This window comes from Escherichia sp. 93.0816, assembly GCF_013368855.2.
GTDB lineage: Bacteria > Pseudomonadota > Gammaproteobacteria > Enterobacterales > Enterobacteriaceae > Escherichia > Escherichia ruysiae.
Genome location: NZ_JABWNC020000022.1, coordinates 1 through 56,915, shown reverse-complemented (window position 1 = coordinate 56,915; position 56,915 = coordinate 1). Strand labels below are relative to the sequence as shown.

The 56,915-nt window shown below is 51.3% G+C and carries 55 protein-coding genes and 1 pseudogene (1 of these 56 running past the window's edge); 26 read left to right on the top strand and 30 right to left on the bottom strand.

Annotated elements, in window-relative coordinates; all coding sequences use genetic code 11:
- The 5 genes and pseudogenes from yiaY to HEM79_RS18535 all read left to right on the top strand — a co-directional run.
- A protein-coding gene (gene yiaY / locus HEM79_RS18555) for an L-threonine dehydrogenase (RefSeq protein WP_000741493.1) crosses the window boundary here: on the top strand, positions 1-379 show its final stretch. It extends 773 nt beyond the left edge of the window; only the last 379 of its 1,152 coding nucleotides appear in the window; its start codon lies beyond the left edge, outside the window; the stop codon is at positions 377-379.
- Positions 380-542: 163 nt separating this feature from the next.
- A complete protein-coding gene (gene aldB, locus HEM79_RS18550; protein WP_000183976.1) occupies positions 543-2,081 on the top strand; it encodes an aldehyde dehydrogenase AldB in 1,539 nt (512 codons plus the stop codon).
- 328 nt (positions 2,082-2,409) lie between these two features.
- Positions 2,410-2,595, top strand: a complete 186-nt coding sequence (locus HEM79_RS18545) for a type II toxin-antitoxin system HicA family toxin (protein ID WP_176242546.1) — start codon at positions 2,410-2,412, stop codon at positions 2,593-2,595.
- A gap of 16 nt (positions 2,596-2,611) precedes the next feature.
- Positions 2,612-3,022 (top strand): type II toxin-antitoxin system HicB family antitoxin, encoded by a 411-nt coding sequence (locus tag HEM79_RS18540; protein WP_176242533.1) that lies wholly within the window; start codon positions 2,612-2,614, stop codon positions 3,020-3,022.
- 6 nt (positions 3,023-3,028) lie between these two features.
- Positions 3,029-3,166 (top strand): annotated as a pseudogene (locus HEM79_RS18535) (hypothetical protein); the annotation flags it as partial.
- A gap of 71 nt (positions 3,167-3,237) precedes the next feature.
- On the opposite strand, the gene rhaM reads toward HEM79_RS18535, so the two are convergent.
- The 5 genes from rhaM to rhaB all read right to left on the bottom strand — a co-directional run bounded on the left by rhaM (position 3,238) and on the right by rhaB (position 8,616).
- A complete protein-coding gene (rhaM, locus tag HEM79_RS18530; protein WP_000619503.1) occupies positions 3,238-3,552 on the bottom strand; it encodes an L-rhamnose mutarotase in 315 nt (104 codons plus the stop codon).
- Complete coding sequence (gene fucO, locus HEM79_RS18525; protein ID WP_176242531.1) at positions 3,549-4,697, bottom strand: lactaldehyde reductase; 1,149 nt, start codon at positions 4,695-4,697, stop codon at positions 3,549-3,551. Before fucO ends, rhaM begins: the two co-directional genes overlap by 4 nt.
- A 71-nt stretch (positions 4,698-4,768) precedes the next feature.
- On the bottom strand, positions 4,769-5,593 hold the full coding sequence (gene rhaD / locus HEM79_RS18520; RefSeq protein ID WP_176242530.1) for a rhamnulose-1-phosphate aldolase: 825 nt from the start codon (positions 5,591-5,593) through the stop codon (positions 4,769-4,771).
- Positions 5,594-5,890: 297 nt separating this feature from the next.
- The gene (rhaA, locus tag HEM79_RS18515; RefSeq protein ID WP_176242528.1) at positions 5,891-7,150 is read right to left on the bottom strand and encodes an L-rhamnose isomerase; all 1,260 of its coding nucleotides are present in this window, start codon (positions 7,148-7,150) and stop codon (positions 5,891-5,893) included.
- Entirely contained in the window at positions 7,147-8,616 is a 1,470-nt protein-coding gene (rhaB, locus tag HEM79_RS18510) for a rhamnulokinase (protein ID WP_176242526.1), read from the bottom strand. The genes rhaA and rhaB overlap by 4 nt, the downstream gene beginning before the upstream one ends.
- 287 nt (positions 8,617-8,903) lie before the next feature.
- Here rhaB and rhaS point away from each other — a divergent pair, with 287 nt between their 5' ends.
- Positions 8,904-9,740 (top strand): HTH-type transcriptional activator RhaS, encoded by an 837-nt coding sequence (rhaS, locus tag HEM79_RS18505; protein ID WP_176242524.1) that lies wholly within the window; start codon positions 8,904-8,906, stop codon positions 9,738-9,740.
- Positions 9,741-9,812: 72 nt separating this feature from the next.
- Positions 9,813-10,661 carry an HTH-type transcriptional activator RhaR gene (gene rhaR, locus HEM79_RS18500; protein WP_105287068.1) on the top strand — a complete coding sequence of 283 codons (849 nt, stop codon included), beginning with the start codon at positions 9,813-9,815 and terminating at the stop codon, positions 10,659-10,661.
- On the opposite strand, the gene rhaT is transcribed toward rhaR, so the two are convergent.
- A complete protein-coding gene (gene rhaT / locus HEM79_RS18495; RefSeq protein ID WP_176242522.1) occupies positions 10,658-11,692 on the bottom strand; it encodes an L-rhamnose/proton symporter RhaT in 1,035 nt (344 codons plus the stop codon). The genes rhaR and rhaT overlap by 4 nt on opposite strands.
- A 285-nt stretch (positions 11,693-11,977) precedes the next feature.
- Here rhaT and sodA point away from each other — a divergent pair, with 285 nt between their 5' ends.
- Together sodA and kdgT are read left to right on the top strand one after the other, a co-directional pair.
- Positions 11,978-12,598, top strand: coding sequence for a superoxide dismutase [Mn] (gene sodA, locus HEM79_RS18490; protein ID WP_010350891.1), 621 nt, complete (start codon positions 11,978-11,980; stop codon positions 12,596-12,598).
- A gap of 259 nt (positions 12,599-12,857) precedes the next feature.
- On the top strand, positions 12,858-13,841 hold the full coding sequence (kdgT, locus tag HEM79_RS18485) for a 2-keto-3-deoxygluconate transporter (protein WP_024191187.1): 984 nt from the start codon (positions 12,858-12,860) through the stop codon (positions 13,839-13,841).
- Between the two features lie 56 nt (positions 13,842-13,897).
- On the opposite strand, the gene HEM79_RS18480 is transcribed toward kdgT, so the two are convergent.
- On the bottom strand, positions 13,898-14,788 hold the full coding sequence (locus HEM79_RS18480) for a dihydrodipicolinate synthase family protein (protein WP_176242521.1): 891 nt from the start codon (positions 14,786-14,788) through the stop codon (positions 13,898-13,900).
- A 152-nt stretch (positions 14,789-14,940) separates the two neighbouring features.
- On the opposite strand from HEM79_RS18480, the gene yiiM reads away from it, so the two are divergent.
- Positions 14,941-15,615 carry a 6-hydroxyaminopurine reductase gene (yiiM, locus tag HEM79_RS18475; protein WP_001270282.1) on the top strand — a complete coding sequence of 225 codons (675 nt, stop codon included), beginning with the start codon at positions 14,941-14,943 and terminating at the stop codon, positions 15,613-15,615.
- Between the two features lie 100 nt (positions 15,616-15,715).
- Here yiiM and cpxA read toward each other — a convergent pair whose 3' ends face one another.
- Both cpxA and cpxR read right to left on the bottom strand, forming a co-directional pair.
- A complete protein-coding gene (cpxA, locus tag HEM79_RS18470; protein WP_000580416.1) occupies positions 15,716-17,089 on the bottom strand; it encodes an envelope stress sensor histidine kinase CpxA in 1,374 nt (457 codons plus the stop codon).
- Positions 17,086-17,784, bottom strand: coding sequence for an envelope stress response regulator transcription factor CpxR (cpxR, locus tag HEM79_RS18465; RefSeq protein WP_001033722.1), 699 nt, complete (start codon positions 17,782-17,784; stop codon positions 17,086-17,088). Before cpxR ends, cpxA begins: the two co-directional genes overlap by 4 nt.
- Before the next feature lie 149 nt (positions 17,785-17,933).
- Between cpxR and cpxP the strand changes: the two genes are divergently transcribed.
- From cpxP to cdh, 5 genes are all read left to right on the top strand, one after another.
- Positions 17,934-18,434, top strand: coding sequence for a cell-envelope stress modulator CpxP (gene cpxP, locus HEM79_RS18460; protein WP_176242544.1), 501 nt, complete (start codon positions 17,934-17,936; stop codon positions 18,432-18,434).
- Between the two features lie 148 nt (positions 18,435-18,582).
- A complete protein-coding gene (gene fieF / locus HEM79_RS18455) occupies positions 18,583-19,485 on the top strand; it encodes a CDF family cation-efflux transporter FieF (protein WP_001076752.1) in 903 nt (300 codons plus the stop codon).
- A gap of 180 nt (positions 19,486-19,665) precedes the next feature.
- Complete coding sequence (gene pfkA, locus HEM79_RS18450) at positions 19,666-20,628, top strand: 6-phosphofructokinase (protein ID WP_001355350.1); 963 nt, start codon at positions 19,666-19,668, stop codon at positions 20,626-20,628.
- 313 nt (positions 20,629-20,941) lie between these two features.
- Positions 20,942-21,931: a sulfate/thiosulfate ABC transporter substrate-binding protein Sbp gene (gene sbp, locus HEM79_RS18445; RefSeq protein WP_001045693.1), complete on the top strand. Its 990-nt coding sequence runs from the start codon at positions 20,942-20,944 to the stop codon at positions 21,929-21,931.
- Between the two features lie 104 nt (positions 21,932-22,035).
- A complete protein-coding gene (gene cdh, locus HEM79_RS18440; RefSeq protein WP_010349502.1) occupies positions 22,036-22,785 on the top strand; it encodes a CDP-diacylglycerol diphosphatase in 750 nt (249 codons plus the stop codon).
- A gap of 55 nt (positions 22,786-22,840) precedes the next feature.
- Here the strand turns inward: cdh and tpiA are convergent, their stop codons facing one another.
- Both tpiA and HEM79_RS18430 read right to left on the bottom strand, forming a co-directional pair.
- Entirely contained in the window at positions 22,841-23,608 is a 768-nt protein-coding gene (gene tpiA, locus HEM79_RS18435; protein WP_001216323.1) for a triose-phosphate isomerase, read from the bottom strand.
- Positions 23,609-23,715: 107 nt separating this feature from the next.
- Positions 23,716-24,315, bottom strand: coding sequence for a YiiQ family protein (locus tag HEM79_RS18430; RefSeq protein ID WP_016158828.1), 600 nt, complete (start codon positions 24,313-24,315; stop codon positions 23,716-23,718).
- Between the two features lie 100 nt (positions 24,316-24,415).
- Here HEM79_RS18430 and HEM79_RS18425 point away from each other — a divergent pair, with 100 nt between their 5' ends.
- The 3 genes from HEM79_RS18425 (at position 24,416) to uspD (ending at position 25,807) form a co-directional block, all read left to right on the top strand.
- Positions 24,416-24,856, top strand: a complete 441-nt coding sequence (locus HEM79_RS18425) for a DUF805 domain-containing protein (RefSeq protein ID WP_021551627.1) — start codon at positions 24,416-24,418, stop codon at positions 24,854-24,856.
- Positions 24,857-25,067: 211 nt separating this feature from the next.
- The gene (locus HEM79_RS18420) at positions 25,068-25,367 is read left to right on the top strand and encodes a DUF406 domain-containing protein (protein ID WP_000655995.1); all 300 of its coding nucleotides are present in this window, start codon (positions 25,068-25,070) and stop codon (positions 25,365-25,367) included.
- An 11-nt stretch (positions 25,368-25,378) separates the two neighbouring features.
- Complete coding sequence (uspD, locus tag HEM79_RS18415; RefSeq protein WP_000323549.1) at positions 25,379-25,807, top strand: universal stress protein UspD; 429 nt, start codon at positions 25,379-25,381, stop codon at positions 25,805-25,807.
- A gap of 4 nt (positions 25,808-25,811) precedes the next feature.
- Here uspD and fpr read toward each other — a convergent pair whose 3' ends face one another.
- From fpr to glpF, 4 genes are all read right to left on the bottom strand, one after another.
- Entirely contained in the window at positions 25,812-26,558 is a 747-nt protein-coding gene (gene fpr / locus HEM79_RS18410) for a ferredoxin--NADP(+) reductase (protein ID WP_176242519.1), read from the bottom strand.
- A 96-nt stretch (positions 26,559-26,654) separates the two neighbouring features.
- On the bottom strand, positions 26,655-27,665 hold the full coding sequence (glpX, locus tag HEM79_RS18405) for a class II fructose-bisphosphatase (protein ID WP_176242517.1): 1,011 nt from the start codon (positions 27,663-27,665) through the stop codon (positions 26,655-26,657).
- 196 nt (positions 27,666-27,861) lie between these two features.
- A complete protein-coding gene (glpK, locus tag HEM79_RS18400) occupies positions 27,862-29,370 on the bottom strand; it encodes a glycerol kinase GlpK (RefSeq protein WP_000136801.1) in 1,509 nt (502 codons plus the stop codon).
- 22 nt (positions 29,371-29,392) lie between these two features.
- Entirely contained in the window at positions 29,393-30,238 is an 846-nt protein-coding gene (gene glpF, locus HEM79_RS18395) for a glycerol uptake facilitator protein GlpF (protein ID WP_000084260.1), read from the bottom strand.
- A 424-nt stretch (positions 30,239-30,662) separates the two neighbouring features.
- Between glpF and zapB the strand changes: the two genes are divergently transcribed.
- A complete protein-coding gene (gene zapB, locus HEM79_RS18390) occupies positions 30,663-30,908 on the top strand; it encodes a septal ring assembly protein ZapB (protein WP_001296623.1) in 246 nt (81 codons plus the stop codon).
- Positions 30,909-30,992: 84 nt separating this feature from the next.
- Here zapB and rraA read toward each other — a convergent pair whose 3' ends face one another.
- From rraA to priA, 7 genes are all read right to left on the bottom strand, one after another.
- On the bottom strand, positions 30,993-31,478 hold the full coding sequence (gene rraA / locus HEM79_RS18385; RefSeq protein ID WP_000872908.1) for a ribonuclease E activity regulator RraA: 486 nt from the start codon (positions 31,476-31,478) through the stop codon (positions 30,993-30,995).
- Positions 31,479-31,570: 92 nt separating this feature from the next.
- Positions 31,571-32,497, bottom strand: a complete 927-nt coding sequence (gene menA, locus HEM79_RS18380) for a 1,4-dihydroxy-2-naphthoate polyprenyltransferase (protein WP_176242515.1) — start codon at positions 32,495-32,497, stop codon at positions 31,571-31,573.
- Between the two features lie 66 nt (positions 32,498-32,563).
- Positions 32,564-33,895 (bottom strand): HslU--HslV peptidase ATPase subunit, encoded by a 1,332-nt coding sequence (gene hslU, locus HEM79_RS18375; RefSeq protein WP_001293348.1) that lies wholly within the window; start codon positions 33,893-33,895, stop codon positions 32,564-32,566.
- 9 nt (positions 33,896-33,904) lie between these two features.
- Positions 33,905-34,435: an ATP-dependent protease subunit HslV gene (gene hslV, locus HEM79_RS18370; RefSeq protein ID WP_000208242.1), complete on the bottom strand. Its 531-nt coding sequence runs from the start codon at positions 34,433-34,435 to the stop codon at positions 33,905-33,907.
- 92 nt (positions 34,436-34,527) lie between these two features.
- Positions 34,528-35,487: a cell division protein FtsN gene (gene ftsN / locus HEM79_RS18365; protein ID WP_000068842.1), complete on the bottom strand. Its 960-nt coding sequence runs from the start codon at positions 35,485-35,487 to the stop codon at positions 34,528-34,530.
- A 91-nt stretch (positions 35,488-35,578) separates the two neighbouring features.
- Positions 35,579-36,604: a DNA-binding transcriptional regulator CytR gene (gene cytR / locus HEM79_RS18360; RefSeq protein WP_000644887.1), complete on the bottom strand. Its 1,026-nt coding sequence runs from the start codon at positions 36,602-36,604 to the stop codon at positions 35,579-35,581.
- A 155-nt stretch (positions 36,605-36,759) separates the two neighbouring features.
- Positions 36,760-38,958 (bottom strand): primosomal protein N', encoded by a 2,199-nt coding sequence (gene priA, locus HEM79_RS18355; protein ID WP_176242513.1) that lies wholly within the window; start codon positions 38,956-38,958, stop codon positions 36,760-36,762.
- 203 nt (positions 38,959-39,161) lie between these two features.
- On the opposite strand from priA, the gene rpmE reads away from it, so the two are divergent.
- Positions 39,162-39,374 (top strand): 50S ribosomal protein L31, encoded by a 213-nt coding sequence (rpmE, locus tag HEM79_RS18350; RefSeq protein WP_000710770.1) that lies wholly within the window; start codon positions 39,162-39,164, stop codon positions 39,372-39,374.
- A 70-nt stretch (positions 39,375-39,444) separates the two neighbouring features.
- Here rpmE and pgtA read toward each other — a convergent pair whose 3' ends face one another.
- The 4 genes from pgtA to HEM79_RS18330 form a co-directional block, all read right to left on the bottom strand.
- Entirely contained in the window at positions 39,445-40,755 is a 1,311-nt protein-coding gene (pgtA, locus tag HEM79_RS18345) for a two-component system response regulator PgtA (protein WP_176242511.1), read from the bottom strand.
- Positions 40,721-42,688 carry an ATP-binding protein gene (locus HEM79_RS22925; protein ID WP_176242509.1) on the bottom strand — a complete coding sequence of 656 codons (1,968 nt, stop codon included), beginning with the start codon at positions 42,686-42,688 and terminating at the stop codon, positions 40,721-40,723. The genes pgtA and HEM79_RS22925 overlap by 35 nt, the downstream gene beginning before the upstream one ends.
- Entirely contained in the window at positions 42,685-43,917 is a 1,233-nt protein-coding gene (locus HEM79_RS18335) for an ABC transporter substrate-binding protein (protein ID WP_176242507.1), read from the bottom strand. The genes HEM79_RS22925 and HEM79_RS18335 overlap by 4 nt, the downstream gene beginning before the upstream one ends.
- 155 nt (positions 43,918-44,072) lie before the next feature.
- Positions 44,073-44,327 carry a hypothetical protein gene (locus HEM79_RS18330; protein WP_286178626.1) on the bottom strand — a complete coding sequence of 85 codons (255 nt, stop codon included), beginning with the start codon at positions 44,325-44,327 and terminating at the stop codon, positions 44,073-44,075.
- Between the two features lie 373 nt (positions 44,328-44,700).
- On the opposite strand from HEM79_RS18330, the gene pgtP reads away from it, so the two are divergent.
- Positions 44,701-46,086, top strand: coding sequence for a phosphoglycerate transporter PgtP (gene pgtP, locus HEM79_RS18325; protein WP_176242503.1), 1,386 nt, complete (start codon positions 44,701-44,703; stop codon positions 46,084-46,086).
- A 34-nt stretch (positions 46,087-46,120) separates the two neighbouring features.
- Here pgtP and HEM79_RS18320 read toward each other — a convergent pair whose 3' ends face one another.
- Positions 46,121-46,729 carry a YiiX family permuted papain-like enzyme gene (locus HEM79_RS18320; RefSeq protein ID WP_176242501.1) on the bottom strand — a complete coding sequence of 203 codons (609 nt, stop codon included), beginning with the start codon at positions 46,727-46,729 and terminating at the stop codon, positions 46,121-46,123.
- A 197-nt stretch (positions 46,730-46,926) separates the two neighbouring features.
- Positions 46,927-47,244 carry a met regulon transcriptional regulator MetJ gene (gene metJ / locus HEM79_RS18315; protein ID WP_000852812.1) on the bottom strand — a complete coding sequence of 106 codons (318 nt, stop codon included), beginning with the start codon at positions 47,242-47,244 and terminating at the stop codon, positions 46,927-46,929.
- A 276-nt stretch (positions 47,245-47,520) separates the two neighbouring features.
- On the opposite strand from metJ, the gene metB reads away from it, so the two are divergent.
- Entirely contained in the window at positions 47,521-48,681 is a 1,161-nt protein-coding gene (gene metB / locus HEM79_RS18310) for a cystathionine gamma-synthase (RefSeq protein ID WP_176242499.1), read from the top strand.
- A gap of 2 nt (positions 48,682-48,683) precedes the next feature.
- Positions 48,684-51,116, top strand: a complete 2,433-nt coding sequence (metL, locus tag HEM79_RS18305) for a bifunctional aspartate kinase/homoserine dehydrogenase II (protein WP_176242497.1) — start codon at positions 48,684-48,686, stop codon at positions 51,114-51,116.
- Between the two features lie 91 nt (positions 51,117-51,207).
- Here the strand turns inward: metL and HEM79_RS18300 are convergent, their stop codons facing one another.
- A complete protein-coding gene (locus HEM79_RS18300; RefSeq protein WP_065228014.1) occupies positions 51,208-51,348 on the bottom strand; it encodes a hypothetical protein in 141 nt (46 codons plus the stop codon).
- A 75-nt stretch (positions 51,349-51,423) separates the two neighbouring features.
- On the opposite strand from HEM79_RS18300, the gene metF reads away from it, so the two are divergent.
- The 3 genes from metF to yijE all read left to right on the top strand — a co-directional run bounded on the left by metF (position 51,424) and on the right by yijE (position 55,825).
- A complete protein-coding gene (gene metF / locus HEM79_RS18295; protein WP_000007526.1) occupies positions 51,424-52,314 on the top strand; it encodes a methylenetetrahydrofolate reductase in 891 nt (296 codons plus the stop codon).
- A 328-nt stretch (positions 52,315-52,642) separates the two neighbouring features.
- On the top strand, positions 52,643-54,823 hold the full coding sequence (gene katG / locus HEM79_RS18290) for a catalase/peroxidase HPI (protein ID WP_010350185.1): 2,181 nt from the start codon (positions 52,643-52,645) through the stop codon (positions 54,821-54,823).
- A gap of 96 nt (positions 54,824-54,919) precedes the next feature.
- Positions 54,920-55,825: a cystine transporter YijE gene (gene yijE, locus HEM79_RS18285; RefSeq protein WP_176242495.1), complete on the top strand. Its 906-nt coding sequence runs from the start codon at positions 54,920-54,922 to the stop codon at positions 55,823-55,825.
- A gap of 26 nt (positions 55,826-55,851) precedes the next feature.
- On the opposite strand, the gene HEM79_RS18280 is transcribed toward yijE, so the two are convergent.
- The gene (locus HEM79_RS18280; protein WP_000647903.1) at positions 55,852-56,469 is read right to left on the bottom strand and encodes a DUF1287 domain-containing protein; all 618 of its coding nucleotides are present in this window, start codon (positions 56,467-56,469) and stop codon (positions 55,852-55,854) included.
- Positions 56,470-56,915 lie beyond the last annotated feature (446 nt).

Here is a 56,915-nt window from a genome sequence, read left to right as displayed (position 1 = left end):
TTTGGGTTATGTTCATGCGATGGCGCACCAGTTAGGCGGTTTCTACAATCTGCCGCACGGTGTATGTAACGCCGTTCTGCTGCCGCACGTTCAGGTATTCAACAGCAAAGTAGCCGCTGCACGTCTGCGTGACTGCGCTGCTGCAATGGGTGTGAACGTGACAGGTAAAAACGACGCGGAAGGTGCAGAAGCCTGCATTAACGCTATCCGCGAACTGGCGAAGAAAGTCGATATTCCGGCAGGTCTGCGCGATCTGAACGTGAAAGAAGAAGATTTCGCGGTACTGGCGACCAATGCTCTGAAAGATGCCTGCGGATTTACTAACCCGATTCAGGCAACTCACGAAGAAATTGTGGCGATTTATCGCGCTGCGATGTAATTACCTTCTCGTAACGGCTGACGTGTTGTCAGCCGCTTTTTCAACTATCTCTGTAATCCTTGCCCGTAAATTCGTGATTGCTGTCGTAAAGCTGTCACCGGCTGGCGAAGATTTCGCCAGTCACGTCTACCCTTGTTATACCTCACACCGCAAGGAGACTACCATGACCAACAATCCCCCTTCAGCACAGATTAAGCCCGGCGAGTATGGTTTCCCCCTCAAGTTAAAAGCCCGCTATGACAACTTTATCGGCGGCGAATGGGTAGCACCCGCCGACGGCGAGTATTACCAGAACCTGACGCCGGTGACCGGGCAGCTACTGTGCGAAGTGGCGTCTTCGGGCAAACGCGACATCGATCTGGCGCTGGATGCCGCGCATAAAGTGAAAGATAAATGGGCGCATACTTCGGTGCAGGATCGCGCGGCGATTCTGTTTAAGATTGCCGATCGAATGGAACAAAATCTCGAACTGTTGGCGACGGCAGAAACCTGGGATAACGGCAAGCCCATTCGTGAAACCAGTGCTGCCGATGTGCCGCTGGCAATTGACCATTTCCGCTATTTTGCCTCGTGTATTCGGGCACAGGAAGGTGGGATCAGTGAAGTCGATAGCGAAACAGTGGCTTATCACTTCCACGAACCGTTAGGCGTGGTGGGGCAAATTATCCCGTGGAACTTCCCGCTGCTGATGGCGAGCTGGAAAATGGCTCCCGCGCTGGCGGCGGGCAACTGCGTGGTGCTAAAACCCGCACGACTTACCCCGCTTTCAGTGTTGCTTTTGATGGAGATCGTCGGTGATTTACTGCCGCCAGGTGTGGTGAACGTGGTCAACGGCGCGGGCGGCGAAATCGGTGAATATCTGGCGACCTCAAAACGCATCGCCAAAGTTGCGTTTACCGGCTCAACGGAAGTCGGCCAGCAGATTATGCAGTACGCCACGCAGAACATTATTCCGGTGACGCTGGAGTTGGGCGGTAAGTCGCCAAATATCTTCTTTGCCGATGTGATGGATGAAGAAGATGCTTTCTTCGATAAGGCGCTGGAGGGCTTTGCATTGTTCGCCTTCAACCAGGGCGAAGTTTGCACCTGTCCAAGCCGTGCTTTAGTGCAGGAGTCTATCTACGAACGCTTTATGGAACGCGCCATCCGTCGTGTTGAAAGCATTCGTAGCGGTAACCCGCTCGACAGCGTGACGCAAATGGGCGCACAGGTTTCTCATGGGCAACTGGAAACCATCCTCAATTACATTGATATCGGTAAAAAAGAGGGTGCAGATGTGCTTACCGGCGGGCGGCGTAAGCTGCTGGAAGGGGAACTGAAAGACGGTTATTACCTCGAACCGACGATTCTGTTTGGCCAGAACAATATGCGTGTGTTCCAGGAGGAGATTTTTGGCCCGGTGCTGGCGGTGACTACCTTCAAAACGATGGATGAGGCGCTGGAGCTGGCGAATGACACGCAATACGGCCTGGGCGCTGGCGTCTGGAGCCGTAACGGTAATCTGGCCTATAAGATGGGGCGTGGCATTCAGGCAGGGCGCGTGTGGACCAACTGTTATCACGCCTATCCGGCACACGCAGCGTTTGGTGGCTACAAACAGTCGGGCATCGGGCGCGAAACCCACAAAATGATGCTTGAGCATTACCAGCAAACCAAGTGCCTGCTGGTGAGCTACTCGGATAAACCGTTGGGGCTGTTCTGATATAAGAAGCTGGTCGCATCGGGCATTCATTGCCTGATGCGACGCTTACGCGTCTTATCAGGCCTACCGAGGCGCATATGTTTACGCCTTGCTCCTGACCGTAGGTCGGATAAGGCGTTCACGCCGCATCCGGCATAAGCAAAGCGCACGTTATCACTATTTGCGACGCTTGCGTGTCTTATCGGTTCAAATGTTTACGTCTCCTGGGGCTGAGCATTCACTGAACTAAATTGCGAGCCTCCTCGCATCTTTTCTACAAATTACTGCACACCGTTATTCTTCTTCCGAGCGACATTCCTGAGTCAACTTTATCCACCTGACGGTCTATATAAAACGCGCTATCGTGATTGCCATTCTGAAACGGCATGGCTGGGAGCATATTCGAACCCGTGGTAGTCATCATCAGTTCCGCCACCCTGTTCATCCGGGTCTGGTGACGGTCCCGCATCCTAAAAAAGATATTAAGCCCAGTACGCTGGCACAAATTGGGCGTCAGGCTGGTTTAACGTTTTAATATTTCAGGAGGCAATATGTTTTATCCCGCCTATATCCATAGCGATCCCGACGGTAGCGCCAGCGGCTTTTTCCCTGATGTTCCAGGCTGTTCTTTTGCTGGTGATACACTTGATGACGCATTCCAGGATGCGCGAAGCGCATTGACTGCGCACTTTGAAACCTTGTGCGAAATGAATGAAGAGTTGCCACTTCCTGGCTCTGTGGAAAAACATCTGGCTCAGCGGGCGCAGGACTTTATTGGCGGGCAATGGCTGCTGGTGGATATCAATATGAACCAGTTCGAAGGTCGGGTTGAACGTATCAATATCACTATGCCGAAACGGTTACTGAACAAGATTGATACCTACGTGCGTAATAACCCAGACTACGCCAACAGAAGTGCGTTTCTGGCAGAAGCTGCCCGGCGTGTGTTGCCAGGCGTTTAATCTCGCGTATTGATGACGAGCGCCGGATACAGCGAGCTGCCGGACGAGATTACCGGCAGCCCAATGTTCGATCGTAATGAGAGTTTTACGTTTGTCACTGGTATGAACTGGCAATTATTAATTGACCAGGGCGATGTTGGATAAATTGCGTTAGCAAAATCTATATTAATTAGCTGTCATTGCGGTGTCGGAGGGGTATCCAACACCGCAGTGGATTACGGCAGATAAAAGACTTCTTGTAGCTCGCTGCTGACCGGGCTGTTATCCGGATTAGCGGGCATAACGTCGGTCATATATTTCCACCAACGTTGGCAAACGTCAGTGCTGGCAACCGCATTCCAGCGTTCTTCAGATTCAATTTCTACTGTGGCAAACAGCAAATTTCGCGCTTTGTCGAGGTAGATGGCGTAGTTATGCGCACCGTGAGATTTCAATACCGCTTCCAGTTCCGGCCAGATCGGGTTGTGCCGACGCTGATACTCTTCGTGAGCGTCCGGGTTGACTTGCATAACAAAGGCTTTGCGGATCATAACGCCTCCAGATAAAGCTCACGCACTTCGTTGCGGCTGGCGGTACGTGGGTTACATGGTGCGCATGGATCGGCCAGGGCTTTATCTAACCAACCTTCGATATCCTCTTTGCTGATGCCAAGCTGACTAAATCCCGCAGGTATGCCCACGCGATGGCTCAAGGCTCGAATAGCATTAATTGCTTCCAGACTTGCCGCTTCATCACTCATTCCGCGCGTATCGACCCCCATCGCCTGGGCGATACGGGCAAAGCGTGTGATGGCATTCGGGCGGTTAAAGTTTTCGATTACTGGCAACAAGATGGCATTACACACCCCGTGTGGCAGGTTGTGGGTAGCTCCGGGCTGATGCGCCAGTGCGTGAACCAGCCCCAGTCCCGCGCTGTTAAAAGCCATTCCCGCCAGATATTGCCCGAAAGCCATCTGTTCACGGGCTTCCAGATTATGACCATCTTCTACCGCTTTCGGCAGCCACAGAGAAATCAGGCGGATAGCTTCCAGCGCGTTGGCATCAGTTAGCGGATGGGCGCCAACGGAAACATAGGCTTCTATGGCATGGGTTAGTGCGTCCATACCGGTGGCAGCGGTAACGGAGGCAGGGATCTCCAGCATTACACTGGCATCATCCACGGCGATATCAGGAATAATATTCGAATCGATGATGACTTCTTTCACTTGCCGCGCAGTGTCGATGATCACCGCATTGCTGGTCATCTCAGCGGCAGTTCCGGCAGTCGTGTTGATCGCCACCAGCGGCACGCCTGGGTTTTTTACTTTGCCAATGCCAGAGTAAGCAGTAGAAGGGCCTGGATTAGCGGTAAGGATTTTTACGGCTTTTGCGGTATCAATCGGGCTACCGCCACCGAAAGCAATAATGTAGTTACATGCGGCGTCCTGAAATGCAGCGTAGCCTTTTTGCACCAGTTCTTCGGTGGGGTTTGGAAAGACCTCATCGAATAGGTGGTAAGACATTTCGTGTTGATCCAGCGCGGTGAACAGACTGTCCAGCAATCCCAACTTAACCAGTTGCCCATCGGTAACGATCAGTGCTTTTCCCCACTGCTTATTCGCAACCAGGTTTACCATATCGCCAATTGCCCCAGCGCCATGCAGGCTGATTTTCGGTAATGCCAACATAAAACTCATGATTATTCTCCTTAAGATCAAATCCTTCTGTCCGGCGACATAACCCGCGCCGCCAGATGCGAAACGGGGTGTTAAAGTGCCAGTGCGCTTGCCAGCGGGGTGACGCCGAAACGCTTGCCCAGGGCTATCAACTCTTCACGGCTGATGGTCTGTTTCATGCCACCCATCGAATACACTTTCACCAACACTTCCGCCGATTTTTCTGCGGTGTCGATTAAGCCGAAGGTTTCGTCCAGCGTCGGACCGCTGCCGAAGACGCCGTGGAAAGGCCAGAGAACCAGTGAGTGTTTTTGCATTTCTTGCGCGGTGGCCTGGCCAATTTCGTCCGTGCCGGGCACCATCCACGGCAAAATGCCGACGCCATCCGGGAATACCACCAGGCACTCGGTGCTGCCTTCCCACAGTTGGCGAGTGAAAACCGCCGTGTCGTTTTCCAGCACATAGGTGAGGGCGATCAGGTTGGTGGCATGGCAGTGCATGATCACCCGATCTTTGCCGTTGGTGGCTTTAATGCGTTCGCAATGAGAGAGGAAATGCGCCGGAAGTTCAGAGGTTGGAACGGCTTCGTGGGTTAGCCCCCAGAGAATATGGTAGCCCGCGCCGTCGCTGTCGACCTTTACGACGCCTAAATTGGCAGCGGGATCGAGCTGGACGTTGCGGAAGAATTTGCCGGAGCCGGTGACGATAAACGGTGTATTTGCCAGTAAAGGCATTGGCTGGCTGAGCGGGATATAGCGCGGTTGTGGGTGGAAATTGTCGTGATATGGCGCGATGTCAGCGTCATCCAGGCGCAGCGTCAGGTTGCCGCCGTTGCGCTCGTCCCAGCCTTTCAGCCAGGCGTCGGTGGTGGCTTTGATCATTCCCTGGATAAACCAGGACTGGGTAATGTTTTGCATGTTCTGTGTTCCTGTAAATTAGGTTGCCTTGTTTAGACATGATGCGGCTTGTTCCCCTCACCCTAACCCTCTCCCCGTAGGGGCGAGGGGACTGTCCGGAGCGGTGTTCAGCTCCGTTGCCGAACGGGGCTATGTTTTTCTCCCTCGTCCTTTCAGGGAGAGGGGACGGTGCGGCGTTTAGCTCCGTTGCCGGAGGGGGCTATGTTTTTCTCCCTCGCCCTTCAGGGAGAGGGCCGGGGTGAGGGTGACAGCCCGCACGGTCATTCGATCTGTAGACCGGATCGCATCCGGCGGTGTTTACCCACGCTGACGCAAAATCGTATTCTCATAAGCCCGCACGCTCTCCAGCCATTCGCTACCCGCTGGCGTATCGTGACGCTGGCAATACATTTCCCACACCGCCTGCCACGGCAACGATTTCTGCTCTTCCAGTAGCGCCAGTCGTGCGGTGTAATCCCCTGCCGCTTCCAGCTTGCGCAGCTCAGCGGTAGGTTCCAGCAACGCACGCAGCAGGGCTTTTTTCATATTGCGCGTACCAATGACCCACGCGGCAATGCGGTTGATGGAGGCATCGAAGAAGTCGAGACCAATGTGTACCCGGTCAAACAGGTCATGACGAACAATCTCGCTGGCAATCGCCTGGGTTTCATCATCCAGCAGCACCACGTGATCGCTGTCCCAGCGTACCGGGCGGCTGACGTGCAGCAGCAACTGCGGCACATACAGCATGGCGGCGGAAATCTTGTCGGAAATCACTTCTGTCGGGTGGAAGTGCCCTGCATCCAGGCACAGCGCGGTCTGGCGGCTGGTGGCATACCCCATGTAAAACTCATTGGAGCCAACCGTGTAGCTCTCCGCGCCAATACCAAACAATTTGCTCTCTACCGCGTCGATATGGTGCGCAGGGTTCAGCTTTTCGCTTATCACTTCATCCAGTGCTGCCAGCAAACGCTGGCGCGGGGCGAGACGGTCAACGGTGATATCTTTCATGCCATCCGGTATCCAGATGTTCATCACCGACGGCGTGCCAAGTTGCTCGCCAAAATAGGCCGAAACGCGACGGCTGGCCTTGCAGTGGTCAATCCAAAATTGGCGAATACTGTCGTTGGCATGGGAAAGCGTAAAGCCATCGGCGCTTAGCGGATGCGAAAAACAGGAGGGGTTAAAATCCAGACCGAGCTGATTGGCTTTCGCCCATTCAACCCAGTTTTTGAAGTGCTCTGGTTTGATTTGGTCGCGTGAGACGGGCGTGTCTGATTCCAGATAAATCGCATGTAAGTTAAGCCGTTTCGGCCCCGGAATCAGCCGCATAGCCTGTTCCAGATCGGCGCGTAGCTCTTCGGCATTGCGGGCTTTGCCCGGGTAGTTGCCAGTGGCCTGAATCCCACCGGTCAGCGAACCTTCCGGATTTTCAAAACCAGAAACATCATCGCCCTGCCAGCAGTGCATTGAAACGGGTAAGCGATCAAGTTGGCGCAGCGCCTCCTCGACATCAATCCCTACCGCCGCGAAACGCTGTTTCGCCAGTTCCCAGGCCTGTTCCAGTTGTGTGGTCATGCGCAAAGCTCCTTTGTCTGTCGTGTAGAGTGAATCCGCGCCACATAGTGGGCAATTTCACTGTCAGGATTAGGGGTAAAGGTGGTCAGATTCGCGGTGGCGCTCACGACCTGACGGAAATCATCCACATTGTTGAGTTCATCCAGCGTCATTAACTGGATACCGATATTGCCGAGCGTTGAGGCTTCAACTGGCCCGGCGATCACCCGAATACCGCAGGCATCGGCACACAACTGGTTGAGCAGCGCGTTCTGGCTGCCGCCGCCGACAATATGCAGTTGCGAGAAATCTTCACTGCGTAGCTGCGCCAGTTCGTGCAGCACGTCGGCATACAGCAGCGCCAGACTGTCGAAAATACAGCGTGCCAGTTCAGCATCACTTTCTGGGATCAGTTGCGCCGTTTCCCGACACGCTGCCTGAATTTCGCTGCACATCTCTTCAGGATTAATAAAGCGATCGGCATTGGGATTGATGATGAAGCGACAGGCCGGGAGTGCCTGTGTCGCGGCGATAAGTGTCGGGAGATCGTTGATTTGTCGCTCCTGAAGTACCCGCTGGAGCAGCCATAAACCCATGATATTTTTCAGCACCCGATAGCGACCTTCCGCACCGCCTTCATTGGTGATGTTGGCTGCCAGCGCCGCATCATCGGTGAATGGCGTCTGGCTTTCGAAGCCCATCAATGACCAGGTGCCGGAGGAGAGATAAGCGGCGCGGGAACCGTTTAACGGCGAGGCGATAACCGCGCTGGCGGTATCATGGCTGGCAACGGCGACCACCGGAATTTCATTACCCTGCGGGCAAATCCAGTGACCTATGACATTACCCGGATGCGTCGGGCGACCAAACCAGGCTTTGTTGGCACCGCTCCACGCCAGCAGGGACTCGTCCCAGTCGTCGCTATTGATATTGACCAGTTGCGTGGTGGTGGCGTTGGTGTATTCCCAGTTCATCTTGCCGGTCAGACGATAACTAAAGTAATCCGGCATCAGCAGAGCGTGAGCGATTTGTGGAATAAGTTCAGGTTGTTGCTCCGTCAGCGCACGTAGCTGATAGATTGTATTGAAGGGCAGAAACTGGATGCCGCTATGCTGATAAATATCGCGTTTGCCAATTTGCTGCTGTGCCAATGTCATCAGTCCGTTAGTGCGGCTATCGCGATAGGAAATCGGTAAACCGACGCGCTGACCGTGTTGATCCAGCAGCACATAGTCTACGCCCCAGGTATCAATGCCGATGCTATCGATATGAATCCCTTCCTCGCACACCTTGTTTAACCCAAGGCGAATGGCGTTTTCCAGACTATCGACATCCCAGGTGGCATAACCGCTCTGGTAATACAGCCCATTGGTAAAACGATGGATTTCACGCAGCGTCAGGCTGCGACATTCACGGTGGTAACGCGCCAGCATTACGCGCCCACTGGATGCGCCAAGATCAACGGCGACGCAGTAGCGAAAGGTCATAATGAGATCCTTCTAGGTTTCATTACGCCCAGTCTAAGAAGCACCCGACTTCGCTACCTTCTCGTTACTGACAGGAAAATACACCGCTGGCAACCAGGGAAAGATGAACGTGATGGCGTTCATAATTTTCAGAAATGTGGTGGTGTGATGTTTGCCGCATTTTCTGAAAAATCACGCTTTATCTTGAAAAATCGACATTTTTTACGTGTTTTGCTGTCGAAAATTTAAGGTAAGAACCAAATCGCTTGATTACTATTCCGCCATGTTGACGGCATCAGGAGGCTTATATGGACGTATTACATTGCGTGGATTTTTTTCCGTCTGGTAACGTGTCTGTGGCAATAGAACCCCGGCTTCCACAGGGGGATTTTCCTGAACATCACCATGATTTCCATGAGATTGTGATTGTCGAACATGGCACGGGTATCCACATTTTCAATGGGCAGCCTTATACCATCTCCGGTGGAACAATCTGTTTCGTGCGCGATCATGATCGGCATTTATACGAACATACGGACAATCTGTATTTGACCAATGTGCTGTATCGCTCTCCGGATAGATTTCAGTTTCTTGCCGGGCTGCATCAGCTTCTGCCGCAAGAGCAAGACGGGCAATATCCGTCCCATTGGCGCGTGAGCCACAGCATATTGCAGCAGGTACGGCAGCTGGTTTCGCAACTGGAACAGCAGGACAGAACGAATGATTTACCCTCGAAAGCCAGCGGTGAGATTTTGTTTATGCAATTACTGCTCTTGCTGCGTAGAAACAGTTTGCAGGAGAGCATGGAAAGTCGCGAATCGCGCCTGAACTTGTTGTTGGCCTGGCTGGAAGAGCATTTTGCCGACGAGGTGAATTGGGAAATGATGGCGGATCAATTTTCTCTGTCACTACGCACGTTGCATCGTCAGCTAAAACAGCAAACCGGTTTGACGCCCCAGCGTTACCTTAACCGTTTACGGTTGGTGAAGGCGCGTCATCTGTTACGTCATAGCGAGGACAGCGTGACCGAAATCGCATATCGCTGCGGATTCAGCGACAGTAACCACTTTTCGACGCTGTTTCGCCGTGAGTTTAACTGGTCACCACGCGATATTCGCCAGCGGCGGGATGGCTTTCTGCAATAACGCGAATCTTCTCAACGTATTTCCACGCCAGTTTATGAATAATCAAACGCGTCTTCCGGCTGAGGTGGCACGGTGGTTCATCAGTTTGTCCTTCGTAAAAAAGATTTTTTTGCCAGCGAACAGCAGGCGGTCGCGGTTGCTGATCGTTACCCGCAGGATGTCTTTGCCGAGCATACACATGATTTTTGTGAACTGGTGATCGTCTGGCGCGGTAACGGTTTGCACGTGCTCAACGACCGTCCTCATCGTATTACCCGTGGCGATCTCTTTTATATCCACGCAGACGATAAACACTCCTACGCTTCCGTTAACGATCTGGTTTTGCAGAACGTTATTTATTGCCCGGAGCGGCTGACACTTAATCTCGACTGGCAGGGGACGATTCCGGGGTTTAACGCCAGCGCAGAACAACCACACTGGCGTTTAGGTAGTGCGGGCATGGCGCAGGTGCGGCAGGTCATCGGGCAGCTTGAGCACGAGAGCAGTCAGCCCGCGCCGTTTGCCAACGAAATGGCGGAGTTACTGTTCGGGCAGTTGGTGATGCTTTTGAAACGCCATCGCTACACCAGTGATTCATTACCGCCAACATCCAGCGAAACGTTGCTGGATAAGCTGATTACCCGGCTGGCGGCCAGCCTGAAAAGTCCTTTTGCGCTGGATAAATTTTGTGATGAGGCATCGTGCAGTGAGCGCGTTTTGCGTCAGCAATTTCGCCAGCAGACCGGCATGACCATCAATCAATATCTGCGGCAGGTCAGAGTGTGCCATGCGCAATATCTTCTCCAGCATAGCCGCCTGTTAATCAGTGATATTTCGACAGAATGTGGCTTTGAAGACAGTAACTACTTTTCGGTGGTGTTTACCCGGGAAACCGGGATGACGCCCAGCCAGTGGCGTCATCGCAATTCCCGGAAAGATTAACTCGCCATGCCCATGCCGACGATGTTGGCGGCGACAATAATCACCACACAACCGAGGCTCAATACGGTAACCGGACGGCGTCCCGCATTGTTCCACTCTTTCAGCACCAGCCCGACGATACCGCCACACAATACGTAGAAACTCATATGCAGCATCCAACTGATGTAGTCATACTGCGCCGGAATGCGGGCGTGTCCCCAGGCATAGAAAAAGAATTGCAGATACCACATCAAACCCCCCAGTGCCGAGAGCAATACGTTGTGGATGATCAGCGGTTTTGCCAGCGAGAAGTCGGCTTTTAGCGACAAATCTTTCACTTTTGCCAGACGAATAAAACAGAAACCGAGGTTGATGATCGCGCCGCCGCCCATGATGACAACATAGCTTGGCAGAGCAACATACAGTGGATCAACACCCAGCGCGGCAGCCGCTTCATGCATCGGTTTTGCTGCGTTCATCGCAAAAGACATCCCGGCAGAGAAAATGCCGCACATTACCGCCAGCGCCAGCCCTTTCTTCAGGTTGAACTCTTCGGCTTTAATGCCCATTTTGCGCTCTTTCAACTGCCCGGCGCGAGTCACAATCCCCACGCCAATCAGCGCCACCAGCACGCCGAGCAACGTCATGCGCCCACCGTCGGTGTTAATCAGCACATCGAAATTACCGTTGATAATTGGCGTCATCAGCGTACCGACGATCAACGTAATGCCAATGGCGATACCTATCCCCATCGACATGCCGAGATAACGCATGGTCAGGCCGTAGTTGATATTACCAATCCCCCACATAGCGCCGAACAGAAAAACAGGCAGCAGGGTAGAGAGGCTGAACGAGCTGTAATATGCCCAGAAATCAGGTAGTAGCATGGCGCTGATGGCCCACGGCAGAATAATCCACGAAACAATCCCACCGACTGACCACATGGTTTCCCATGACCACTTTTTTACTTTTTTGAACGGAGCGTAAAAACAGGCTGCACTGGCCGCGCCGATCAAATGCCAAAATATCCCCATCGTAATCGCGTTACTCATCTTCTTATCCTCATCATTTTTTCGTCGCGTCACATCTCCGACGAGATGAGTGTAAAAATCGTGCTGTCGATTAACCTTTCGCCTGTTGCCGCCGTTGTCGATTTACTGGCAATCACGGCATTAAGTGGGTGATTTGGTTCACATCTCGGACATTTGCCTGCAAAACCATTCCCCTATGAAAAGTACGGCATTGATAATCATTTTCAATATCATTTAATTAACTATAATGAACCAACTGCTTACGCGGCATTAACAATCGGCCGCCCGACAATACTGGAGATGAATATGAGCTATACCCTGCCATCCCTGCCGTATGCTTACGATGCCCTGGAACCGCACTTCGATAAGCAGACCATGGAAATCCACCACACCAAACACCATCAGGCCTACGTCAACAACGCCAATGCGGCGCTGGAAAGCCTGCCAGAATTCGCCAACCTGCCGGTTGAAGAGCTGATCACCAAACTGGATCAGCTGCCAGCAGACAAAAAAACCGTGCTGCGCAACAACGCTGGCGGTCACGCCAACCACAGCCTGTTCTGGAAAGGCCTGAAAAAAGGCACGACTTTGCAGGGCGACCTGAAAGCGGCTATCGAACGTGATTTCGGTTCCGTTGATAACTTCAAAGCAGAATTTGAGAAAGCGGCAGCTTCCCGCTTTGGTTCCGGCTGGGCATGGCTGGTGCTGAAAGGCGATAAACTGGCGGTGGTTTCTACTGCTAATCAGGACTCCCCGCTGATGGGCGAAGCCATTTCTGGCGCTTCCGGCTTCCCTGTTCTGGGTCTGGATGTGTGGGAACACGCTTACTACCTGAAATTCCAGAACCGCCGTCCGGACTACATCAAAGAGTTCTGGAACGTGGTGAACTGGGACGAAGCTGCGGCACGTTTCGCGGCGAAAAAATAATCGCATATTGCCTGCTGCAATGAGGCGTTTACGCCGTTTTTCAGCATAAAAAACAAACCATCGCACATAGCGGTGGTTTTTTTGTGATCAATTTCAAAATAAAAACAATGATCCTATAAAAATAAAACAACGTTTCAATTGATGTGGTTTTGATCACTTTTATTGCTCTGTTGAATGTCTATCTTCATTTCCATCAACACTGATGCATCGTGAAGGACTTATGCATCAGCCTATAAAAATATGCCGATAGGTGATGAAAATGCAGATAAAACACACGATAGAGAAAATCCCGGGAGGGATGATGCTCGTCCCGTTGTTCCTTGGCGCACTGTGTCACACTTTCTCGCCAGGGGCGGGGAAATACTTTGGTTCATTCACAAATGGAATGATTACCGGCACGGTGCCGATTCTGGCGGTGTGGTTTTTCTGTATGGGGGCATCGATAAAATTAAGTGCGACGGGAACGGTATTGCGTAAATCCGGTACGCTGGTGGTAACTAAAATTGCTGTGGCGTGGGTGGTTGCGGCAATTGCTTCACGCATTATTCCTGAACATGGTGTTGAAGTTGGATTCTTTGCCGGACTATCAACGCTGGCGCTGGTGGCGGCGATGGATATGACCAACGGCGGACTTTACGCTTCGATCATGCAGCAGTATGGCACTAAAGAAGAGGCCGGGGCGTTTGTATTAATGTCGCTGGAATCCGGGCCGCTTATGACGATGATTATTCTGGGGACTGCCGGGATTGCATCGTTTGAACCGCATGTTTTCGTCGGTGCGGTATTACCGTTCCTCGTCGGCTTTGCGTTAGGGAACCTTGACCCTGAGCTGAGAGAATTTTTCAGCAAAGCCGTACAGACGCTGATCCCGTTCTTTGCCTTTGCGCTGGGCAATACCATTGATTTAACCGTGATTGCTCAGACCGGTTTGCTGGGGATCTTGCTGGGTGTGGCGGTGATCGTCGTGACCGGTATTCCGTTGATTATTGCGGATAAATTGATTGGTGGTGGCGATGGTACTGCCGGAATCGCGGCTTCCAGTTCTGCCGGTGCTGCGGTGGCGACGCCGGTACTGATTGCTGAAATGATCCCCGCCTTTAAACCAATGGCGCCAGCGGCAACTTCGCTGGTGGCGACGTCAGTGATTGTGACCTCGATTCTGGTGCCAATTTTGACTTCTGTCTGGTCGCGCAAAGTTAAAGCCAGAGCGGCGAAAATCGAAATATTGGGTACGGTGAAGTAATCTCCATCCATATAAATCAAGAGGCCGGATGATTTGTAGTCATCCGGCCTTTTGCGTTATCTGACAAAGACTTCATCAATCGTTCGACATTCACTTTCGCTTAACTCACCACCCGCATTGCGTGATACGCCAGTGCAATAGCCAAACTTACGCGATACCACCGTCTTGATAGTAGTGACAAAATCCTCACCAATGGCGTAGATGGACATATAAGTGCCAATCTGTTGCTGAATCTCTTGTAAAGTCGCCAGGTCTCCGCGTTTGAAGGCTTCACGGGCTTCGACAAACAGCTCCGGCATAACGTTGTTCAGGCCGGATATTATTCCCGCGCCGCCGGCCAGCAGATTAGGAATGTAATACTCGTCATAGCCCGAAAGCACTGCAAAATCAGAACGAACTGCCAGGGTTGCCTGAATCATGCTGCGGGTGTGGGACTGGCAATCGACGGTATCTTTAATTCCGGCAAAGTCAGGAAATTCACTCGCCAGCGTGGCGACCAGGTCAGGGGTTAAATCACAACCGGTTCTTGCCGGGAAGTTATATGCGAACCATTTGCCCTGTAATTCGCGCCCCAGATGGCGGAAATAGCTTAATAATTGCTTTGCCGTCTGACCGTAGTAGTAAGGCGGGAGGATCATCACTGCATCATAGCCTGTGCGATACGCTTCTTGCGCCATTACCAGTACATCGTGTGTGCAGGTGGAAGAAACGTTAGCGACCATTTTTAATGTGCTCATGGAACGCGCTTCGCGGATAAGCATGAGCCTCTCTTCGAGGGTGAAAGAGGCAAATTCACCAATGCTACCCATCAGCAATATCACATCAATATTGGCTTCTGTTAGCCGCTGCAGATGCTTCTTCAGTCCGTTAAGATCCACATTACCGTCTTTATCCATTGGCGTAATGGAAGGGCACCAGACGCCAGAAAACTGTGTTTGCTCGGTCACGTTGTACACTCCTGATAATGAAATGGTGTTTCAAATTCATCTCATTGATAACATTTCTAAGACGTCGTCATGTGAACCGTGCTCTCATTTTGCGCGCCTGACGTAAAATAAATATGGTCTAATGGGGAAATTTCTCGGTGGAGAGGGAACAGATGCGATATCCGGTTGATGTATACACAGGCAAAATACAGGCTTATCCCGAAAGCAAACCCAGCGCGATTGCGAAAATCCAGGTCGATGGCGAGTTGATGTTGACAGAGCTGGGTCTGGAAGGTGACGAGCAGGCAGAGAAAATAGTTCACGGTGGGCCGGACAGGGCGCTGTGTCATTATCCTCGTGAGCATTATCTCTACTGGGCGCGGGAATTTCCTGAACAGGCAGATTTGTTTGTTGCGCCTGCGTTTGGTGAAAACCTCTCAACCGACGGCCTGACGGAAAGCAATGTTTATATTGGCGATATTTTCCGCTGGGGTGAGGCATTAATTCAGGTCACCCAGCCGCGCTCTCCGTGCTACAAACTCAATTATCATTTTGACATCAGCGATATGGCACAGTTGATGCAAAACGCCGGTAAAGTTGGCTGGCTGTATAGCGTGATTGCGCCGGGGCTGGTATCTGCGGATGCGCCGCTGGAGCTGGTTTCTCGCGTCAGCGATGTCACCGTGCAGGAGGCAATAGCTATCGCATGGCATATGCCGTTTGATGACGAGCAGTATCACCGTTTACTCTCCGCTGCCGGGCTGTCGAAAAGCTGGACGCGGACGATGCAGAAGCGCCGACTTAGCGGCAAGATTGAAGATAATTCGCGGCGTTTGTGGGGGAAATAACCCCCGAAGAGTAGGCCTGATAAGACGCGACCAGCGTCGCATCAGGCATTCTGCTCAAATGCCGGATACGGCGTAAACGCCTATCCGGCCTGCGCGGAGTTTAACTCCGCTTATACAGCGGCAGCCAAATTACCAGCCGTAAACCGCCCAGCGGGCTGTCTTCAGCTTTAACCCAACCACGGTGCTGCTGAATGGCGGTTTCGACAATCGCCAGCCCCAGACCCGTACCGCCAGATTCACGATCGCGTGCTTCGTCGGTGCGATAGAACGGACGGAAAATCTGTTCGCGATCTTCCGGGCTGACGCCAGGACCATCGTCATCCACCGTAATGGTGATACCGTCTTTATCTACCGCAAAGCCCACTTCAATCTTCGTATGGGAATAACGCAGGGCATTACGAACAATGTTTTCCAGCGCACTTTCCAGGGCGTTCGGGTTGCCGTACAGCGGCCATGGCCCAGGCGGGAAGTTAACGGTAAACGACTTGCCCATCTGCTCCGCTTCGAACGCTGCGTTATCCAGCACTTCGCTCCACAACTGGTTGGCTTTGATGGTCTCGCTCACCAGCGCGTTTTTCTGCTGATTACGTGACATCACCAACAGGTCGTTGATCATGCTGTCCAGACGTTGCGCTTCGGTTTCAATACGCTCCAGTTCCTTACTTTCACCACTACGACGGCGCAGTAACGCCGTACCCAGTTGCAGACGCGTCAGCGGCGTGCGCAGCTCGTGAGAGATATCAGAAAGCAGGCGCTGCTGGGAGGTCATCATGCGCTCCAGCGCGGTGACCATCTGGTTAAAACTGGCACCTGCGGCAAGAAATTCCTGTGGCCCCGCTTCCAGTTCCGGATGCTGGCGTAAGTTTCCCTGGGCGACTTCATCGGCAGCATTTTTCAGCTTACGCGCCGGTTTTGCCAGACTCCAGGCCAACCACAACAGCAGCGGCGTACTGACCAGCATGGTGACAATCAGCAGTAATAGCGGGCGGTCAAACAGTAAGTTAATGAAATCGGATTGAGAACTGCTGGCCGGACGAATCAGATAAAGTTGGTAATTATCTTCGCCATCACGCACAGAGAACGGGCCGACCAGTTCCACGCGACCATACTTTTTCTTCTGCGGGTGATCGGCGTTATCGGCCTGGCCAATAAAGTTGCGAATGATCTGCATTTCGCTGCGTTCTGCGCCAATCACGCGGCCTTCGGTGGTCACCAGTAACAAACGCTGCCCCGGTGGTGCCCACTTATCAATGGCACGGAACAGACGGCGCCACCACATTAAATCGTTGGGTGGATCGTTCGCCAGTTCCGCTTCGACATGCTGCTCAATCATCAGCCCCTGACGCTGTTCGCTATCCAGAAGCTCGGTCATCTGGCGTGAATCGAGCTTGGGTAACATCAAAACCAACATCAACACCAGCGCCAGCGTCAGCCAGAAGATGGCGAAAATGCGCGCGGTTAAGCTGCCTATCATGAAGCGGAAACCATCAGATAGCCGCGACCACGCAAGGTTTTAAACCACGGGTGACCGTCTTTACGATCCGGCAGTTTACGACGCAGGTTGGAAATGTGCATATCGATAGCGCGGTCGAAAGGCGTCAGGCGTTTGCCCAGCACTTCCTGGCTTAAATGTTCACGAGAAACCACCTGACCCAGATGCTGTGCCAGTAAATAGAGCAGGGTAAATTCAGTACCGGTTAACTCCAGCGTTTGCCCATCGAAGCTGGCTTCCTGACGGCCAGGATTCAGCACTAAGGCATCAACTTCCAGCGTAGGTGAACCGTTGTCGTTGTTTTGCTGTTGCTCGCTCCAGTGCGAACGGCGCAGGATCGCGCGAATACGTGCCACCAGCTCACGGTCGTTAAACGGTTTCGGGAGATAGTCATCTGCGCCTAACTCAAGGCCGAGGACGCGATCAAGTTCACTGCCGCGTGCCGTTAACATAATGACAGGCGTCTGGTGTGTCTGGCGAAGTGCCTTCAATGTGTCGATACCATTTTTCTTCGGCATCATGACATCAAGCAAAAGTAAATCAATGCTGTCGTCCAGAAGATCAAGCGCCTGCTCCCCATCGTGGGCAACAATTACGTTGAAGCCTTCCATCTCGAGCAGCTCCTTTAACAGGGAAGTCAGCTCTCGGTCATCATCAACTAACAGGATTTTATTCATTGTTTAAATACCTCCGAGGCAGAAATTACGTCATCAGACGTCGCTAATCCATGACTTTACGTTGTTTTACACCCCCTGACGCATGTTTGCAGCCTGAATCGTAAACTCTCTATCGTTGAATCGCGACAGAAAGATTTTGGGAGCAAATGATGCGCATAGTTACCGCTGCCGTCATGGCCTCAACGCTGGCAGTCAGTTCATTAAGCCACGCTGCTGAAGTCGGTTCAGGCGATAACTGGCATCCGGGCGAAGAACTTGCGCAGCGCAGTACGCAGAGCCATATGTTCGACGGCATAAGTTTAACCGAACATCAGCGTCAGCAGATGCGAGATCTTATGCAACACGCCCGGCATGAACAGCCTCCTGTTAATGTTAGCGAAGTGGAGACAATGCATCGCCTTGTCACCGCAGAAAATTTTGATGAAAACGCTGTGCGCGCTCAGGCAGAAAAAATGGCGAAAGAACAGATCGCTCGCCAGGTTGAGATGGCTAAAGTCCGCAACCAAATGTATCACCTGTTAACGCCAGAGCAGCAAGCGGTTTTAAACGAGAAACATCAACAACGAATGGAGCAGTTGCGCGACGTGACGCAATGGCAAAAAAGTTCATCGTTGAAGCTATTGAGTAGTAGCAACTCACGTTCCCAGTAGTAAACCCTGTTTTCCTTGCCATAGACACCATCCCTGTCTTCCCCCACATGATGTGGGGGTTTTTTTTATCTTCAATTTGCCTGTTGCTTGATGCATTGCAGATGATTTGCTTCCGTTATACTACCGTCAGTTGATAGCGGGAGTATTTATGAATCAATCTTATGGACGGCTGGTCAGCCGGGCGGCGATTGCTGCGACGGCGATGGCTTCGCTGCTATTGCTGATTAAAATTTTTGCATGGTGGTATACCGGTTCGGTGAGTATTCTTGCCGCGCTGGTGGATTCGTTGGTGGATATTGGCGCGTCGTTGACGAATTTACTGGTGGTGCGTTACTCGCTGCAACCTGCCGACGACAATCACTCGTTTGGTCACGGTAAAGCCGAGTCCCTCGCGGCGCTGGCGCAAAGTATGTTTATCTCCGGTTCGGCGCTGTTCCTGTTTTTGACTGGTATTCAGCATTTGGTTTCTCCGACGCCAATGACAGACCCAGGCGTCGGGGTTCTCGTGACTATTGTGGCGCTAATTTGTACGATTATCCTTGTTTCGTTTCAGCGTTGGGTCGTGCGCAGGACGCAGAGCCAGGCGGTGCGGGCAGATATGCTACATTATCAGTCCGATGTTATGATGAACGGTGCGATTCTGCTGGCGCTGGGGTTGTCCTGGTATGGCTGGCATCGTGCTGATGCCCTGTTTGCATTGGGAATCGGCATCTATATTTTATATAGCGCGTTACGCATGGGGTATGAGGCGGTACAGTCATTACTGGATCGCGCGCTGCCCGATGAGGAACGGCAAGAAATTATTGATATCGTGACTTCCTGGCCGGGAGTTAGCGGCGCTCACGATCTTCGCACGCGGCAGTCAGGGCCGACCCGCTTTATTCAGATTCATTTGGAAATGGAAGACTCTCTGCCTTTGGTTCAGGCGCATATGGTGGCGGATCAGGTAGAGCAGGCTATTTTACGGCGTTTTCCGGGATCGGATGTGATTATTCATCAGGACCCCTGTTCCGTCGTACCCAGGGAGGGTAAACGGTCTATGCTTTCATAATCAGTATAAAAGAGAGCCAGACCCGCATTTTGTGTATAAAATACCGCCATTTGGCCTGACCTGAATCAATTCAGCAGGAAGTGATTGTTATACTATTTGCACATTCGTTGGATCACTTCGATGTGCAAGAAGACTTCCGGCAACAGATTTCATTTTGCATTCCAAAGTTCAGAGGTAGTCATGATTAAGAAAATCGGTGTGTTGACAAGCGGCGGTGATGCGCCAGGCATGAACGCCGCAATTCGCGGGGTTGTTCGTTCTGCGCTGACAGAAGGTCTGGAAGTAATGGGCATTTATGACGGCTATCTGGGTCTGTATGAAGACCGTATGGTACAGCTAGACCGTTACAGCGTGTCTGACATGATCAACCGTGGTGGTACGTTCCTCGGTTCTGCGCGCTTCCCGGAATTCCGCGACGAGAACATCCGCGCTGTGGCTATCGAAAACCTGAAAAAACGTGGTATCGACGCGCTGGTGGTTATCGGCGGTGACGGTTCCTACATGGGTGCAATGCGTCTGACTGAAATGGGCTTCCCGTGCATCGGCCTGCCGGGCACTATCGACAACGACATCAAAGGCACTGACTACACTATCGGTTTCTTCACTGCGCTGAGCACCGTTGTAGAAGCCATCGACCGTCTGCGTGACACCTCTTCTTCTCACCAGCGTATTTCCGTGGTGGAAGTGATGGGTCGTTACTGTGGCGATCTGACGCTGGCTGCGGCCATTGCCGGTGGTTGTGAATTTGTTGTGGTTCCAGAAGTTGAATTCAGCCGCGATGACCTGGTAAATGAAATCAAAGCGGGTATCGCGAAAGGTAAAAAACACGCAATTGTGGCGATTACCGAACACATGTGTGATGTTGACGAACTGGCGCATTTCATCGAGAAAGAAACCGGTCGTGAAACCCGCGCAACCGTGCTGGGCCACATCCAGCGTGGTGGTTCTCCGGTGCCTTACGACCGTATTCTGGCTTCCCGTATGGGCGCTTACGCTATTGAACTGCTACTGGCAGGTTACGGCGGTCGTTGCGTAGGTATTCAGAACGAACAACTGGTTCACCATGACATCATCGACGCTATCGAAAACATGAAGCGTCCGTTCAAAGGTGACTGGCTGGACTGCGCGAAAAAACTGTATTAATGATTTCGGGCAGATTTCTTTCGCCTGAAACCGATGACAGAAGCAAAAATGCCTGATGCGCTTCGCTTATCAGGCCTACATGAATTCTGCAATCTATTGAGTTTGCAAGCTTTTGTAGGCCGGATAAGGCGTTCACGCCGCATCCGGCATGAACAAAGCGCACTTTGTCAGCAATATGAGGCGGATTTCTTCCGCCTTTTTAACTCCCCAGCATATACCCGCAAGTTATAGCCAATCTTTTTTTATTCTTTAATGTTTGGTTCACCTTCTGGCACGCTTTACTTATCACAACACAACATAAGAGAGCCGGGCGATGAACAAGTGGGGCGTAGGGTTAACATTTTTGCTGGCAGCGACCAGCGTGATGGCAAAGGATATTCAGTTACTTAACGTTTCGTATGATCCAACGCGCGAGTTATACGAACAATACAACAAAGCCTTCAGCGCCCACTGGAAACAGCAAACCGGCGATAACGTGGTGATTCGTCAGTCGCACGGTGGTTCAGGGAAACAGGCAACATCGGTAATCAACGGGATAGAAGCTGACGTTGTTACGCTGGCGCTGGCTTACGACGTAGATGCGATTGCTGAACGTGGTCGAATTGATAAAGAGTGGATCAAACGTCTGCCGGATAACTCCGCGCCGTATACCTCCACCATTGTCTTCCTGGTTCGTAAGGGCAACCCGAAGCAAATCCATGACTGGAACGACCTGGTTAAACCGGGTGTTTCGGTGATCACGCCTAACCCGAAAAGTTCCGGCGGCGCTCGCTGGAACTATCTGGCGGCGTGGGGATATGCCCTGCACCACAACAATAACGATCAGGCAAAAGCTCAGGATTTTGTGCAATCTTTGTATAAAAACGTTGAAGTGCTGGACTCCGGTGCGCGTGGTTCAACGAATACCTTTGTCGAGCGCGGGATTGGCGATGTACTGATTGCCTGGGAAAACGAAGCTCTGCTGGCAGCAAATGAACTGGGGAAAGATAAGTTCGAAATCGTCACGCCGAGTGAGTCTATTCTCGCTGAGCCGACGGTGTCGGTTGTCGATAAAGTGGTGGAGAAAAAAGGCACCAAAGAGGTGGCAGAAGCCTATTTGAAATATCTCTACTCGCCAGAAGGTCAGGAGATTGCAGCCAAAAACTATTACCGTCCGCGCGATCCTGACGTGGCGAAAAAGTATGAAAATGCTTTTCCGAAGCTGAAGTTATTCACCATTGATGAAGAGTTCGGCGGCTGGACGAAAGCGCAAAAAGAGCATTTCTCTAACGGCGGTACGTTTGACCAAATCAGCAAACGTTAATTTTGTTGACGATAACCAGACCCGGTGGCATCTCGCGACCGGGTTTTTTATTTGTCGCGATTTTGCGTTACCCTTGCATCTCTTTGAGGTACAGGGAAAAAACGATGAAAAAAACGGTTATTCTCATTTTGGTGATGATAGTTATCGCCGTTGCTGCGGGTATCGGCTACTGGAAATTTACCGGTGATTCGGATGTGTTACGTAAGATTGTCCTTGAGCAATGTTTGCCCAACCAGCAGCAAAACCAAAATCCTTCGCCATGTGTGGAAGTCAAACCCAACGCCGGATATGTGGTTTTAAAAGACATTAACGGTCCACTGCAATATCTGTTGATGCCAACATATCGTATTAACGGTACTGAAAGCCCTTTGTTGACCGATCCTTCAACGCCGAACTTCTTTTGGCTGGCCTGGCAGGCGCGTGATTTTATGAGTAAAAAATACGGTAAGCCGGTTCCCGATCGCGCGGTCTCGTTGGCGATAAACTCCCGCACGGGACGCACGCAAAACCATTTTCATATTCATATCTCTTGCATCCGTCCTGATGTGCGCGAACAACTGGATAATAACCTGGCGAACATCAGCAGTCGCTGGTTGCCGCTGCCGGGCGGATTACAGGGGCATGAATATCTGGCGCGCCGGGTAACGGAAAGCGAACTGGTTCAACGTAGTCCGTTTATGATGCTGGCGGAAGAAGTGCCAGGAGCGCGGGAACATATGGGAAGTTACGGGCTGGCGATGGTACGACAGAGTGATAACTCGTTTGTATTACTGGCGACGCAAAGAAATCTGCTGATGCTAAACCGTGCTTCAGCCGAGGAGATTCAGGACCATCAGTGTGAGATTTTGCGTTAAGGCGAGCAGTTAAGGAAAGTTAAGTGCCGGATGTGAAATCCGGCACTTGTCAGACTTAAGCCTGTTTAGCCGCTTCTGCAGCTTTAACGATCACCGCAAAGGCGTCAGCTTTCAGAGAAGCACCGCCAACCAGCGCGCCGTCGATGTCCGGCTGAGCGAACAGTTCTGCAGCGTTAGACGCGTTTACAGAACCGCCGTACTGGATGATCACTTGTTCAGCGATGTCAGCGTCAACTTTAGCGATGTGATCACGGATGAATTTGTGAACAGCCTGCGCCTGCGCCGGAGTTGCAGATTTGCCAGTACCGATTGCCCATACTGGTTCGTAAGCGATAACCGCACCTTCGAATGCTGCCGCACCTTGAGTTTTCAACACCGCGTCGATCTGGCGTGCGCAAACTTCTTCAGTTTTGCCCGCTTCGTTCTCAGCTTCAGTTTCACCGATGCACAGAACCGGAGTCAGACCTTGCTCTTTCAGCACAGCGAATTTTTTCGCGATCAGTTCGTCAGACTCTTTGTGGTAAGTACGACGTTCAGAGTGACCGATGATGATGTACTGTGCGCCGATGTCTTTCAGCATAGCGGCAGAAGTTTCACCGGTGAATGCGCCGGACAGGTTCAGATCCACGTTCTGCGCACCCAACATGATGTGGCTGCCTTCAGCTTCACGCTTCGCCATATCGATGTACATTTCCGGTGGTGCGATTGCAACCGCACAGCCAGCAACACCTGCCAGCTCTTTACGCAGGTTAGAAACCAGCTCGTGAACCATGTGGCGGCTGCCGTTCAGTTTCCAGTTACCCATCACTAAAGGATGTCGCATTTTAATTCTCCACGCTTATAAGCGAATAAAGGAAGATGGCCGCCCCGCAGGGCAGCAGGTCTGTGAAACAGTATAGAGATTCATCGGCGCAAAGGCTTTGCTTTTTGTCATTTATTCAACCCTTCCAGCGTTTCAGATAGCGCCAGCTTAATCGGTTCAACAGCGAAGGTCAGCCCCTTTTCGCCGTTGTCCGCGACAACATAGCGCAACGCGCCTTCTGTCTCAGTGTAGTAACGTTTGTTTTTCCCCGCCGTAAGGAGTGACTGCAGCTTTTTCTGACTTTGTGTTTTGGTCATCAGCGGGGTGAGTGTGCGGATCATTGCTGCCATGTATTCCTGGGCTTTCGCTTTAGCGGCTTTTTGCTCTGGCCCCTGGATTGGCAGCCAGGTAATTTGAATGCTTTTGATTTTTAAGGTGCCGCGCTCAAGCGCCGTGGAAGCATACAAGTTCTCGTTAATTTTACTGGCGGCGCGAGTCAGGTTGGCTTTGTCGGGGCTGCTGTCGATGGCACGAAATTCGTTCAGTGGCAGATTGGGGTTCTGGCTGTTAAAGTCTTCTCGAAACTGGCTGATGGAGAGATCGAAAGTGGGGGCGCCAGCCAGCAGGTAGGGCGCTGTCGTTGCCGTGCCAGGCGATTGTGCGTGCACCGTTGCACTAACGGATAACACGGCAGATAAGAGAAAAAACACTGAACACCCTGACTTCATCGGCAGTACCTTTTGTTATGACTGGGTTCGATTAAAACGATATCTGTCGCCCTTGTCAAAAGGGTAGAATCCTGGAAAAGACAACCATCAAGGAACTTACATGACCATACAGCAATGGTTATTCTCATTTAAAGGGCGTATTGGACGCCGCGATTTCTGGATTTGGATTGGCCTCTGGATCGTTGGCATGTTGGTGCTTTTCTCACTGGCGGCTAAAGAATTACTCGATATCCAGACAGCCGCTTTTTGCCTTGTGTGCCTGCTATGGCCGACAGCGGCAGTGACGGTGAAACGACTGCACGATCGTGGGCGTTCTGGCGCATGGGCATTTCTGATGATTGTAGCGTGGATGCTTCTGGCGGGTAACTGGGCGATTTTACCGGGCGTGTGGCAATGGGCGGTGGGGCGGTTTATTCCGACGTTGATTCTGGTGATGATGCTTATCGATCTTGGCGCATTTGTCGGCACCCAGGGCGAAAATAAATTTGGTAAAGACACCCTGGACGTAAAGTATAAGTCTGAGAATAAATCAAGCCATTAATCTGCAATATATCTCTTATTGCTATTTTTATCCGGTATCGTTATTTCCATATTGCAAATGACGATACCCGGAAAATCTCCCTCATTTCCTCACCTTAATCAATATCAAAAAAAATGGTAATCCATAAGATCATTACTTGTTTGTTCTTCCCTTAACGGCGCATTATTCTTAAGTGGCAATCGACAGAGAGGCGAATATACAGAGGTGCCCTATGAAAGATGTCGTAGATAAATGCAGTACTAAAGGATGTGCGATTGATATCGGTACGGTGATTGATAACGACAACTGTACCAGCAAACTTTCGCGCTTTTTTGCTACCCGCGAAGAAGCCGAGTCCTTTATGACCAAACTGAAAGAGCTTGCAGCCACTGCATCCTCTGCGGATGAAGGTGCCAGCGTGGCCTATAAGATTAAAGATCTGGAGGGGCAAGTCGAGCTTGATGCAGCTTTCACCTTCTCATGCCAGGCCGAGATGATTATTTTTGAGTTATCACTGCGTTCACTTGGTTAATGGAGTTAAACATGGCTTATAAACACATTGGCGTGGCAATTTCCGGGAATGAAGAAGATGCCCTACTGGTGAACAAAGCCCTGGATCTCGCCAGACATAATGACGCTCATCTGACGTTAATTCATATTGATGATGGCTTAAGTGAGTTGTATCCGGGTATCTACTTCCCCGCAACAGAAGATATTCTTCAACTGTTGAAAGATAAGTCGGATAACAAACTGTATAAGCTGACGAAAAATATTCAGTGGCCGAAAACGAAACTGCGCATTGAGCGCGGAGAAATGCCGGAAACACTGCTGGAAATTATGCAAAAAGAGCAGTGTGACCTCCTTGTCTGTGGTCATCACCACTCGTTTATCAACCGTTTGATGCCGGCATATCGCGGGATGATCAATAAGTTGAGTGCGGATCTCTTGATCGTGCCATTTATCGACAAGTAACCGCTTACCAGTAATGCTCCGCTGTCATGTGACCCGGTCGGCGACGTAAATGTTTCGTCATCTGCCGGGTCTCTTTCAGCAGTTGTTGCGTATCACGTACCATCTGCGGATTACCACACAGCATCACATGGCTGGTTTCTTTATTCATTGGCAGTCCAACCGCGTTTTCCAGCTCACCGCTTTCAATTAACGCCGGTATTCTCCCGGTGAGTGAGCCCGCAGCCGTTTCCCGACTGACAACCGTCTGAATGCGCAGTTTTCCTTCGTAGTGTTTTTCCAGTTCCTGCATCAGTGGCAAATAGCTTAAGTCGGCGGCGTAACGCGCGGCGTGAACCAGTACCAGATTTTTGAAGCGATCTAAATCTTTGCCTAATTGCAGAATCGACAAATAAGGGCCAATCGCTGTACCGGTTGCCAGCATCCATAGCGTTTCACAATCTGGTACTTCATCCAGTACAAAGAAGCCAGCCGCTTCGCTAACCACCTGCACTTCGTCACCCGGTTTTAGTGCCGCCAGTCGCGGGCTTAATTTGCCATCGGGGACGGTGACCAGGTAAAACTCCAGGTCGGGATTGTCGGGCGAATTAACGTAAGAGTAAGCGCGCTGGACGCGTTCGCCGTCAATTTCAAGGCCAAGTTTGGTGAATTGCCCGGCGGTAAATGGATGCACAGGGGCGTGAACGGTGAGACTAAACAGGGCGTCGGTCCAGTTCTGCACTTTAGTGACTTTGCCTGTTACCCAATCAGCCATGTTTCTCTCCTGTTTTGATTGACTTGCCTTATCTTCGTTCTCCGGACAAAAAAATTCCAGTCCCGAAGGACTGGAAGGCTCAATCGATCAAATCAATCAGAGAATGTGTTCCTGCATTTCCGGGTCTTTACGATCCAGATAATGGATGGACTGAATACGGCGAATAGTGCGGGATTTGCCACGGATTAGCAGCGTTTCGGTGGTGGCGATATTGCCTTTGCGGCTAATCCCTTCCAGCAGATCGCCTTTGGTGATACCGGTGGCAGAGAAGATGACGTTATCGCTACGCGCCATATCGCCCAGACGCAGCACTTTACCCGCTTCAATGCCCATCGCTTTGCAGCGTGCCAGCTCCTGTTCGCCAATGCGACGATTCTCTTCGTTGTCACCTTTGACGTCATGACGAGCCAGCAGACGACCATTCATGTCGCCATTTAATGCGCGGATCACCGCCGCTGAAACCACGCCTTCCGGCGCACCGCCAATACCGTACAGCACGTCAACTTCACTGTCTGGCATACAGGTGAGAATCGAGGCTGCGACATCGCCATCTGGAATAGCAAATACGCGCACGCCGAGTTGCTGCATTTCTGCGATAACCGCGTCGTGGCGCGGTTTCGCCAGAATAGTGACCGTCAGTTCGCTTAACGGTTTGCCGAGTGCCGCTGCAACATTGCGCAGGTTATCCGCCAGCGGCAGATTCAGATCAATGGTGCCCTTAGCTCCCGGTCCGACGATCAGCTTTTCCATATACATATCCGGCGCATTAAGGAAGCAGCCTTTATCGCCGACAGCCAGCACTGCCAGCGCGTTAGCCTGACCCATCGCCGTCATGCGCGTGCCTTCAATTGGGTCAACAGCAATATCTACCGCATCGCCGCGACCAGTACCGACTTTTTCACCAATGTAGAGCATCGGTGCTTCGTCGATTTCGCCTTCACCAATGACGATGGTGCCGTCAATGTTGACCTGGTTGAGCATAATACGCATGGCGTTTACCGCCGCGCCGTCAGCGGTGTTTTTATCGCCGCGTCCTAACCATTTGTAGCCAGCCAGCGCCGCAGATTCGGTGACGCGGGAAAATTCGATGGCAAGTTCTCGTCTCATAGCAAACTCTAAGCAGTAAGGAATGGCGCGAAGTGTAGCACAGGGGAAGGGCGGGATTATTGATGTGTGCGGGGTTGCCCCCGCACGGTTTCAGAGTCTGTATGATGCCGGATATGTATCCGCCTCGTAGGCCTGATAAGACGCGTCAGCGTCGCATCAGGCGATGAGCATCAGGCAATTGGTCAGATGCCTGGCATCACTCCTCGTGTTCTTCCCACGCCATCGCGCGTTTAACCGCTTTTTTCCAGCCAGCGTAACGGTAATTACGCTCGGTGGTTTCAATGCCAGGGCGGAACTCGCGTTCAATCACCGCTTTCTCTTGCAGCTCGTCAAGGTTCTGCCAGAAGCCAACCGCCAGACCAGCAAGATACGCTGCACCCAATGCGGTCACTTCGCGCACTTCCGGGCGCTCAACGCGAGTGCCGAGGATGTCAGACTGGAACTGCATCAGGAAATTGTTCGCCACCGCGCCGCCATCCACGCGCAGTGCGTGCAGACGAATACCGGAGTCGGCCTGCATTGCTTCCAGTACGTCACGCGTCTGATAAGCAATCGACTCCAGCGTCGCGCGGATGATGTGGTTAGCATTCACCCCACGAGTCAGACCGAAAATCGCCCCGCGCGCATACGGATCCCAGTACGGCGCGCCCAGACCGGTAAAGGCCGGAACGACATATACGCCGTTGGTATTTTGCACTTTGGTGGCAAAGTATTCGGAATCGTCGGCATCGCTAATCAGCTTCATCTCATCGCGCAACCACTGAATCGATGCGCCCGCCATAAATACCGCGCCTTCCAGCGCATAGTTCACTTCGCCAGTCGGGCCACAGGCGATGGTGGTCAGCAGGCCGTTTTCTGATGTCACCGCTTTCTCACCGGTATTCATCAACATAAAGCAGCCTGTACCATAGGTATTCTTCGCCATCCCTTCTTTAACGCACAACTGACCGAATAGCGCCGCCTGCTGATCACCCGCGATCCCGGCGATCGGAATACGCGTGCCGCCTTTACCGCCGATGTTGGTCTGACCGTATACTTCCGAAGAGCGACGCACTTCTGGCAGCATCTCGCGCGGGATATCCAGTGCGTCGAGCATTTTGTCGTCCCAGTCCAGAGTATGGATGTTGAACAACATGGTGCGAGACGCGTTGGTGTAATCGGTCACGTGAACGCGACCTTGAGTCATTTTCCAGATAAGCCAGGTATCAACCGTACCAAACAGCAGTTCACCACGACGCGCACGCTCGCGGGAGCCTTCCACATGGTCGAGGATCCACTTCACTTTGGTGCCAGAGAAGTACGGGTCAATGACCAGACCGGTGTTATTACGAATGTACTCTTCCATGCCATCGCGTTTGAGATGCTCGCAGATCTCAGCGGTACGACGGCACTGCCAGACAATGGCGTTATAGATAGGCTTGCCGGTTTCTTTTTCCCAGACGATAGTGGTTTCTCGCTGGTTAGTAATCCCAATAGCTGCAATTTGATCGGAACTGATATCGGCTTTCGCCAGCACTTCTACCAGCGTAGAGCTTTGGGTGGCCCAGATTTCCATTGGGTCGTGTTCTACCCAGCCTGGTTTTGGGTAGATTTGCTCAAATTCGCGCTGTGACACGCTAATGATATTGGCATCGTGATCCATCACGACTGCGCGGGAGCTGGTGGTGCCCTGGTCGAGCGCAACGATATATTTTTTTTCAGTCATGTTTAATTGTCCCGTAGTCACATTACAGTGAAGCTTTTTGTTCTGAAGGAGTTGTGATCTCCTTTTCTTCCACAACACAGATATCGCAAGGCAAATGGCGGCCAATCAGTTTGCGGTAGGCAAATGCACCTACAATCGCGCCAACGATAGGGCCAAAAAGCGGCACAAGGAAGTAAGGAATGTCTCTGCCGCCAGTAAAGGCGACCTTGCCCCAGCCCGCCAGCCAGGCAAAGACTTTCGGACCGAAGTCACGCGCTGGGTTCATGGCAAAGCCCGTCAATGGCCCCATAGATGCGCCGATGACCGCAATCAGTAGACCAATCAACAACGGTGCCAATGGCCCACGCGGTACACCGTTACCATCGTCCGTGAGCGCCAGGATCAGCCCCATCAGAATAGCGGTAATCACCATTTCAACTGCGAAAGCCTGCACAAAATTGATATGAGGGTTAGGGTAAGTAGAGAATGTGCCCGCCAGATCAACACTTTCGACGCTGCCGCGAACAATATGATGGGTCTGTTCGAAGTCGAGGAATAAATTGTAGTAAAGCCCGTAAACTAATGCCGCAGCGCAGAAAGCACCGGCAACTTGTGAAATGATAAAAGGAATAACTTTTCGCTTGTCGAAACAGGCAAACAGCCACAACGCAATAGTGACAGCGGGATTAAGATGCGCGCCGGAAACCCCTGCGGTCAGGTAGATGGCCATTGCCACCCCTAGTCCCCATATGACACTGATTTCCCACTGACCAAAAGACGCACCAGCGACTTTAAGTGCTGCAACGCAACCCACACCGAAAAAAATCAACAACCCGGTCCCTAGGAATTCGGCAATGCACTGGCCTTTCAAGGTTGATGTTTGACTCATAATCGGATCCTGAAGAGTTAATGTTTGTTGTAAGCGTGAAAGTCACTGACGTTCACGATGCTTGTAGGCATCCTGTGAATTTATCGTTAACGAGCAAAAACGAGAAATATCGAAATCAAAATGTGTGTGCCGCGTCATAAAATGAGCGTTATCGCGCCATTTCTTTCATATTTTCTTACATGATGCACGTTTGTTAAATTATTCTTGCAACAAATTTTTTAACATTTTCGATTCGTGTGGATTATGTCACCAGGAGAAGGATGAAAAGTGTGGCAAACTGGAATCTGCAAGGCATGCTGCTGGACAGAGATAGCGCGGCTTCATACAATCGGAGCTAACGAAAACGCGCACGTATTTATTAAGGCGTCACCGATAATCGGGACGAGGATTTATATCCATCAACGCCTTGCAATTCAGGAGAGGTATGACAATGTCATTAGAAGTGTTCGAGAAACTGGAAGCAAAAGTACAGCAGGCGATTGATACCATCACTTTGTTGCAGATGGAAATCGAAGAGCTGAAAGAAAAAAACAACTCACTGTCGCAGGAAGTTCAGAATGCCCAGCATCAGCGTGAAGAGCTGGAGCGTGAGAACAACCATCTGAAAGAACAGCAGAACGGCTGGCAGGAACGTCTGCAGGCTCTGCTGGGTCGCATGGAAGAGGTCTGATTACGCTTCATCTTTCGCGTAATTGATTTACTGTGTAGGCCAACAGGTAACGCAGAAAAAAGGCACCTTACGGTGCCTTTTTTATCACTCGATATCCAGCGGATCTTCAGAAAGAATAATCCCGGTATTGTCGGCGTAGAGATGGTCGCCGGAGAAGAAGGTGACGCCGCCAAAGTTGACGCGGACATCGCTTTCGCCAATGCCTTCGCCAGCAGCACCGACCGGAATTGCCGCCATCGCCTGGATGCCGATATCTAACTCTTCCAGATCATCTACCTGACGCACCGCGCCGTAAATGACCAGCCCTTCCCATTCATTTTGTACTGCCAGACGCGCCAGTTCAGCATCGACCAGTGCGCGACGAACAGAACCACCGCCATCGACGACAAGAACACGACCACGACCATTCTGTTCGAGCAGATCATACAGCAACCCGTTGTCCTCGAAACATTTTACCGTGATGATTTGTCCGCCAAACGACGCCCGTCCACCAAAGTTGGAGAACAGCGGTTCCACGACGTTGACATCTTCTTGATAGATGTCACAAAGCTCGGAAGTATCGTATTTCATAGGCTTAACATTCAGTTGCTGCGAGAATTTTCAGTATATCGCGCTATGTGGGTTGTTGGCAAAATCATCAATTGTTAATTGATATTTGTCAGTTATGCTGCCCACTGGCTTAGGAATATCCCTAAAACAAACAGCAAGTTAGTCAGTAATGCGCCCTTGACAGTGCGTTCCAGCATTGGTCGCATCGCTACCGGATCCATTTCACGCATCACATAACGAGCCTGTTTCACCAATAACGGCGTTGCCAGCAGGAACAACCAGCCCCACAGGCTGTGCAGCGAAAAGAGATTAAACAGCGTCAGGCACACCAGTGAGCCCATCAGCAGGCAGGCATGGTAACGACGTGCGTTTACTGCACCTAAGCGCACCACCAGCGTGTTTTTGCCATTCTCGCGGTCGCTATTGATATCACGCAGGTTGTTAATGTTCAGAACCGCTGTTGCCAGCAGGCCACAGGCGGTCGCCGGAAGGATCAATGCCGGAATCAACGTATGCGCCTGCAAATACCAGCTCCCCATCACGCTCAACCAGCCAAAGAAAACCAGTACGGAAATATCACCCAGACCGATATAACCATAAGGGCGATTGCCCACGGTGTAGGTGATAGCGGCGATGATCGACAAACCGCCCAGAATCAGGAAGCCGACAAAATCGGTCAGCGTATGGCACGCCACTGCGACCAGCGCCAGTCCGGAGAGACAGATGAGCACGACGGTAATGATGAGCGCCCGTTTCATCTCTTGCTGGGTAATAACCCCTTTTTGCATACCACGTAGCGGCCCGATACGGTCAGGTTTGTCGCTGCCTTTGACGGCATCGCCGTAATCATTGGCGAGGTTAGAGAGAATTTGAAGCAGTCCGGCGGTAATCAGTGCCAGCAGGGCGACCAGTGGATCGAAGTGACCTTGCCACCATGCCAGTGCTGTCCCGACGATAATTGCAGCAAAGGCGAGGGGGAGGGTTTTAGGTCGTAAACTTTCCAGCCACGCCTGAGTTCGGCTAATTTGTTGTTCAGTCATAATACGCGCCAATAAAAATGGGGCCTTTCAGCCCCATCAAACAATGATGAAAATGATTGAACGCGATTATAGGATAAAACGGCTCAGATCTTCATCTGCCACCAACGCATCCAGATGTTTGCTCACATAATCTGCGTCAATGGTGATAGTTTGACCGCTTAAATCGCTGGCGTCGTAGGAAATCTCTTCCATCAAACGCTCCAGAACGGTATGTAAACGACGTGCACCGATGTTTTCGGTAGATTCGTTCACCTGCCATGCCGCTTCCGCGATACGCTTAATACCGGAATCCGTAAATTCGATATTCACGCCTTCAGTCGCCATCAGTGCTTTGTATTGCACGGTGATAGAGGCATTCGGCTCGGTCAGAATGCGCTCGAAGTCGCTGGTGGTCAGCGCCTGGAGTTCGACGCGGATCGGCAGACGACCTTGCAGTTCCGGGATCAGGTCAGACGGTTTCGCTACCTGGAATGCACCAGAAGCGATAAACAGAATGTGGTCAGTTTTGACCATCCCGTGTTTGGTAGAAACGGTGCAACCTTCTACCAGCGGCAGCAGGTCACGCTGAACGCCTTCACGAGAAACATCCGGACCAGAAGACTCGCCGCGCTTACAGATTTTGTCGATTTCGTCGATAAACACGATCCCGTGTTGTTCAACGGCGTCGATAGCGTCTTGCTTCAGTTCTTCCGGGTTAACCAGTTTCGCCGCTTCTTCTTCAATCAGCAGCTTCATGGCGTCTTTGATTTTCAACTTACGCGCTTTTTGCTTCTGACCGCCCAGGTTCTGGAACATGGACTGCAACTGGCTGGTCATCTCTTCCATTCCCGGAGGCGCCATAATTTCAACGCCCATCGGTGCTGCGGCAAGATCGATCTCGATTTCTTTGTCATCGAGCTGGCCTTCACGCAGTTTTTTGCGGAATGCCTGACGGGCAGCGGACGGCTCCTGCTGCTGTTCGGTCTGTCCCCAGTTGTTTTTAGCTGGTGGGATCAGCACGTCGAGAATACGTTCTTCTGCCAGTTCTTCCGCGCGATAACGGTTTTTCTCGATAGCTTGTACACGCACCATTTTCACGGCGGCATCGGTCAGATCGCGGATGATAGAATCGACTTCTTTACCCACATAACCGACTTCGGTGAATTTGGTCGCTTCAACTTTGATGAACGGCGCGTTTGCCAGTTTTGCCAGGCGGCGGGCGATTTCAGTTTTACCGACGCCAGTCGGGCCGATCATCAGGATATTTTTCGGGGTCACTTCATGGCGCAGCTCTTCGTTGAGCTGCATACGACGCCAGCGGTTACGCAGTGCAATCGCCACGGAACGCTTGGCGTTATCCTGGCCAATGATGTGCTTATCAAGTTCGCTGACGATTTCGCGTGGGGTCATTTCAGACATGGGAGATCCTTACGCTTTGTAGCTTAATTCTTCGATGGTATGGAAATGGTTGGTATAGATGCAAATGTCGCCTGCAATATCCAACGCCTTTTCAGCAATTTCACGAGCACTCAGTTCAGTGTTTTCTAACAGTGCGCGCGCCGCCGCCTGGGCATAAGGTCCGCCGGAGCCGATAGCAATAAGATCGTTTTCTGGCTGCACTACGTCACCATTACCGGTGATGATCAGCGAAGCGGTTTCATCCGCGACTGCCAGCAGTGCTTCAAGTTTGCGCAACATGCGATCGGTACGCCAGTCTTTTGCCAGTTCAACGGCAGCTTTAACCAGATGGCCCTGATGCATTTCCAGTTTACGTTCAAACAGTTCGAACAGCGTAAAAGCATCCGCAGTACCGCCCGCAAAGCCCGCGATGACTTTGTCGTTGTACAGACGGCGGACCTTTTTCACGTTGCCTTTCATTACGGTATTGCCCAACGTGGCCTGACCATCACCAGCGATGACCACATGGCCGTTACGGCGTACGCTTACTATAGTTGTCACGAGCTGACCCCTTGGTTACGAATACAGAGTACAAACCCCGTACAAAAGTACGGGGCATAATGCAATTATAAATGGGGGGGATTTTGAGGGTTTCAACCCCCGGCGGCGAGCCGAATGCAGTTTGTATGACCCGCCATCTTCAGGCGATTGAGGGTGCTGTCTGCGTTCTCTTTGCCTTTCACCGGGCCAATGACCACACGATTCCAGCCATTGTTGGTGGTAATTTTCGAGTCAAAACCTTCGAACGCCAGTTGAGCACGTACCGTCTCTGCCTGTTCTGCGCCTCTGAACGAACCGCACTGTACCATCCAGCGGCGCTCATCTTTTTTCTCCGCCGTCGGTTTTGGCGCGTCAGCTGCACGAGCAACTGGCGCGGCTTGCTGCGGCTTCGACTGCGCGGTCGTGTGCGCAGGGGTTTGCAGCAGATCCTGGTACGGCTGCTGAGTAGAAGCCGGTTTAGACTGGCGCGGCTGTGACTGAACCGGTGCGGCTTGCGACGTACGCGTCTGCTGCTGCCAGCTTTGTTCGGTTGTACGTGACTGCTGAGCCAGGCGTTGCTGTTCCGCTAACTGCTGCGCCTGACGCTGGCGTTGTAGCGTTTGCTGGCGCTGTTCTGGCGTCTGCTCATTCCACGGAACTTCAACTAACTGCGTTGGCTGCTGGCGCATATCGGCCTGCATTTGTTCAAGAAGCTGGCGCTGTTCTGGTGTCAGTTGCTCCGGCGTTTTTACTTCACCACCGGCAGAAGGTTCTGTTGGCGCACGCACACCCGGCTGGCGACTTTCCAGCTCTTTAATGTAGCGCCAGCGTTCTTCCGGTTTTGGAGGTAGTCCGTTTCCGGTCACTTTCTGGCTTTGCAGCGTCTCGGACTCTTCTTTCTTGTGATGCGTAATGAAGTACAGACCACCGATAAAGGTCACAAGAACGGCGGCAGCAATAGCGACCATTGCGGGAGAAACCGCAGGCAGATTTCGTTGCTTTTTCCGTGAGGTACTCTTTTTTCGCCGCGAAGGTGCCGGTTGGCTGCGGCGTACATAATCTCGTTGTGCCACTATCGTTTCGCTGTATTTATTCGTTCGTCAGCCCGCCATGTTACTTAAGCGGCGGGCCTTTGACCAGTCACGGAAGCCTTAAAGGTTTACTTTAAGTCAATGTGCGTGTCGATCCCCGGATAATAAGCTCGCAGTCCATTAAACGTGAGCCACTGCCGACCGTTTGCCCCTGCATTTGGTCAAGCAATAACAACATTGCCTCCCGACCAATTTCATAGCGCGGTTGTGCGATGGTTGTCAGTGGCGGATCACAAAATTGCGTCAGGTCGATGTTATCAAAACCGATTATGGAAAGGTCATCAGGAACTTTCAGCCCCTGACGTTTCGCCTGCGAAAGCGCGCCAAGTGCCATCACATCGCTATGACAGAAAACAGCAGTTGGCGGTTGCGGAAGGTCAAGCAACTGCTGCATGGCTTTGCTTCCGGCGTCGAAGGTGAAGTCGCCACGGGCGATATATTGTGGATCAACCATAATTCCGCAGCGACGCAGAGCCTGAACGTAACCTTGCAGGCGATAGTGACACAGCGGCATTTCTTCCGGACCAGCAATACAGCCGATCAATTTATGCCCCTGTTCATACAGGTAATTTACCGCATCAAATGCAGCAGTCAGGTTGTCGATATGAACTGTAGGCAGTTCCAGCTCCGGTGCAAATTCGTTCGCCATCACCATCGGCGGCAGATTACGCTGTTCCTCAATACTGGCATCAAACGGCAGCCTTGAACCAAGCAGCAACATGCCATCAATTTGCTTAGTGATTATCAAGTCGATAAAGGTTTTTTCCTGCTGGTTTTGATGTGCACAGTCGCCAATCAGTACCAGATATCCATGACTTGCTGCCGTAATTTCGATACCGCGAATAATTTCGCTAAAGAAGGGATCGCAGATATCCGGGACAATCACCAGAATGGTGCGGGATTCATTACGCTTGACGTTACGACCCATCGGCTGCGGTAAATAACCCACTTCCCGGGCGGCTTTTTCAACCCGGTTACGAGTCGCCAGGGAGACCTTATCTGGATTCATTAACGCTCGGGAGACGGTCGCCGTAGAAACTTTTGCTTTCAGGGCGACGTCTTTCATGGTTGCGGCAGTTTCCTGCTTCTTCGCTTTCACACTCACTCCTCGCCTGGCACGTCAGGCGTACTACATCCGTGTTTACTTCACATCGGCAACATTTTTAGCAGATAGCGCGTGAAAACGGTTACAGAATTTTCATGAAAAGTGTGATGAATATTTAATTTTTCGATCCGCCTCGCATCGTTAGCGGTTTAACCCTCAATAGGATCGACATCCAGCACCCATTTCACTTTCCGTGAATCCGGTATTGTATTAATAAGCGCCAGCGTACCGTTAATGATGTGCTGTAAGCGCACGCGGGAAGGATGTTGCAGCAGGATCTGCCAGCGCCAGCGACCGCCACGTTTGGGTGCCAGTGCTGGAACCGGGCCGAGAACCCACAGTTTCTCATCCGCCAGCGGACTGGAGAGGATGAGATTTCGCAACTGTTGCAGGAACAGCGGCGCGTGCTGATTGTTATGATCTTCGGCGCGCACAATCACGTGGCTGGTCCACGGTGGTAGCTGCATCATTCGTCGCTCAGCCAGCGCCTGCTCTGCAAAGGCGTCATAGCCTTTATAGAGCAATGTTTGCAAGAGAGGATGTTCCGGATGATGCGTTTGCAGCACCACTTCGCCCTGTTTACCCGCGCGCCCCGCACGACCGGCGACCTGGGTGTAAAGCTGGGCGAAACGTTCTGCGGAACGAAAATCGGCAGAAAACAGCGCGCCGTCCACGTCCAGTAACGCCACAAGTGTGACATCCGGAAAGTGGTGGCCTTTCGCCAGCATTTGCGTGCCAATCAAAATCCGCGCGCCGCCGCGATGTACTTCCGCCAGTTGTTGCTCCAGCGCGCCTTTGCGACTGGTAGTGTCACGATCAATACGTGAAATGGGTACACCAGGGAACATCGGGGCAAGCGTCTGCTCAAGCTGTTCGGTGCCCAGGCCCACGGGCACAAGATGTGTGGAGCCGCAGGAAGGGCACTGGCGCGGCACTGGGCGCTGGCTGTCGCAGTGATGACAGCGCAGATGCTGCTGCGCCTGATGCAATGTATAGTAGTGATCGCAGCGCGGGCATTCGGCTATCCAGCCACAGTCGTGGCACAGCAGCGCAGGCGCAAAGCCCCGGCGGTTAAGAAAGAGGATGACCTGATTGTTGGCCTGTAAATGCTGGCGCATACGGGTGATCAACGCCGGAGCCAGCCCCGCCTGCACCTTCTGACCTTTTAAATCCAGCACGTGTTGAATTGCCGGACGCGCATTCCCCGCTCGGCGCGTCAGGCGCAGCAGGCGATATTTTTTCTGCTGCACATTACATAACGTTTCCAGTGCGGGCGTTGCCGAACCAAGAATTATCGGGATTTGCTCACTGTGAGCGCGATACACCGCCAGGTCGCGGGCATGGTAGCGCCAGCCTTCCTGTTGCTTGTAGGAGCTGTCATGTTCTTCGTCGATGACAATCACGCCGAGATTTTTAAACGGTGTAAACAGCGCGGAGCGAGTGCCAATCACAATCGCCGCCTCGCCATTTTTTGCTTTCAGCCACGCAGAAAGACGTTCGCTATCGTTCAGGCCAGAATGCAGAACTTCTACGGGCGCATTAAAGCGTTCACGAAAACGGGCGATAGTTTGTGGTGTCAGGCCGATTTCCGGCACCATTACCAGCGCCTGTTTGCCCTGAGCGAGCACGTTTTCCAGTACACTGAGATAAACTTCCGTTTTACCGGAGCCGGTGACGCCCGCCAGCAGCCAGGCGGAAAAGGTATCTGCCGCGCTATGGATGGCGCCAACGGCGGTGGCTTGTTCAGTGTTTAGTCGCAACCGCTCGCCAGAAACGGCATAGTTCGTTCGCCAGTCAATAAATTCCGGTGTTTCGCTTGCCAGTTCGCACAAACCTTTTTTACGCAGCGCCTGCAACGCGGCATCATTAAATTCGAGAGTGGCAACCTGGTCGCGCCAGATTTTCCCTTGTCGCAACGCTGCCAGCGCCTGTTGTTGCTTTGGCGAACGTTTCAGGTTGTTGATATCCACCGCCTGGCCTTGTTCGGTGGCAAACCAGTACCACATGGGCGCGTTCGTCGCAGGCCGCCCCTGGCGCAGTAAAATCGGCAAGGCATGAAACAACACATCGCCAATTGGATGATGATAGTAATCCGCCGCCCATAGCAGTAATCGCCAGACGGAGTGAGTAAATACCGGCTCAACGTCCAGCACTTCAACTACCGCTTTTAGCTCGTTGAGCGGCAGCTCGCTGACATCGCTAACGGACACCACAATCCCGATGCGTTCTTGCTGTTTACCAAACGGCACGCGCACGCGACACCCGGCTTTAACCGTCATGCCTTCAGGCAGCAGATAGTCAAAGGTTCGGGGAAGCGGAACGGGCAAGGCAACGTGAGCAACGGGCATAGCATCATCCTGACTTGAAATTCGGTGGAACAGTATACACATTGCCGTAGAGGAGTGCGGATCAGTTTGCATACGCTGGTTAATTTCTGTATGATTCGGCGCCTTTGATACGAAATGATCGTATTGAAACTATACTTTAAACATCGCGTGGTGTCTGGCGTTAGGGCTGGAAGAGCGACGCGGCCTTAAACCGAGGTTTTCCCATGAAAAAAGATATTCACCCGAAATACGAAGAAATTACTGCTAGCTGCTCTTGCGGTAACGTAATGAAAATCCGCTCCACCGTTGGTCATGACCTGAACCTCGACGTGTGCAGCAAGTGCCACCCGTTCTTCACTGGCAAACAGCGTGATGTTGCTACCGGTGGCCGTGTTGACCGCTTCAACAAGCGTTTCAGCATCCCGGGCAGCAAATAAGACCGGATTTCCGAAAAAAGCGCCGCACGGCGCTTTTTTTGTGCCTGAAAATCTACATTAGCAACATAACTCATTGAGTTTGTGTCTTTTTGTCTTTCTTTTCATAGCGAAAATCCATTTTATCAATACCGTATTTTTTCATGCGTAAATACAGCTTTTTTCTGGGTATCTGAAAGTAATCAGCAACGTCGTTGATACGACCCTGATGGAAGTTGAGTGCATCAATAATTATTTGTTTTTCATAAGATTCTACGAGTTCATCCAGCGGTGCTGGATCCGTCTCCATCATCTGCAAACTGACCGAATCGTCCAGCATTAAAACGCCGACTGCCACCAGTTCTGCCGCATTTACCAATTCAATAATATTACCAGGCCAGGTACGCGCCATCAGTCGCTTATAAAAAGCTTTTCCCAGCAATGGTTGCTGGCGATTTAATCGCTTACAGGTGAGGGTCAGATAATGGTGAAAAATAGGTTCAATATCCCCCGGTCGCTGGCTGAGTGGTGGGCATTCAATGTGGGTGAGTGAAAAAAGAAAATACAATGCAGGAATAATTTTTTGTGCGGCAGCCAGTTCAGCCAGAGGGCTTTGATTAACAACAATCAGACGAAATGACCGATCCTGGGGTCTTTCCTGGTACTGGATCAAGGCGCGCTGATTTTCTGGCGTTAAATGCTCAAGTTCTTTTAATAACAGCGTGCCACCTTTTGCTTCTTTCACCCATTCTTCCAACGGCTGCGGGCTATTGGCGCTGAGTGTGCGTTCAATTAAAGGCCTTTCCTTGCGAGAACTAAATTGATGAAGATAGTGGGCGGCTAATGTTCTTCCTGTGCCTGGTTCGCCGTAAAAGCAGACGGGAAGATCGGTTTCTGCCAGCGTTTCAAGCTGTTGGCGTGTCTGGCGAATCCAACCGCTGTTACCGATTAAGTGCCGATTAAACTGAGCGTGTCGCCACTTTTTTTGTTCCAGATAAGCTTCACGTTCAGCCAGTGCTTTCTCGATAAGCGATAGAAATTGTTCCGGATTGATCGGCTTTTGCAGGAAATCCCACGCTCCCTTTTTTACTGCTTCAACTGCCATGGGGACATCGCCATGCCCGGTGATCATCAGAATGGGAAGATTAGGGTCAATCAGCATTATTTTTTCCAGCAGCGTGATGCCTGAAATATCCGGCATACAAACGTCGCACACCACGATGCCTTCCCACGTGTTTTGCAGTAATTGTAGAGCCTCGGAAGGGTTGCTACAGGTACATACGACATAACCCTCTTGTTGTAAGAGAGTGCTGTAGGCTTGCAGAACATCATTGTCGTCATCAAAATTGTTGGGGTGGTGTCTGTCATGCTTAAAGTTTCCTGAAACGTAGAATAACCAGCGCATGGCGGTCGAGAGTTGACGCGATATATAACTCTCCCTGGCACTGGCGCATAATAGAATGGCTAATCGAAAGGCCAATACCCAAACCTACAGCTTTGTCCGTGGTAAAAGGCGTTAATAGTCGATCAGCCAGATGCACTGGCCAGCCTTTTCCATTATCAGCAATATATAGCGTTACAGTGGAGGCTTCTTCTTCAAAGCTGATGGTTATTGTGGGTGATTGCTCCAGAGTGGCTTCCAGGGCATTCGTAAACAAATTAACTAAAACTTGTTGAATCAAAACATCATCGCCATAAACGGCAAGGAAATTATCAGGGTAGTGAAGAGAGGCCTTCAGTGGTCGATGTTTCAACGCCAGAAGTTCCCAGGATGAATAAATTACCTGCTGTAAATTGATTGCACCGCCAGCCAGTTCACTATCTCGACGGCGGGCAAAGTTGCGCAATCTTTTCACGATGTTATCCATGCGCTCGACCAACGATCGCATTGTGACAATATAATTTTTCACCAAACCAACGTCTTGTTGTTCCAGCGCGCGGTTGGCGCTGAAAAGATACATAGATAATGCATTAAGTGGTTGATTAATTTCATGTGCCAGTGTTGTCATTGTCTGCCCAACCACGGCCAGTTTTGCAGTTTGGATCAATTCACTTTGTGTTGTACGAAGGTTTTTTTCTGTCGCAATACGCTCGCATATTTCCTGTCCCAGTTGACGTTGCTGTTGATTAATTTTTTCAATAGTCTGGCGGAGCAGGTTGGCAATTCTCCCAAGTTCATCGTTGCCGGAGACCGGGATATCAGCATCAAGTTCACCATTGCTTAACTTGACAACGGCATCATTCAATAACTGAAATCGGCGGATCATTCTGGGACGAATGTAGAGGTAATTTACCAGAATGACGAATAGTAAGGCGGTAACCATAGCCGCCAAAATCAATAGCCCGCTGATTTGCATTATTTTTTCCAATCGGAGATTGAATGTTTGCAATTGTTGATGGCTATTACCTAATTGCGTTTCTAATTGACCGCGTATTTGCGTAAATACACGCTCTTTATCCCCGATAGTGCTCACGAGAGTTTGTTGAGCTTGTTGCCAGGCAGCCAGGGTTCCGGGTAGATAATTTTGCTGAGTACCCAACTCCCACAAGGAATAAACTGTCTGGTGTAATGTGATGGTACTGGAATAAGAGGATAACGACCGCACATTTTCGTCAATGCTGTGTTTCAAAAAATTCAAATACTGAATATGTTGTTTTAACGCGTCTATATCTCCACTATGCGTGTTAAGCATCTCCTTTAGCGTACTGACGATTTGGGTTTCTATATGGGAAAGTTCGAAAACGAGCTGCAATTCTTTTTGAATGGTTTGCTGAGCATTTTGCAAACTCTGTTTTTCGGGTAGATCTTTTTGTTGGCTGAGTTGATTTAGCAACGACGATTGTTGCCAACTTAAATCCTGAGTAAGTGAGTTGAGTTCATTATTAAAGTCATCATGCAGCCAGTTAACTCTTGAGGATATAACGTCGAGTTTTCCTTTTTCCTGATTGTTGTTGTTCAATGCGTTATCGAGCTTGTTAAGCAGTCTGTCACTACTGGCGACCTGTTGGTTAAGCGCACGTTGATGTACTGAATCAAGATGAGGGTTAATAGCCTTAATTTTTTGTAGCCGTTGTTCAATTTGCTCCCTTACCTGAAGACGACTAGCGGTATTGGTTGTCTGTTGCAGCTCATTAAATTCGTTTACCAATGCGGTGAGGTTTTCTTCAAAAAGAAATGAAGCCTGAATCCTCGGGAAATAATCATCAAGCGCGTAGCGAACCTGAGAATTTTGTTCATACCAGGAATAGAGGCTGACTACGCTAACGAATAGCGTAAGAACTGCGCTAAAAACAAAGGCGAGCCGTAAGCTCGTCCCTATAGTATGTAGTTGTTTCACTTTAACGACTCAAGTTGTGTGTTCACCAATTGCTGCTGATGCAGGAAAAACTGCTGCCATGCCATGAGCTGAGCTTCACGAAAGCCTGATTGCAGTTCGAATTGCTGCAGGTACATGGAATTAACGGACTGCTCTGGGGTAACAGGAACCGCTGTTAATAATGCGCGCACATCTGGCAATTTACGTTTAAGCCGATGTTCTGCGGCATATAATGATTTCCAACTGTTTTGAAGCTCGGTAAGGCGAAAAGTAATCGCATTATCAAATAACAATTGCACAAGCTTTTGGCGCTGCATAATCAACGGATAATCAAGGGAAAGGGAGGCAAATAATCGCAGTTGTTGATCCGCGAGTGGCGTACCGGAGGGTAGCGGATATACCGGATACTTTCCTGAATCAGAATCGCTTAATGCCTGTTGTCCTTCCTGGCTCAACAAAAAATTAATAAAACGCCCCGCCTCCTGTGGATGTTTACTACCGTTTGCGATGGCAATAAACATTGGCGCTGCGCGAGAGTTGGGAAAATAACTGAAACGTAAAGTTGAATTATTAAGCAGTACGTTAGCGTAATTGTCGATGACTGGACCAGCGTCTCCCAGCCCTGTACTGATCTTATTTGCTACGCCAAAGCTGCGTGATGAAATGGTAGCGAGATTGCCGCCTATTTTCAGTAGAGTACCCCAACCATTACTCCATCCTTGTTGTTGCAGGAGATCTTCAATCATCAGATGTGTGGTATCTGAACGTGAAGGGCTGCTCATTAATAGTGTTCCTTGATAACGTGACCTGCTCAATTCCTTCCATGAAGTCGGTACTGGTTCATTTTTATCTTCCAGATGCGCCACATTGATCAGGATGCCATAGCCCGATACTGCAACCGCAACGGTGGTTGAACGAATAGATTCGGGTACTAACTTTCTGCTTGTTTCTATTTGATTATTAAATGGCTGGAGCAGATTTTTACTTTGCAACCGCTGTAGCAACATGGGAGATGAACTCAGTACCAGATCAATATTTTCACCCAATGGATTTTCCAGCAGGCGCTCAATGGATGCACTGGTTCGGTTAAGCGTTCGGATTTTGGTTGCCAGTGGTTGTTTTTGCCATTGACTGATAATGTGCTCCGTCGCTTCCGAAGAAAGCGTTGTAGCAATCACCAGCTCTTGCGCTGAGGTGACATTGACGCATAAAACCCAACAGATTAATGCTCGTTGTATAATACGAATCATGTCAAAAATCCTATTAACGAGAGAAAAACTCTTACGCTGTAATTCATATCATTATCCGTTAGCTAATATACACAATGACTGTAAGACGCTGATGTCAGTATCGGAAATTTCATTAATTCAGATGTAACTAGCGTCACTATATCTGGAAGCGGTTATCAAAAAAAGATCAATATTGCACCTCTGAACATGTGTATCTTACGGAAATAGCGATTGTTACGGCTATTACCGGTAATTAATTTCGACATTTGTGCTATCGGATTCAGGTCCTGACCGGATTCTATTGTTTCTTTGCGCCAGCCTTCAGAAGCCGGAAGAATGGCTTTAATTCGAACGCAAATGTGCTTGTCACGAGGGTTAACATGAAAATGTTTAAGCCCTGCTTGTTGTTGAACGGTGATGGAAATTTTCATGTTGTGTAGCATGATCCTCCAACAGGGTAAAATCGAGCCTCTTCAATGATCACGTATATGGATACAAAATATGTGACTGACCTCAAAAACTGAAAAAATTAATAAAAGTAATTATTTTTTTATTGGGGCTGTTGTAACCCGTTAATGCTGAAATAATGGCTTCGTTCTATTTTGAGATATAAAAATGGGAAAGAAATGGAACATGACATTTGTATTTTTGAGTCAGTTTTGACTCATATGCCCTGTATTGTAACTTAAACTCACTTGCTTCACTATCTTCAAAACCAATGAAGCAAGGGCTTTTGCAATACTCATCAGAGAGTAGCAACTGGCATTGCTGTTTTAAATAACTCTATGAACTGGAAGGTGATATATGCTTTCTCTATTGAAACCTAAAGTGGCAACACATAAGGTTCCTGAAAGTGAAATAAAGAATACCTATAATCGTTATCGTATGCAGGCGCTATTTAGCGTGTTTATCGGTTATCTTTCGTATTATATTGTCAGGAATAACTTTGTTCTCTCCACACCTTATTTAAAGCAAGATCTTAATCTGTCTGCGACTCAAATAGGTCTACTTAGCAGTTGTATGCTGATCGCCTATGGTATTAGTAAAGGGGTAATGAGTAGTCTGGCAGATAAAGCGAACCCTAAAGTTTATATGGCTGTGGGGTTGGTTCTTTGTGCTCTCGTTAACGTGGCGCTTGGTTTTAGTTTTGCTTTCTGGATGTTTGCGGGACTTGTTATTTTAAATGGTCTCTTTCAAGGGATGGGGGTTGGTCCTTCGTTTATTACAATAGCCAACTGGTTCCCTCGTAAAGAACGGGGCATCGTCGGTGCGGTCTGGAATATTTCACACAATGTTGGGGGCGGTATTGTTGCTCCGATTGTTGGTGGTGCATTTGCTGTGCTGGGTACTGAACACTGGAAAATAGCAACATATGTTGTTCCAGCTATTGTCTCTGTTGTCATTGCTATCGTGGTACTGATGTCAGGTAAAGGTTCGCCCGTAAGTGAAGGTTTGCCGCCATTAAGCGAAATCGTCCCGGACGACGTCAGCATTAAAGCAAAAGATGAGCGTGCGCCGGAAGATATGACTGCCTGGCAAATTTTTTGTACCTATGTGCTAAAAAACAAGAATGCATGGTTCGTCTCTTTCGTTGATGTTTTTGTCTATATGGTGCGTTTCGGAATTATCAGTTGGTTGCCTATTTACCTGTTAAGTGTGAAACATTTTACGAAGACTGAAATGAGCACGGCATTTTTAATCTTCGAATGGGCGGCGATTCCAACTACGTTATTTGCTGGCTGGTTGAGTGATAAATTATTTCATGGTCGCCGTATGCCACCCGCTATTATCAGTATGGTATTGATTTTCTTCTGCCTGCTGGGCTACTGGAAAAGTGACTCTCTGCTCTCTATTACCATTTTTGCTGCCTGCGTAGGCTGCCTTATTTATGTTCCGCAGTTCCTGGCTTCTGTTCAGACAATGGAAATTGTCCCCAGTTTTGCCGTGGGTTCTGCAGTCGGTTTGCGTGGTTTTATGAGCTATATTCTTGGCGCAACGCTTGGAACAAGTCTGTTTGGTGTTATGGTCGATCAGGTTGGTTGGGATGGCGGTTTTTATCTTCTGCTTGCTGGTGTTATCTGCTGCATTATTTTCTGTACGTTAACGCACTTTGGCGCGATCGCCATGGAACGACAGCGTCAAAATGACGTTGCTGAATTTTCGCAAGAGCTTCAGACCAGCAAAAGTTAGGTTTTAGGGGGCCAGTTATGATGCGATTGGCCCATTACCATGAAAACAGCGACCATTCTTTAGCAACGGTAGTGAGTTGCGGCGCATCGAAAACGGCTTGCGGTGAGACGACTGTTTCTTCAAGCGGGATATTTTTGCCGTAGCGTTCTTTGAGCTTTGCCTGAACCAGCGGGTTACTAAGATCGAACTCTTTTAGTTTTTGCTGCTCACCCACGCGCATTCCCAGCGCGTTCTGATAAACCTTCCACACCACTTCCGAACAGTACTGGCGATCGTCGCTCCACGAAAAACTGAAGTCATACGGTTTACCCAGATAACGTTTTGCCGTTTGCGCCAGTTTTTGCTGTTGTTCGGTTGTTAACCCACCTTCAACGCGGCGAACAATATATTTGCTATCTTCACCGTGGGCGATCCACTGCTTGAGCGGGGTGTATTTCACCGGGCCGACCGCTTCAAAGACGTAGGGTTGTTTATTGCGTATCACCAGCATACCAGTGTGGCTGTAATCGGAATGGGTTGCCAGTTGGATTGCTTTACTTTGCGATGAGCGAGAAATTTGAAAGATGATGTCGCCGGTTTGCGGTTGCCAGGCAAAGGCAGGCACAGAAACCAGCAGGCTGGGGAGCAGTAGCCTGTATTTCATAGTTAAACGTCCATGTATGAAAAAGCGGTGGGTTAGAGCAGAGCCGCTGACAACGTGCTCGTTGTTTATGCCGGATGCGGCGTGAACGCCTTATCCGGCCTACAAGTTCGTGCAAATTCAATAAATTGCAATATGACGTAGGCCTGATAAGCGTAGCGCATCAGGCGATTCCACTCTCCGCGCCGCTCTTTTCCGCTTTAGTATTCCCACGTCTCCGGGTTAATCCCCATCTCACGCATGATCTCTTTTGCCGCTTCCGGGATTTCGTCGCTGCGCTCTTTACGCAGATCGGCATCATCCGGCAGAGGTTGCCCGGTAAAGGCATGCAGAAACGCTTCGCACAGCAGCTCGCTGTTAGTAGCGTGACGCAGGTTGTTCACCTGACGACGCGTGCGTTCATCGGTGAGGATTTTTAACACCTTAAGAGGAATGGAAACCGTAATCTTTTTGACTTGTTCACTCTTCTTACCGTGCTCAGCGTATGGGCTGATATATTCGCCGCTCCATTCAGCCATGAGATACTTAATCCTCTTCGTCAATAAATTGAGACCAGACCGCACAGTTTATAAGGGTACTGGTCATAAACCCGCATAGTTTACCGCACAGGCGCTACCGTGACATCGTGTAATGCGCCTGCCAGTGTGATAATGCATATAATTTTAACGGCAATTTGAGATTTGCTCAATCTATACGCAAAGAAGTTTAGATGTCCAGATGTATTGACGTCCATTAACACAATGTTTACTCTGGTGCCTGACATTTCACCAACAAAGCCCAGGAAACTTCATCACATGACGCGTAAACAGGCCACCATCGCAGTGCGTAGCGGGTTAAATGACGACGAACAGTATGGTTGCGTTGTCCCGCCTATCCATCTTTCCAGCACCTATAACTTTACCGGATTTAACGAACCGCGCGCGCATGATTACTCGCGTCGCGGCAACCCAACGCGCGATGTGGTTCAGCGTGCGCTGGCAGAACTGGAAGGCGGTGCAGGTGCGGTGCTAACCAATACAGGCATGTCAGCTATTCACCTGGTCACGACCGTCTTTTTGAAACCCGGTGATCTGCTGGTTGCGCCGCACGACTGCTACGGCGGCAGCTATCGCCTGTTCGACAGTCTGGCAAAACGCGGCTGCTATCGCGTGCTGTTTGTTGATCAGGGCGATGAACAGGCATTACGGGCGGCACTGGCAGAAAAACCTAAACTGGTGCTGGTAGAAAGCCCAAGTAATCCATTGTTACGCGTCGTGGATATTGCGAAAATCTGCCATCTGGCAAGGGAAGTCGGGGCGGTGAGCGTGGTGGATAACACCTTCTTAAGCCCGGCATTACAAAATCCACTGGCATTAGGTGCCGATCTGGTGTTGCATTCATGTACGAAATATCTGAACGGTCACTCAGACGTGGTGGCGGGCGTGGTGATTGCTAAAGATCCGGACGTGGTTACTGAACTTGCCTGGTGGGCAAACAATATTGGCGTAACGGGCGGCGCGTTTGACAGCTATCTGCTGCTGCGCGGTCTGCGTACTCTGGTGCCGCGTACGGAGCTGGCTCAGCGCAACGCGCAGGCGATTGTGAAATATCTGCAAACCCAGCCGTTGGTGAAAAAACTTTATCACCCATCGCTGCCGGAAAATCAGGGGCATGAAATTGCCGTGCGCCAGCAAAAAGGCTTTGGCGCAATGTTGAGTTTTGAGCTGGATGGCGATGAGCAAACGCTGCGTCGTTTCCTGGGCGGGCTGTCGTTGTTTACGCTGGCGGAATCGTTAGGGGGAGTGGAAAGTTTAATCTCTCACGCCGCAACCATGACACATGCAGGCATGGCGCCAGAAGCGCGTGCTGCCGCCGGGATCTCCGAGACGCTGTTGCGTATCTCCACCGGTATTGAAGATGGCGAAGATTTAATTGCCGACCTGGAAAATGGCTTCCGGGCTGCAAACAAGGGGTAAAAATGAGTGTGATTGCGCAGGCAGGGGCGAAAGGTCGTCAACTGCATAAATTTGGTGGCAGTAGTCTGGCTGATGTGAAGTGTTATTTGCGTGTCGCGGGCATTATGGCGGAGTACTCTCAGCCCGACGATATGATGGTGGTTTCCGCCGCCGGTAGCACCACTAACCAGTTGATTAACTGGTTGAAACTAAGCCAGACCGATCGTCTCTCTGCGCATCAGGTTCAACAAACGCTACGTCGTTATCAATGCGATCTGATTAGCGGCCTGTTACCTGCCGAAGAAGCCGATAGCCTCATTAGCGCCTTTGTCAGCGATCTTGAACGCCTGGCGGCGCTGCTCGACAGCGGTATTAACGACGCGGTGTATGCGGAAGTGGTGGGCCACGGTGAAGTGTGGTCGGCGCGCCTGATGTCTGCGGTGCTTAACCAACAAGGACTGCCTGCGGTCTGGCTTGATGCCCGCGAGTTTTTACGTGCTGAACGCGCTGCGCAACCGCAGGTTGATGAAGGCCTTTCGTACCCGCTGCTGCAACAGTTGCTGGTGCAGCATCCGGGCAAACGTCTGGTAGTGACCGGATTTATCAGCCGTAACAACGGCGGTGAAACGGTGCTGCTGGGGCGTAACGGTTCTGACTATTCCGCTACCCAAATCGGTGCGCTGGCAGGCGTTTCCCGCGTGACCATCTGGAGCGACGTCGCCGGGGTATACAGTGCCGATCCGCGCAAAGTGAAAGATGCCTGCCTGCTGCCGTTGCTGCGTCTCGATGAGGCCAGCGAACTGGCGCGTCTGGCGGCTCCCGTTCTTCACGCTCGTACCCTGCAGCCGGTTTCTGGCAGCGAAATTGACCTGCAACTGCGCTGTAGCTACACGCCGGATCAAGGCTCTACACGCATTGAACGCGTGCTGGCTTCCGGTACAGGAGCGCGTATTGTCACCAGTCACGATGATGTCTGTTTGATTGAGTTTCAGGTGCCCGCCAGCCAGGACTTCAAACTGGTGCATAAAGAAATCGACCAGATCCTGAAACGCGCGCAGGTGCGTCCACTGGCGGTTGGCGTGCATAACGATCGCCAGTTGCTGCAATTTTGCTACACCTCGGAAGTGGCGGACAGTGCCCTGAAAATTCTCGACGAAGCGGGATTACCTGGCGAGCTACGTCTGCGTCAGGGGCTGGCACTGGTGGCGATGGTCGGGGCGGGCGTCACCCGTAACCCGCTGCATTGCCACCGCTTCTGGCAGCAACTGAAAGGCCAGCCGGTCGAATTTACCTGGCAGTCTGATGACGGTATCAGCCTGGTGGCTGTACTGCGTACCGGCCCGACCGAAAGCCTGATTCAGGGGCTGCATCAGTCCGTCTTCCGCGCGGAAAAACGCATTGGCCTGGTCCTGTTCGGCAAGGGCAATATCGGTTCCCGCTGGCTGGAACTGTTCGCTCGTGAGCAGAGTACGCTCTCGGCGCGTACCGGATTTGAATTTGTGCTGGCAGGCGTGGTGGACAGCCGCCGCAGCCTGTTGAGCTATAACGGGCTGGACGCCAGTCGCGCGCTAGCCTTCTTCAACGATGAAGCGGTCGAGCAGGATGAAGAGTCGCTGTTCCTGTGGATGCGCGCCCATCCGTATGATGATTTAGTGGTGCTGGACGTTACCGCCAGCCAGCAGCTTGCTGACCAGTATCTTGATTTCGCCAGCCACGGTTTCCACGTCATCAGTGCCAACAAACTGGCGGGAGCCAGCGACAGCAATAAATATCGCCAGATCCACGACGCCTTCGAAAAAACCGGGCGTCACTGGCTGTACAACGCTACCGTCGGCGCAGGCTTGCCGATCAACCATACCGTGCGCGATCTGATCGACAGCGGCGATACTATTTTGTCGATCAGCGGGATCTTCTCCGGCACGCTCTCCTGGCTGTTCCTGCAATTCGACGGTAGCGTGCCGTTTACCGAGCTGGTGGATCAGGCGTGGCAGCAGGGCTTAACCGAGCCTGACCCGCGTGACGATCTCTCCGGCAAAGACGTGATGCGCAAGCTGGTGATTCTGGCGCGTGAAGCGGGTTACAACATTGAACCGGACCAGGTACGTGTTGAATCGCTGGTGCCTGCCCATTGCGAAGGCGGCAGCATCGACCATTTCTTTGAAAATGGTGATGAACTGAACGAGCAGATGGTGCAACGGCTGGAAGCGGCCCGCGAAATGGGGCTGGTGCTGCGCTACGTGGCGCGTTTCGATGCCAACGGCAAAGCGCGTGTGGGCGTGGAAGCAGTGCGTGAAGATCATCCACTGGCATCACTGCTGCCGTGCGATAACGTCTTTGCCATCGAAAGCCGCTGGTATCGCGATAATCCGCTGGTGATCCGTGGGCCTGGCGCGGGGCGCGATGTCACCGCCGGGGCGATTCAGTCGGATATTAATCGTCTGGCGCAGTTGTTGTAATTTCAGGAGCCCAATAAGGCATAATGCACATGCTTATTGGGCTTAACACAATTTACCTAATTATCATTGCGTTGTAAGCCGGGTAAGGCGTTCACGCTGCATCCGGCAAGAAACAATAAATCCGTCTGCCAGGTTTCTTGTAATTCCCATCCTGAATCTTTTTCATCTTCCCTGATTTTTCCTCACCATCATTGGTCATTTTTCGGTTGACGCCCTTTAGCTTTTCCTTCATCTTTACATCTGGACGTCTAAACGGATAGATGTGCACAACACAACATATAACTACAAGCGATTGATGAGGTAAGGTATGAGCTTTTTTCACGCCAGCCAGCGGGATGCCCTGAATCAGAGTCTGGCAGAAGTCCAGGGGCAGATTAACGTTTCGTTCGAGTTTTTCCCGCCGCGTACCAGTGAAATGGAGCAGACCCTGTGGAACTCCATCGATCGCCTTAGCAGCCTGAAACCGAAGTTTGTATCGGTGACCTATGGCGCAAACTCCGGCGAGCGTGACCGTACGCACAGCATTATTAAAGGCATTAAAGATCGCACCGGTCTCGAAGCTGCGCCGCATCTCACCTGCATTGATGCGACTCCCGATGAGCTGCGCACTATTGCTCGTGACTACTGGAATAACGGCATTCGCCATATTGTGGCGCTGCGTGGCGACCTGCCGCCGGGAAGCGGTAAGCCGGAAATGTATGCCTCTGACCTGGTGACGCTGTTAAAAGAAGTGGCGGATTTCGATATCTCCGTGGCGGCGTATCCGGAAGTTCACCCGGAAGCGAAAAGTGCTCAGGCAGATTTGCTTAACCTGAGACGTAAAGTCGATGCCGGCGCCAACCGTGCGATTACTCAGTTCTTCTTCGATGTCGAAAGCTACCTGCGTTTTCGCGATCGCTGCGTCTCGGCGGGTATCGATGTGGAAATTATTCCGGGTATTTTGCCGGTCTCTAACTTTAAACAGGCGAAGAAATTTGCCGACATGACTAACGTGCGTATTCCGGCGTGGATGGCGCAAATGTTTGACGGTCTGGATGACGATGCTGAAACCCGCAAGCTGGTGGGTGCGAATATCGCCATGGACATGGTGAAGATTTTAAGCCGGGAAGGGGTTAAAGATTTCCACTTCTATACGCTTAACCGCGCTGAAATGAGTTACGCGATTTGTCATACGCTGGGTGTTCGACCTGGTTTATAAATATTGTGGCTTTTGTGAAAATCACACAGTGATCACAAATTTTAAACAGAGCACAAAATGCTGCCTCTAAATGAGGGTGGGAAAATAAGGTAGTCAGCCTTGTTTTCTCCCTCCGCCCTTGAAGTATGTGAAGCTAAAACCTTTTTTTATAAAGTATTTGTCCTAAATCGGACATAATCAAAAAGGCTTAATTACGATCAATTTGATCTACATCTCTTTAACCAACAATATGTAAGATCTCAACTATCGCATCCGTGGATTAATTCAATTATAACTTCTCTCTAACGCTGTGTATCGTAACGGTAACACTGTAGAGGGGAGCACATTGATGAGCACGTCAGACGATATCCATAACACGACAGCCACCGGCAAATGCCCGTTCCATCAGGGTGGTCATGACCAGAGCGCAGGTGGGGGCACAACCACTCGCGACTGGTGGCCAAATCAACTCCGTGTTGACCTGTTAAACCAACATTCTAATCGTTCTAACCCACTGGGTGAGGACTTTGACTACCGCAAAGAATTCAGCAAATTAGATTACTACGGCCTGAAAAAAGATCTGAAAGCCCTGCTGACAGAATCTCAGCCGTGGTGGCCTGCCGACTGGGGCAGCTATGCGGGCTTATTTATTCGTATGGCCTGGCACGGCGCGGGGACTTACCGTTCCATCGACGGACGCGGCGGCGCAGGTCGTGGTCAGCAACGTTTTGCACCGCTGAACTCCTGGCCGGATAACGTTAGCCTCGATAAAGCGCGTCGCCTGTTGTGGCCAATCAAACAGAAATATGGTCAGAAAATCTCCTGGGCAGACCTGTTTATCCTCGCGGGTAACGTGGCGCTGGAAAATTCCGGCTTCCGTACCTTCGGTTTTGGTGCCGGTCGTGAAGACGTCTGGGAACCGGATCTCGACGTTAACTGGGGTGATGAAAAAGCCTGGCTGACCCACCGTCATCCGGAAGCACTGGCGAAAGCACCGCTGGGCGCAACCGAGATGGGGCTGATTTACGTTAACCCGGAAGGCCCGGATCACAGCGGCGAACCGCTTTCTGCGGCGGCAGCTATCCGCGCGACCTTTGGCAACATGGGGATGAACGACGAAGAAACCGTGGCGCTGATTGCGGGTGGACACACGCTGGGTAAAACCCACGGTGCCGGTCCGACATCTAACGTTGGCCCTGACCCGGAAGCTGCACCGATTGAAGAACAAGGTTTAGGCTGGTCGAGCACTTACGGCAGCGGCGTTGGCGCAGATGCCATCACCTCTGGTCTGGAAGTGGTCTGGACGCAGACGCCGACCCAGTGGAGCAACTATTTCTTCGAAAACCTGTTCAAATATGAGTGGGTACAGACCCGCAGCCCGGCTGGCGCAATCCAGTTCGAAGCGGTAGACGCACCGGAAATTATCCCGGATCCGTTTGATCCGTCGAAGAAACGTAAACCGACGATGCTGGTGACCGACCTGACGCTGCGTTTTGATCCGGAGTTCGAGAAGATTTCTCGTCGCTTCCTCAACGATCCGCAGGCGTTTAACGAAGCCTTTGCCCGTGCCTGGTTCAAACTGACGCACAGGGATATGGGGCCGAAATCTCGTTACATCGGGCCGGAAGTACCGAAAGAAGATCTGATCTGGCAAGATCCGCTGCCGCAGCCGATCTACAACCCGACCGAGCAGGACATTATCAGTCTGAAATTTGCGATTGCGGATTCTGGTCTGTCTGTCAGTGAGCTGGTATCGGTGGCCTGGGCGTCTGCTTCTACTTTCCGTGGTGGCGACAAACGCGGTGGCGCCAACGGTGCGCGTCTGGCATTAGCACCACAGCGCGACTGGGATGTGAACGCTGCAGCCGTTCGTGCTCTGCCAGTTCTGGAGAAAATCCAGAAAGAGTCTGGCAAAGCCTCGCTGGCGGATATCATCGTGCTGGCAGGTGTGGTTGGCGTAGAGAAAGCCGCAAGCGCCGCAGGGTTGAGCATTCATGTACCATTTGCGCCGGGTCGCGTCGATGCGCGTCAGGATCAGACTGACATCGAGATGTTCGAGCTGCTGGAGCCGATTGCTGACGGCTTCCGTAACTACCGCGCTCGTCTGGATGTTTCCACCACCGAGTCACTGCTGATCGACAAAGCACAGCAACTGACGCTGACCGCGCCGGAAATGACCGCGCTGGTGGGTGGGATGCGCGTACTGGGTGCTAACTTTGATGGCAGCAAAAACGGCGTCTTTACTGACCGCGTGGGCGTATTGAGCAATGACTTCTTTGTGAACTTGCTGGATATGCGTTACGAGTGGAAAGCGACCGACGAATCGAAAGAACTTTTCGAAGGCCGTGACCGTGAAACCGGCGAAGTGAAATACACTGCCAGCCGTGCGGATCTGGTATTTGGTTCTAACTCAGTCCTGCGCGCGGTGGCGGAAGTTTACGCCAGCAGCGATGCCCACGAGAAGTTTGTTAAAGACTTCGTGGCGGCATGGGTGAAAGTCATGAACCTCGACCGTTTCGACCTGCTGTAATCTGACCTTCTTCAGCGACTGTCTTTCAGGCAGTCGCTGAAGTTTCTTTACCGGCGTATAGTGTCGCTAACAAAACTACTACACGCTGGATCTCTCATGCCTACTACGGGAAAGAGCAACCCACTGGCAATCAGTGGCCTGGTTGTGCTCACACTTATCTGGAGTTATAGCTGGATTTTCATGAAGCAAGTCACCAGCTACATCGGTGCCTTCGACTTTACCGCCTTACGCTGCATTTTCGGCGCTCTCGTTCTGTTCATCGTCCTTTTATTACGTGGTCGTGGAATGCGCCCAACGCCGTTTAAATACACCTTAGCCATCGCCCTGTTACAAACCTGTGGGATGGTTGGCCTGGCGCAGTGGGCACTGGTCAGCGGCGGAGCGGGGAAGGTGGCGATCCTGAGCTATACCATGCCGTTCTGGGTGGTGATTTTCGCTGCGTTGTTTCTTGGTGAACGCCTGCGACGTGGGCAATATTTCGCGATACTGATTGCCGCTTTCGGCTTATTTTTGGTGTTGCAGCCGTGGCAACTCGATTTTTCTTCGATGAAAAGTGCCATGCTGGCAATCCTCTCCGGTGTTAGTTGGGGGGCGAGCGCGATTGTTGCTAAACGTCTGTATGCCCGTCATCCGCGCGTGGATTTATTGTCGTTAACATCCTGGCAGATGCTCTATGCGGCGCTGGTGATGAGTGTGGTCGCTTTACTGGTGCCGCAACGTGAAATTGACTGGCAGCCCACCGTGTTCTGGGCGCTGGCCTACAGTGCGATTCTGGCGACGGCGCTGGCCTGGAGCTTATGGTTGTTCGTGCTGAAAAACTTACCCGCCAGTATTGCCAGCTTAAGTACACTGGCGGTTCCCGTTTGCGGGGTACTCTTTTCCTGGTGGCTGCTCGGTGAGAATCCCGGCGCGGTTGAAGGTAGCGGTATTGTGCTGATTGTGCTGGCACTGGCGCTGGTGAGCCGTAAGAAAAAAGAAGCCGTCAGCGTAAAAAGGATCTGAATTTTTTCTTCACGTGGGGCGATCGCTTATTGAACAAAATAACGATAGTGCCCCACCATCCGCCAGCTAAACAGCACATCTTCTTCCTGCGCACCTGCGCCAATATTATGAATCACCAGCGGTGTGCCGTCGCGGGCAAAACCATCTGAAACCACACCGATATGTGCCAGCCCGTTATCTAATCGCCAGGAGACAATATCGCCCGCTTGATAGTCACTGGCGTTTTTGCTGGTGGGGCGTGTTTTATCATGGCGGGTAAACCAGGTTTCCAGGTTCGGCACCCGACGGTGATCGATGTTGCTGTCAGGGCGTTTTAACTGCCACTTTTGTGGATAATCGGCAAAATTCTTCGCCATATCTTCGTGCACCAGCTTCTGCAAATCGACCTTCTGGCTGCGCAAGGCGCGGATCACTACATCAGAACATACGCCGCGCTCCTGCGGGACATCGCCGCCAGGATAGGTAAGCTGCACATATGCCGGATCGTAAAATAGCGTACTGCCAATTTGCTGCCTGGCGCCATCCGCGATGGCAAGGTTGGTGTTGGCCTGAATTTGTACCACGGTTGGTGGAACAGCGGGAGATTTTAAGGAGTGGCTGGTAAAGGCTGTCAGAAGGCTGACCAGCGCCAGTGAAGCTTTCATCTGTTTCGTCCGTGAAAATAATCGTCACAGATTCGACCTTCCGGGCGTTTGAATGTTCTGTGGGGAAATGTCCAGAAGCGGATAAAAAACTCCGAACAACGCGGAATTTCAGATGGGTGACAAAGTAAAAAAGTGTCCGGACGGTTCCCTCACATCTTTGGGGAGAGGGTGAGGGGAACAGGCCAGCTCCGGAGCGAATATTTACCCTCACCCCGGCCCTCTCCCTGAAAGGGCGAGGGGGAAAACCGTGCCCTCAGTGACGAATGAGCCAGTTTGCCAGCAATTTCCAACACCTGGACAACGCAGGTGTTTCAGATGGCTGACAATGTATAAAACGTGCCCGGACGGTCCCCTCGCCCCTTTGGGGAGAGGGGAACAGACCAGCTCCGGCGCGAATATTTACCCTCACCCCGGCCCTCTCCCTGAAAGGGCGAGGGGGAAAACCG

What these genes read in the sequence shown, in the direction of transcription:
- pgtP (WP_176242503.1), top strand. Translation starts at nt 44,701, where the DNA reads ATGCTTTCTCTATTGAAACCTAAAGTGGCAACACATAAGGTTCCTGAA.
- aldB (WP_000183976.1), top strand. Translation starts at nt 543, where the DNA reads ATGACCAACAATCCCCCTTCAGCACAGATTAAGCCCGGCGAGTATGGT.
- HEM79_RS18425 (WP_021551627.1), top strand. Translation starts at nt 24,416, where the DNA reads ATGACCATACAGCAATGGTTATTCTCATTTAAAGGGCGTATTGGACGC.
- cpxP (WP_176242544.1), top strand. Translation starts at nt 17,934, where the DNA reads ATGCGCATAGTTACCGCTGCCGTCATGGCCTCAACGCTGGCAGTCAGT.
- menA (WP_176242515.1), bottom strand. Translation starts at nt 32,497, where the DNA reads ATGACTGAACAACAAATTAGCCGAACTCAGGCGTGGCTGGAAAGTTTA.
- rhaS (WP_176242524.1), top strand. Translation starts at nt 8,904, where the DNA reads ATGGACGTATTACATTGCGTGGATTTTTTTCCGTCTGGTAACGTGTCT.
- zapB (WP_001296623.1), top strand. Translation starts at nt 30,663, where the DNA reads ATGACAATGTCATTAGAAGTGTTCGAGAAACTGGAAGCAAAAGTACAG.
- fucO (WP_176242531.1), bottom strand. Translation starts at nt 4,697, where the DNA reads ATGAGTTTTATGTTGGCATTACCGAAAATCAGCCTGCATGGCGCTGGG.
- yijE (WP_176242495.1), top strand. Translation starts at nt 54,920, where the DNA reads ATGCCTACTACGGGAAAGAGCAACCCACTGGCAATCAGTGGCCTGGTT.
- HEM79_RS18420 (WP_000655995.1), top strand. Translation starts at nt 25,068, where the DNA reads ATGAAAGATGTCGTAGATAAATGCAGTACTAAAGGATGTGCGATTGAT.
- rhaT (WP_176242522.1), bottom strand. Translation starts at nt 11,692, where the DNA reads ATGAGTAACGCGATTACGATGGGGATATTTTGGCATTTGATCGGCGCG.
- yiiM (WP_001270282.1), top strand. Translation starts at nt 14,941, where the DNA reads ATGCGATATCCGGTTGATGTATACACAGGCAAAATACAGGCTTATCCC.
- rhaA (WP_176242528.1), bottom strand. Translation starts at nt 7,150, where the DNA reads ATGACCACACAACTGGAACAGGCCTGGGAACTGGCGAAACAGCGTTTC.
- katG (WP_010350185.1), top strand. Translation starts at nt 52,643, where the DNA reads ATGAGCACGTCAGACGATATCCATAACACGACAGCCACCGGCAAATGC.
- cpxR (WP_001033722.1), bottom strand. Translation starts at nt 17,784, where the DNA reads ATGAATAAAATCCTGTTAGTTGATGATGACCGAGAGCTGACTTCCCTG.
- glpX (WP_176242517.1), bottom strand. Translation starts at nt 27,665, where the DNA reads ATGAGACGAGAACTTGCCATCGAATTTTCCCGCGTCACCGAATCTGCG.
- HEM79_RS18430 (WP_016158828.1), bottom strand. Translation starts at nt 24,315, where the DNA reads ATGAAGTCAGGGTGTTCAGTGTTTTTTCTCTTATCTGCCGTGTTATCC.
- priA (WP_176242513.1), bottom strand. Translation starts at nt 38,958, where the DNA reads ATGCCCGTTGCTCACGTTGCCTTGCCCGTTCCGCTTCCCCGAACCTTT.
- metL (WP_176242497.1), top strand. Translation starts at nt 48,684, where the DNA reads ATGAGTGTGATTGCGCAGGCAGGGGCGAAAGGTCGTCAACTGCATAAA.
- glpF (WP_000084260.1), bottom strand. Translation starts at nt 30,238, where the DNA reads ATGAGTCAAACATCAACCTTGAAAGGCCAGTGCATTGCCGAATTCCTA.
- fpr (WP_176242519.1), bottom strand. Translation starts at nt 26,558, where the DNA reads ATGGCTGATTGGGTAACAGGCAAAGTCACTAAAGTGCAGAACTGGACC.
- HEM79_RS18540 (WP_176242533.1), top strand. Translation starts at nt 2,612, where the DNA reads ATGTTTTATCCCGCCTATATCCATAGCGATCCCGACGGTAGCGCCAGC.
- hslU (WP_001293348.1), bottom strand. Translation starts at nt 33,895, where the DNA reads ATGTCTGAAATGACCCCACGCGAAATCGTCAGCGAACTTGATAAGCAC.
- metF (WP_000007526.1), top strand. Translation starts at nt 51,424, where the DNA reads ATGAGCTTTTTTCACGCCAGCCAGCGGGATGCCCTGAATCAGAGTCTG.
- metB (WP_176242499.1), top strand. Translation starts at nt 47,521, where the DNA reads ATGACGCGTAAACAGGCCACCATCGCAGTGCGTAGCGGGTTAAATGAC.
- kdgT (WP_024191187.1), top strand. Translation starts at nt 12,858, where the DNA reads ATGCAGATAAAACACACGATAGAGAAAATCCCGGGAGGGATGATGCTC.
- HEM79_RS18335 (WP_176242507.1), bottom strand. Translation starts at nt 43,917, where the DNA reads ATGATTCGTATTATACAACGAGCATTAATCTGTTGGGTTTTATGCGTC.
- sodA (WP_010350891.1), top strand. Translation starts at nt 11,978, where the DNA reads ATGAGCTATACCCTGCCATCCCTGCCGTATGCTTACGATGCCCTGGAA.
- metJ (WP_000852812.1), bottom strand. Translation starts at nt 47,244, where the DNA reads ATGGCTGAATGGAGCGGCGAATATATCAGCCCATACGCTGAGCACGGT.
- rhaB (WP_176242526.1), bottom strand. Translation starts at nt 8,616, where the DNA reads ATGACCTTTCGCTACTGCGTCGCCGTTGATCTTGGCGCATCCAGTGGG.
- fieF (WP_001076752.1), top strand. Translation starts at nt 18,583, where the DNA reads ATGAATCAATCTTATGGACGGCTGGTCAGCCGGGCGGCGATTGCTGCG.
- tpiA (WP_001216323.1), bottom strand. Translation starts at nt 23,608, where the DNA reads ATGCGACATCCTTTAGTGATGGGTAACTGGAAACTGAACGGCAGCCGC.
- HEM79_RS18330 (WP_286178626.1), bottom strand. Translation starts at nt 44,327, where the DNA reads ATGAAAATTTCCATCACCGTTCAACAACAAGCAGGGCTTAAACATTTT.
- pfkA (WP_001355350.1), top strand. Translation starts at nt 19,666, where the DNA reads ATGATTAAGAAAATCGGTGTGTTGACAAGCGGCGGTGATGCGCCAGGC.
- rpmE (WP_000710770.1), top strand. Translation starts at nt 39,162, where the DNA reads ATGAAAAAAGATATTCACCCGAAATACGAAGAAATTACTGCTAGCTGC.
- glpK (WP_000136801.1), bottom strand. Translation starts at nt 29,370, where the DNA reads ATGACTGAAAAAAAATATATCGTTGCGCTCGACCAGGGCACCACCAGC.
- HEM79_RS18280 (WP_000647903.1), bottom strand. Translation starts at nt 56,469, where the DNA reads ATGAAAGCTTCACTGGCGCTGGTCAGCCTTCTGACAGCCTTTACCAGC.
- sbp (WP_001045693.1), top strand. Translation starts at nt 20,942, where the DNA reads ATGAACAAGTGGGGCGTAGGGTTAACATTTTTGCTGGCAGCGACCAGC.
- cpxA (WP_000580416.1), bottom strand. Translation starts at nt 17,089, where the DNA reads ATGATAGGCAGCTTAACCGCGCGCATTTTCGCCATCTTCTGGCTGACG.
- uspD (WP_000323549.1), top strand. Translation starts at nt 25,379, where the DNA reads ATGGCTTATAAACACATTGGCGTGGCAATTTCCGGGAATGAAGAAGAT.
- HEM79_RS18320 (WP_176242501.1), bottom strand. Translation starts at nt 46,729, where the DNA reads ATGAAATACAGGCTACTGCTCCCCAGCCTGCTGGTTTCTGTGCCTGCC.
- rraA (WP_000872908.1), bottom strand. Translation starts at nt 31,478, where the DNA reads ATGAAATACGATACTTCCGAGCTTTGTGACATCTATCAAGAAGATGTC.
- pgtA (WP_176242511.1), bottom strand. Translation starts at nt 40,755, where the DNA reads ATGCGCTGGTTATTCTACGTTTCAGGAAACTTTAAGCATGACAGACAC.
- rhaD (WP_176242530.1), bottom strand. Translation starts at nt 5,593, where the DNA reads ATGCAAAACATTACCCAGTCCTGGTTTATCCAGGGAATGATCAAAGCC.
- cdh (WP_010349502.1), top strand. Translation starts at nt 22,036, where the DNA reads ATGAAAAAAACGGTTATTCTCATTTTGGTGATGATAGTTATCGCCGTT.
- HEM79_RS18300 (WP_065228014.1), bottom strand. Translation starts at nt 51,348, where the DNA reads ATGAAGGAAAAGCTAAAGGGCGTCAACCGAAAAATGACCAATGATGGT.
- rhaM (WP_000619503.1), bottom strand. Translation starts at nt 3,552, where the DNA reads ATGATCCGCAAAGCCTTTGTTATGCAAGTCAACCCGGACGCTCACGAA.